At 59.1% G+C, this 57,671-nt stretch carries 47 protein-coding genes and 1 pseudogene (1 of these 48 running past the window's edge); 22 read left to right on the forward strand and 26 right to left on the reverse strand.

Annotated features, from left to right (window positions below):
* Positions 1 to 246: 246 nt before the first annotated feature.
* Entirely contained in the window at positions 247 to 912 is a 666-nt protein-coding gene (locus tag FQ187_RS05205; protein ID WP_149628663.1) for a DsbA family oxidoreductase, read from the reverse strand.
* Between the two features lie 225 nt (positions 913 to 1,137).
* Here FQ187_RS05205 and FQ187_RS05210 point away from each other — a divergent pair, with 225 nt between their 5' ends.
* Positions 1,138 to 1,626 (forward strand): hypothetical protein, encoded by a 489-nt coding sequence (locus tag FQ187_RS05210; RefSeq protein ID WP_149628664.1) that lies wholly within the window; start codon positions 1,138 to 1,140, stop codon positions 1,624 to 1,626.
* Between the two features lie 99 nt (positions 1,627 to 1,725).
* Here FQ187_RS05210 and FQ187_RS05215 read toward each other — a convergent pair whose 3' ends face one another.
* Positions 1,726 to 2,745, reverse strand: coding sequence for an alpha/beta fold hydrolase (locus tag FQ187_RS05215; RefSeq protein WP_149628665.1), 1,020 nt, complete (start codon positions 2,743 to 2,745; stop codon positions 1,726 to 1,728).
* A gap of 246 nt (positions 2,746 to 2,991) precedes the next feature.
* Entirely contained in the window at positions 2,992 to 5,304 is a 2,313-nt protein-coding gene (gene metE / locus FQ187_RS05220) for a 5-methyltetrahydropteroyltriglutamate--homocysteine S-methyltransferase (protein WP_149628666.1), read from the reverse strand.
* 107 nt (positions 5,305 to 5,411) lie between these two features.
* Here metE and metR point away from each other — a divergent pair, with 107 nt between their 5' ends.
* Complete coding sequence (gene metR / locus FQ187_RS05225; protein WP_008155262.1) at positions 5,412 to 6,329, forward strand: transcriptional regulator MetR; 918 nt, start codon at positions 5,412 to 5,414, stop codon at positions 6,327 to 6,329.
* Positions 6,330 to 6,353: 24 nt separating this feature from the next.
* Here metR and FQ187_RS05230 read toward each other — a convergent pair whose 3' ends face one another.
* The 4 genes from FQ187_RS05230 to FQ187_RS05245 all read right to left on the reverse strand — a co-directional run bounded on the left by FQ187_RS05230 (position 6,354) and on the right by FQ187_RS05245 (position 9,406).
* Positions 6,354 to 6,851 (reverse strand): GNAT family N-acetyltransferase, encoded by a 498-nt coding sequence (locus FQ187_RS05230; RefSeq protein ID WP_129438064.1) that lies wholly within the window; start codon positions 6,849 to 6,851, stop codon positions 6,354 to 6,356.
* 2 nt (positions 6,852 to 6,853) lie between these two features.
* Positions 6,854 to 7,492: a LysE family translocator gene (locus tag FQ187_RS05235; protein WP_033057445.1), complete on the reverse strand. Its 639-nt coding sequence runs from the start codon at positions 7,490 to 7,492 to the stop codon at positions 6,854 to 6,856.
* Between the two features lie 24 nt (positions 7,493 to 7,516).
* Complete coding sequence (locus FQ187_RS05240; RefSeq protein ID WP_149628667.1) at positions 7,517 to 7,951, reverse strand: NUDIX domain-containing protein; 435 nt, start codon at positions 7,949 to 7,951, stop codon at positions 7,517 to 7,519.
* 90 nt (positions 7,952 to 8,041) lie between these two features.
* Complete coding sequence (locus FQ187_RS05245; protein WP_149628668.1) at positions 8,042 to 9,406, reverse strand: HD domain-containing phosphohydrolase; 1,365 nt, start codon at positions 9,404 to 9,406, stop codon at positions 8,042 to 8,044.
* Positions 9,407 to 9,666: 260 nt separating this feature from the next.
* Here FQ187_RS05245 and FQ187_RS05250 point away from each other — a divergent pair, with 260 nt between their 5' ends.
* The 5 genes from FQ187_RS05250 to FQ187_RS05270 are packed head-to-tail and all read left to right on the forward strand — an operon-like array spanning position 9,667 to position 18,065.
* Positions 9,667 to 11,973 (forward strand): EAL domain-containing protein, encoded by a 2,307-nt coding sequence (locus FQ187_RS05250; RefSeq protein WP_149628669.1) that lies wholly within the window; start codon positions 9,667 to 9,669, stop codon positions 11,971 to 11,973.
* On the forward strand, positions 11,970 to 13,844 hold the full coding sequence (locus tag FQ187_RS05255) for a bifunctional diguanylate cyclase/phosphodiesterase (protein WP_149628670.1): 1,875 nt from the start codon (positions 11,970 to 11,972) through the stop codon (positions 13,842 to 13,844). Before FQ187_RS05250 ends, FQ187_RS05255 begins: the two co-directional genes overlap by 4 nt.
* A 44-nt stretch (positions 13,845 to 13,888) precedes the next feature.
* Entirely contained in the window at positions 13,889 to 14,848 is a 960-nt protein-coding gene (locus FQ187_RS05260) for a cytochrome-c peroxidase (RefSeq protein WP_149628671.1), read from the forward strand.
* Entirely contained in the window at positions 14,845 to 16,656 is a 1,812-nt protein-coding gene (locus tag FQ187_RS05265) for a DAHL domain-containing protein (RefSeq protein WP_149628672.1), read from the forward strand. Before FQ187_RS05260 ends, FQ187_RS05265 begins: the two co-directional genes overlap by 4 nt.
* Positions 16,653 to 18,065, forward strand: a complete 1,413-nt coding sequence (locus FQ187_RS05270) for an ATP-binding protein (protein WP_149628673.1) — start codon at positions 16,653 to 16,655, stop codon at positions 18,063 to 18,065. The genes FQ187_RS05265 and FQ187_RS05270 overlap by 4 nt, the downstream gene beginning before the upstream one ends.
* Here FQ187_RS05270 and FQ187_RS05275 read toward each other — a convergent pair.
* Positions 18,058 to 19,383: an APC family permease gene (locus FQ187_RS05275; RefSeq protein WP_149628674.1), complete on the reverse strand. Its 1,326-nt coding sequence runs from the start codon at positions 19,381 to 19,383 to the stop codon at positions 18,058 to 18,060. The genes FQ187_RS05270 and FQ187_RS05275 overlap by 8 nt on opposite strands.
* Before the next feature lie 223 nt (positions 19,384 to 19,606).
* The gene (locus FQ187_RS05280) at positions 19,607 to 20,428 is read right to left on the reverse strand and encodes a carbon-nitrogen hydrolase family protein (protein WP_149628675.1); all 822 of its coding nucleotides are present in this window, start codon (positions 20,426 to 20,428) and stop codon (positions 19,607 to 19,609) included.
* A gap of 125 nt (positions 20,429 to 20,553) precedes the next feature.
* Here FQ187_RS05280 and FQ187_RS05285 point away from each other — a divergent pair, with 125 nt between their 5' ends.
* Both FQ187_RS05285 and FQ187_RS30245 read left to right on the forward strand, forming a co-directional pair.
* A complete protein-coding gene (locus FQ187_RS05285; RefSeq protein ID WP_008147857.1) occupies positions 20,554 to 21,354 on the forward strand; it encodes a LuxR C-terminal-related transcriptional regulator in 801 nt (266 codons plus the stop codon).
* 231 nt (positions 21,355 to 21,585) lie between these two features.
* A pseudogene (locus tag FQ187_RS30245) lies at positions 21,586 to 21,773 on the forward strand (FMN-binding glutamate synthase family protein); the annotation flags it as partial.
* Positions 21,774 to 21,798: 25 nt separating this feature from the next.
* Here FQ187_RS30245 and FQ187_RS05295 read toward each other — a convergent pair.
* Genes FQ187_RS05295 through FQ187_RS05305 form a run of 3 tightly spaced genes read right to left on the reverse strand, consistent with a single transcriptional unit; the run spans position 21,799 to position 24,627 of the window.
* Positions 21,799 to 23,313, reverse strand: a complete 1,515-nt coding sequence (locus FQ187_RS05295; RefSeq protein WP_149628677.1) for a glucosyltransferase domain-containing protein — start codon at positions 23,311 to 23,313, stop codon at positions 21,799 to 21,801.
* Position 23,314: 1 nt separating this feature from the next.
* Positions 23,315 to 24,256: a glycosyltransferase family 2 protein gene (locus tag FQ187_RS05300; protein WP_149628678.1), complete on the reverse strand. Its 942-nt coding sequence runs from the start codon at positions 24,254 to 24,256 to the stop codon at positions 23,315 to 23,317.
* Positions 24,253 to 24,627 carry a GtrA family protein gene (locus tag FQ187_RS05305; protein ID WP_149628679.1) on the reverse strand — a complete coding sequence of 125 codons (375 nt, stop codon included), beginning with the start codon at positions 24,625 to 24,627 and terminating at the stop codon, positions 24,253 to 24,255. Before FQ187_RS05305 ends, FQ187_RS05300 begins: the two co-directional genes overlap by 4 nt.
* A 243-nt stretch (positions 24,628 to 24,870) precedes the next feature.
* On the opposite strand from FQ187_RS05305, the gene FQ187_RS05310 reads away from it, so the two are divergent.
* Positions 24,871 to 25,995, forward strand: coding sequence for an OpgC family protein (locus FQ187_RS05310; RefSeq protein ID WP_149628680.1), 1,125 nt, complete (start codon positions 24,871 to 24,873; stop codon positions 25,993 to 25,995).
* Between the two features lie 56 nt (positions 25,996 to 26,051).
* Here the strand turns inward: FQ187_RS05310 and FQ187_RS05315 are convergent, their stop codons facing one another.
* Positions 26,052 to 27,470, reverse strand: coding sequence for an amino acid permease (locus tag FQ187_RS05315; RefSeq protein ID WP_149628681.1), 1,419 nt, complete (start codon positions 27,468 to 27,470; stop codon positions 26,052 to 26,054).
* A gap of 539 nt (positions 27,471 to 28,009) precedes the next feature.
* Here FQ187_RS05315 and FQ187_RS05320 point away from each other — a divergent pair.
* Complete coding sequence (locus tag FQ187_RS05320) at positions 28,010 to 31,126, forward strand: transglycosylase domain-containing protein (RefSeq protein ID WP_149628682.1); 3,117 nt, start codon at positions 28,010 to 28,012, stop codon at positions 31,124 to 31,126.
* Positions 31,127 to 31,138: 12 nt separating this feature from the next.
* On the opposite strand, the gene FQ187_RS05325 is transcribed toward FQ187_RS05320, so the two are convergent.
* The 5 genes from FQ187_RS05325 to FQ187_RS05345 all read right to left on the reverse strand — a co-directional run bounded on the left by FQ187_RS05325 (position 31,139) and on the right by FQ187_RS05345 (position 36,783).
* The gene (locus FQ187_RS05325; RefSeq protein ID WP_149628683.1) at positions 31,139 to 31,639 is read right to left on the reverse strand and encodes a CS1 type fimbrial major subunit; all 501 of its coding nucleotides are present in this window, start codon (positions 31,637 to 31,639) and stop codon (positions 31,139 to 31,141) included.
* Between the two features lie 33 nt (positions 31,640 to 31,672).
* Entirely contained in the window at positions 31,673 to 32,416 is a 744-nt protein-coding gene (locus tag FQ187_RS05330; RefSeq protein ID WP_149628684.1) for a molecular chaperone, read from the reverse strand.
* Positions 32,417 to 32,458: 42 nt separating this feature from the next.
* Complete coding sequence (locus FQ187_RS05335; protein ID WP_149628685.1) at positions 32,459 to 33,673, reverse strand: hypothetical protein; 1,215 nt, start codon at positions 33,671 to 33,673, stop codon at positions 32,459 to 32,461.
* 4 nt (positions 33,674 to 33,677) lie between these two features.
* Positions 33,678 to 36,203, reverse strand: a complete 2,526-nt coding sequence (locus tag FQ187_RS05340) for a CS1-pili formation C-terminal domain-containing protein (protein ID WP_149628686.1) — start codon at positions 36,201 to 36,203, stop codon at positions 33,678 to 33,680.
* Between the two features lie 85 nt (positions 36,204 to 36,288).
* Positions 36,289 to 36,783, reverse strand: a complete 495-nt coding sequence (locus FQ187_RS05345; RefSeq protein ID WP_149628687.1) for a CS1 type fimbrial major subunit — start codon at positions 36,781 to 36,783, stop codon at positions 36,289 to 36,291.
* 515 nt (positions 36,784 to 37,298) lie between these two features.
* Between FQ187_RS05345 and FQ187_RS05350 the strand changes: the two genes are divergently transcribed.
* Positions 37,299 to 37,880: a PadR family transcriptional regulator gene (locus FQ187_RS05350; protein WP_149628688.1), complete on the forward strand. Its 582-nt coding sequence runs from the start codon at positions 37,299 to 37,301 to the stop codon at positions 37,878 to 37,880.
* Positions 37,877 to 38,662: a siderophore-interacting protein gene (locus FQ187_RS05355; RefSeq protein ID WP_149628689.1), complete on the forward strand. Its 786-nt coding sequence runs from the start codon at positions 37,877 to 37,879 to the stop codon at positions 38,660 to 38,662. The genes FQ187_RS05350 and FQ187_RS05355 overlap by 4 nt, the downstream gene beginning before the upstream one ends.
* Positions 38,663 to 38,677: 15 nt before the next feature.
* Here FQ187_RS05355 and FQ187_RS05360 read toward each other — a convergent pair whose 3' ends face one another.
* Positions 38,678 to 39,334 carry a Pr6Pr family membrane protein gene (locus tag FQ187_RS05360; RefSeq protein WP_149628690.1) on the reverse strand — a complete coding sequence of 219 codons (657 nt, stop codon included), beginning with the start codon at positions 39,332 to 39,334 and terminating at the stop codon, positions 38,678 to 38,680.
* A 2-nt stretch (positions 39,335 to 39,336) separates the two neighbouring features.
* The gene (locus tag FQ187_RS05365) at positions 39,337 to 39,567 is read right to left on the reverse strand and encodes a VF530 family DNA-binding protein (protein WP_007944895.1); all 231 of its coding nucleotides are present in this window, start codon (positions 39,565 to 39,567) and stop codon (positions 39,337 to 39,339) included.
* A 362-nt stretch (positions 39,568 to 39,929) separates the two neighbouring features.
* Between FQ187_RS05365 and FQ187_RS05370 the strand changes: the two genes are divergently transcribed.
* Positions 39,930 to 41,312, forward strand: a complete 1,383-nt coding sequence (locus FQ187_RS05370) for a carbohydrate porin (protein WP_178122676.1) — start codon at positions 39,930 to 39,932, stop codon at positions 41,310 to 41,312.
* 90 nt (positions 41,313 to 41,402) lie between these two features.
* On the forward strand, positions 41,403 to 43,814 hold the full coding sequence (locus FQ187_RS05375) for a glucose/quinate/shikimate family membrane-bound PQQ-dependent dehydrogenase (RefSeq protein ID WP_149628691.1): 2,412 nt from the start codon (positions 41,403 to 41,405) through the stop codon (positions 43,812 to 43,814).
* 87 nt (positions 43,815 to 43,901) lie between these two features.
* Here the strand turns inward: FQ187_RS05375 and FQ187_RS05380 are convergent, their stop codons facing one another.
* From FQ187_RS05380 to FQ187_RS05395, 4 genes are read right to left on the reverse strand one after another with little or no spacing between them, the layout of a single operon-like run.
* Positions 43,902 to 44,321 carry a group 1 truncated hemoglobin gene (locus tag FQ187_RS05380; RefSeq protein WP_149628692.1) on the reverse strand — a complete coding sequence of 140 codons (420 nt, stop codon included), beginning with the start codon at positions 44,319 to 44,321 and terminating at the stop codon, positions 43,902 to 43,904.
* The gene (locus tag FQ187_RS05385; RefSeq protein WP_149628693.1) at positions 44,321 to 45,184 is read right to left on the reverse strand and encodes a DUF3034 family protein; all 864 of its coding nucleotides are present in this window, start codon (positions 45,182 to 45,184) and stop codon (positions 44,321 to 44,323) included. The genes FQ187_RS05380 and FQ187_RS05385 overlap by 1 nt, the downstream gene beginning before the upstream one ends.
* 3 nt (positions 45,185 to 45,187) lie before the next feature.
* Complete coding sequence (locus FQ187_RS05390; RefSeq protein ID WP_149628694.1) at positions 45,188 to 47,545, reverse strand: bifunctional diguanylate cyclase/phosphodiesterase; 2,358 nt, start codon at positions 47,543 to 47,545, stop codon at positions 45,188 to 45,190.
* On the reverse strand, positions 47,529 to 48,206 hold the full coding sequence (locus FQ187_RS05395; protein WP_149628695.1) for a methylamine utilization protein: 678 nt from the start codon (positions 48,204 to 48,206) through the stop codon (positions 47,529 to 47,531). The genes FQ187_RS05390 and FQ187_RS05395 overlap by 17 nt, the downstream gene beginning before the upstream one ends.
* A gap of 331 nt (positions 48,207 to 48,537) precedes the next feature.
* Here FQ187_RS05395 and lon point away from each other — a divergent pair, with 331 nt between their 5' ends.
* The 6 genes from lon to cmoB all read left to right on the forward strand — a co-directional run bounded on the left by lon (position 48,538) and on the right by cmoB (position 54,688).
* Entirely contained in the window at positions 48,538 to 50,955 is a 2,418-nt protein-coding gene (gene lon / locus FQ187_RS05400; protein WP_149628696.1) for an endopeptidase La, read from the forward strand.
* A gap of 147 nt (positions 50,956 to 51,102) precedes the next feature.
* Entirely contained in the window at positions 51,103 to 51,495 is a 393-nt protein-coding gene (locus FQ187_RS05405) for a protease inhibitor I42 family protein (protein WP_149628697.1), read from the forward strand.
* A 2-nt stretch (positions 51,496 to 51,497) separates the two neighbouring features.
* Positions 51,498 to 52,148: a lysoplasmalogenase gene (locus FQ187_RS05410; RefSeq protein WP_149628698.1), complete on the forward strand. Its 651-nt coding sequence runs from the start codon at positions 51,498 to 51,500 to the stop codon at positions 52,146 to 52,148.
* A 145-nt stretch (positions 52,149 to 52,293) separates the two neighbouring features.
* Complete coding sequence (locus tag FQ187_RS05415) at positions 52,294 to 52,782, forward strand: hypothetical protein (RefSeq protein ID WP_149628699.1); 489 nt, start codon at positions 52,294 to 52,296, stop codon at positions 52,780 to 52,782.
* 173 nt (positions 52,783 to 52,955) lie between these two features.
* Positions 52,956 to 53,735, forward strand: a complete 780-nt coding sequence (cmoA, locus tag FQ187_RS05420; RefSeq protein ID WP_178122677.1) for a carboxy-S-adenosyl-L-methionine synthase CmoA — start codon at positions 52,956 to 52,958, stop codon at positions 53,733 to 53,735.
* The gene (gene cmoB / locus FQ187_RS05425) at positions 53,732 to 54,688 is read left to right on the forward strand and encodes a tRNA 5-methoxyuridine(34)/uridine 5-oxyacetic acid(34) synthase CmoB (protein WP_149628700.1); all 957 of its coding nucleotides are present in this window, start codon (positions 53,732 to 53,734) and stop codon (positions 54,686 to 54,688) included. The genes cmoA and cmoB overlap by 4 nt, the downstream gene beginning before the upstream one ends.
* 89 nt (positions 54,689 to 54,777) lie before the next feature.
* Here cmoB and tadA read toward each other — a convergent pair whose 3' ends face one another.
* Both tadA and FQ187_RS05435 read right to left on the reverse strand, forming a co-directional pair.
* Complete coding sequence (gene tadA, locus FQ187_RS05430; protein ID WP_149628701.1) at positions 54,778 to 55,272, reverse strand: tRNA adenosine(34) deaminase TadA; 495 nt, start codon at positions 55,270 to 55,272, stop codon at positions 54,778 to 54,780.
* Positions 55,272 to 56,648, reverse strand: coding sequence for a multicopper oxidase family protein (locus FQ187_RS05435; protein ID WP_149628702.1), 1,377 nt, complete (start codon positions 56,646 to 56,648; stop codon positions 55,272 to 55,274). Before FQ187_RS05435 ends, tadA begins: the two co-directional genes overlap by 1 nt.
* 247 nt (positions 56,649 to 56,895) lie before the next feature.
* On the opposite strand from FQ187_RS05435, the gene FQ187_RS05440 reads away from it, so the two are divergent.
* Positions 56,896 to 57,671 carry the 5' end (the start) of a membrane-targeted effector domain-containing toxin gene (locus FQ187_RS05440; RefSeq protein WP_149628703.1) on the forward strand. Its footprint extends 2,356 nt past the window's final position, so 776 of the gene's 3,132 nt are visible here — the first part of the coding sequence; the start codon lies at positions 56,896 to 56,898; its stop codon lies off the right edge, out of view.

The following is a 57,671-nucleotide window of genomic DNA, read 5'->3' on the forward strand; positions in this document are numbered from 1 at the left end:
AGACGGCTTCTTCGAATAGGCCTGATACATAGATGCAACGGGGCGGCGGTTTTTCAAAAGCGGGTAGACAGTGGGGGCGAGTCCATACATAGCAGCTGCCGAGCCTGCGAGGCTGCGTTCGGCTGCGTAGCAGTCGTAATCCGATCAATGCCGTTTTCCTGAAAGAACACGGTGGCAAGTTTTGCGACTGCTTCGCAGCCGAACGCAGCCTCGCAGGCTCGGCAGCTGCTACAAGTTTTGTGGGAATCAGCTGACCGTCCCGCCCTTCGCGTCACTCATGATCTGCCGAATCGCCCCGACAAACGTTTCCACCGGCTGGCCGCCAGTGACTGCGTATTGTCCGTTGAACACCACGGTCGGCACTGAACTGACGCCTCGCGACAGCCACAAATGCTCTTCCTCGCGAACCTCTTTGGCGAACTCGTCCGACGCCAGAATCGCCTCGGCCCGCTGCCGGTCCAGTCCCACGCTTTGAGCGATCTGCGCCAATTGCCCGTAATCGGACGGATTACCACCCTCGGTGAAATACGCCTTGAACAGTGCGTCTTTCAGGTTGAACTGCAACCCCTCCTGCCCCGCCCAGTGCAGCAAGCGGTGGGCGTCGAAGGTGTTGTAGATGCGACTGTTGCCATCCGTGCGAAACGCAAACCCGACCTCGGCGCCGCGCGCGCGGATCATCTCGCGATTTTTCTGGGACTGCTCAGGGGTCGAGCCGTATTTTTCGGTGATGTGTTCGGTGATGTTCTGCCCTTCCGGGCCCATCTTCGGGTTCAGTTCGAACGGCTGGAAACGGATCTCGGCCTGCACCTCGTCGCCCAGCAAATCCAGGGCCCGGGTCAGGCCGTAGAGGCCGACGACGCACCAGGGGCAGGACACGTCGCTGACGAAATCGATTTTCAGGGGGGTACTCATCACTTACCTCGCAGACGTAGGCACGCCGGAAAGCTTGAACAATACACCTGATTACTATGGTCGGCAGGTTAAGCAGAGGGCCGGATTCACAGCAACGAGATACCGCTGGTCGGGACTGTCATATATGACAGGTGATATGTTTCCTAGCACTGCGCTTAATGAAGTTGTTCCATTAGCTTTCATAGATCCATCAAACCTCATCGCTCAAAAAAAAGGATGATGCCCGTGTCGCAGAATCTTATCCGCAATGGAAATTTCGAAACCGGCGACTTCACTCACTGGAAAGTCATTCCAGGTGGAGGAACCGTGAACGTAATCAAACACAACAATAATTATGTGGCGTCACTTCAATGCTATCCTGCTGCACATCCGCGAGTTAAGATCGAATCAAAATTCGCCAGCCGTGCTCAAGAGTTTACCGGCTATTTCAGTGCTTCCCTTCCATTTAACGAACTGCCCGACGACGACCAGAGATTACCACTCGTTAATTATCAGGTCACCGTTTACCAGGGGGAATCCCCTGTGCCAGTTCAAGCCTTCACGCAAATAGTGCTTGTGCGCAAGAACCCGACGCTTTTCGAATTCAGCTTTAGAATGAAAGAGAAATTCGATCGTGTCATTGTCAGCCTATATCCGACTTCTGACTCCGCACCAGTCGAGTGGGGACCCTTTTGTATCGACAACATCAAGTATTTCGAGAAAACGACCAGTTAAAAATTCGTCAATGACTCTCAAACAAAAAGTTAGCGAGTAAAGACCGTAGTGGATCTGATGAAACAATTTTCCTGCTGTGTCAGATCCGCACTTAGTTACTTACAGTAATTTGTTATCTCGAGTCGGATCAATCTGCGCCCAATGCGAGGTGTCTTCACGGTGGGCCTGCAAATACGGCAACACCGCCGCCAGCAGCGGTGCCTTGAACGCTTCCTGGAATCGGTGCGCCAGCCCCGGAATCAACTTCAGCTGACTGCCGCGGATATGCGCCGCCAGGTGCACACCGTGCATGACCGGCAGCAACGGATCAGCCGTACCGTGCACCACCAGCGTCGGCACCCGCAGTTGATTGAGCAGCGCCACCCGACTCGGTTCCGCGAGGATGGCCATGATCTGGCGCTTTACGCCTTCGGGGTTGAACGCCCGGTCATAAGATTGCGCCGCCTGTCGCAGCAACGCCTGCCGATCATCACTCACCGTCGGGCTGCTCAGCGCCGCGAGCAAATCAGCCTGTTGTTCCAACGCTGCTTCGCGATTCGGCGCACCACGGCGCGCAAGCAGCTGCACCAGCGCCGCACTCGGCGCCGGCAGCCCTTCGGCGCCGGAGCTGGTCATGATCAGGGTCAGGCTCTCGACCCGTTGCGGCACCATCGCTGCCATGTGCTGGGCGATCATCCCGCCCATGCTCGCGCCCAACACGTGGAATTGCTCGACGTGCAACGCATCCATCAACCCAAAGGCATCGTCAGCCAAATCGGTCAGGGTGTATGGCGCCGACACCGGCAAACCCAGTTTGTAGCGCAGCACTTCCAAGGTCAGGTTGGCGTCGGCGGGTGCTTGTCGCCAGGTCGAGAGCCCGACATCGCGATTGTCATAGCGAACCACCCGAAAACCCTGCTGACATAACGCGACCACCACCTCGTCCGGCCAGTGAATCAACTGCCCGCCAAGGCCCATCACCAGCAACAGTGCAGGGTCCGACGCACGGCCGATGCTCTGGTACGCCAGGCTCACCTGTGCCAGATCGACCCGTTCGGTCGGAACATTGATATCGCAACGAGACGCCGCCAAGGACGGCAGGCCGAACAACAGCGCAGCCAGGAAAAAGAAAACACGCATGAAAAACACCGAAACGCAGAACTCCAGTAGAGCGCGAGTCTGATGAAGTTTGTTCAAGCGCGCTGCCACAGTTGCGTGACAGTTTGATGAAGAGTGCTGAACGGTCATTTTCAAGACCGCGTTATCGTTCTTCGCGAGCAGGTTCGCTCCCACAGGATTGATGTCGTACACAACATCTGTGAGCGACATAAAATCCAATGTGGGCGAGCCTGCTCGCGAAGGCGTCAGAATGAGCGCCGCAGGACTTTAGGCCAACTGACTCCGCAACTGCCGCGCCGCCGCCACCATGTTGACCAGCGCCGCCTCAGTCTCCGGCCACGCCCGGGTTTTCAACCCGCAATCCGGATTCACCCACAACCGCTCAGCCGGAATCCGCTTCACCGCTTTGCTCATCAACTTGACCATCTCGGCCGTGTCCGGCACCCGTGGTGAGTGGATGTCATAGACGCCCGGGCCAATGTCGTTCGGGTAATCGAACGCTTCAAAAGCCTCCAGCAACTCCACGTCCGAACGCGAGGTTTCGATGGTGATCACATCGGCGTCCATCGCCGCGATGGACTGAATCACGTCGTTGAATTCGCTGTAGCACATGTGGGTGTGGATCTGGGTTTCGTCACGCACACCGGAGGCGCTCAAACGGAAAGCTTCCACCGCCCAGTCGAGGTATTCCTGCCATTGCGCCCGACGCAGCGGCAAGCCTTCACGGAAGGCGGCTTCGTCGATCTGCACGATCTTGATGCCGGCGGTTTCCAGGTCCACCACCTCGTCACGCAATGCCAGCGCAAGCTGCTGCGCCTGGATTTTGCGCGAGACGTCTTCACGCGGGAACGACCACATCAGCATGGTCACGGGACCGGTGAGCATGCCTTTCATGACCTTGTCGGTCAGGCTCTGGGCATAGGTGATCCAGTCGACGGTCATGGCGTTCGGACGGCTCAGGTCGCCGTAGATAATCGCCGGTTTCACGCAGCGCGAGCCGTAGCTCTGCACCCAGCCGAAACGGGTAAACAGGTAGCCGTCCAGTTGCTCGGCGAAGTACTCGACCATGTCGTTGCGTTCGGCTTCACCGTGTACCAGCACGTCCAGCCCCAGGCGTTCCTGAACTTGCACGGCATGGCGGATTTCGCTGTGCATGGCGTCGGTGTAATCGTTGGCCGACAGCTTGCCTTGCTTGAAGGCCTGGCGTGCCAGACGAATCGAACCGGTCTGCGGGAACGAGCCGATGGTGGTGGTCGGAAATGCCGGCAGTTTCAACCGCGCACGTTGTTGCTCGATGCGTTTGGCGAACGGCGAGTGACGTTGGCTGTCCGCCGCACCGATGGCGTTGATGCGCGCCTGAACTTCGGCTTTGTGAATACGCGGCGACTCGGCACGGCTGGCTTGAATGGCACGGCTTTCGGCCAGGGCGGCTTGCACTTTGGGCGATTGCGGATCGTTCAAGGCATCACGCAGCACGGCGATTTCGCCACACTTCTGCACGGCAAACGCCAGCCAGCTTTTCAGTTCCGGGTCGAGTTTGTCTTCGCGATCCAGGTCCACCGGGCTGTGCAGCAACGAGCAGGAACTGCTGACCCACAGGTTGTCGCCAAAGCGTTCCTGGGCCGGTTGCAGTTGAGCGAGCACTTGCTCCAGCTCGCAGCGCCAGACGTTGCGGCCGTTCACCAAACCTACCGAGAGAATCTTGTAGGTCGGCAGGCGATCCAGCACTTGGCCGAGTTGATCCGGTGCACGTACGGCATCGATGTGCAAGCCTTGCACCGGCAGGCTGACCGCCAGGCCGAGGTTGTCTTCCAGCCCGCTGAAGTAGGTCGCTACGAGTTTTTTCAGCGGCGAGTATTGAAGGATGTGATAGGCGCGTTCGAAGGCGTTTTTCCAGGCCTGTGGCAGGTCGAGGGTCAGGATCGGCTCGTCGATCTGCACCCACTCAACGCCTTGAGCGGCGAGGCGGCCGAGGATTTCGCCGTAGACCGGCAGCAGGCGTTCCAGCAGGTCGAGTTTGTCGAAGTCGTTGCCTTTGGCTTTGCCCAGCCACAGGTAAGTCAGTGGACCGATAATCACCGGTTTGACGTTGTGGCCCAGCGCCTTGGCTTCGTCGACTTCGTCGAACAGTTGCTCCCAGCTCAGCTTGAACTGCTGGTCAGCGGTGAATTCCGGGACCAGGTAGTGGTAGTTGGTGTCGAACCACTTGGTCAGCTCCTGGGCGTATTGCGCTTTGCTGTGTTCGCCGCCGCAGCAGGTAGCTGTGGCGCCACGCGCCATGGCGAACAGGGTGTCGAGGGTCGGCAGGCCGCGCGAGTCCTTGGCAGTGTCGAAACGCTCGGGGATCACACCGAAGGTCAGGGAATGGGTCAGGACCTGGTCGTACCAGGCGAAGTCGCCCACGGGCAGCAGGTCGATGCCGGCGTCTTTCTGCAATTGCCAATGGGTGGCGCGCAATTGGCGGCCGACGCTTTTCAGCGCGTCCTGATCGAGGTCGCCCTTCCAGTAGGATTCGAGGGCTTTTTTCAGTTCGCGGTCAGCGCCGATGCGCGGGAAACCAAGTGTGTGGGCCAAAGCCATGGTGAATTTTTCCCTATAAAAGATGGCCCTATTGTCGACACCCAAGCCAACATGAGACAAACTCAACCTTTTCGTGTTGATCACAAGTTTTCCTCATGGAGCCCCCGGTGCTTGAAATCCGTCACCTGAAGACCCTGCACGCCTTGCGCGAAGCCGATAGCCTGGTGGATGCAGCCGACCGCTTGCACCTGACGCAGTCGGCCCTGTCCCACCAGTTCAAGGAACTGGAGGAGCGCATGGGCATGCCGCTGTTCGTGCGCAAGACCAAACCGGTGCGCTTCACTAGCGCCGGTTTGCGTCTGCTGCAACTGGCCGATGCCACCCTGCCGTTGCTGCGCGGTGCCGAGCGCGATATCGCGCGGCTGGCCGGGGGCACGGCCGGGCGTTTGCACATGGCGATCGAGTGTCACAGTTGCTTTCAGTGGCTGATGCCGACCATCGACCAGTTCCGCGATGCCTGGCCGGAAGTCGAACTGGACCTGGCCTCAGGGTTCTCCTTCGCCCCGCTGCCGGCGCTGGCCCGTGGCGATCTGGATTTGGTCGTGACCTCCGATCCGCTGGAACTGGCCGGGATCACTTACGTGCCGTTGTTCACCTATGAAGCGATGCTCGCGGTCGCCAATCAGCACCGTTTGGCGAGCAAGGCCTACATCGTCCCGGAAGATTTGCTCACGGAAACGCTGATCACCTACCCGGTGGAGCGTGATCGACTGGACATCTTCACCCGTTTCCTGGAACCGGCCGATATCGAACCGGCTCAGGTCCGCACGTCGGAACTGACGGTGATGATGATGCAATTGGTGGCCAGCGGTCGCGGCGTGTGCGGCATGCCCCATTGGGCGCTGCATGAATACAGCTCACGGGGATATGTGAAGGCCAAGCGGCTGGGCGAGAAAGGTTTGTTTGCGACGCTGTACGCAGGGATTCGTGCCGACATGCTGGATGCGCCGTACATGCGCGACTTCCTGCTGACGGCCAAGGACACGTCGTTCTCGACACTCGACGGCGTCAGCGCCGTTCGCTGACACACCACAGGGATTGCGGTGGATTTAGAGCTCGCGCCACATATGGATTTTGTCGAAGTAGACCTCGCCCACCCGTACCGCCAAAGGTTCGAGACCGAACTGGATGAAGCCGCAACGCTGGTACAGGTTGAACGCGGCGTCATTGCCGGCGGTGACGGTCAGCTGGATCAGCTTCAGACCTTTATGGTCCTGCGCTTCAGCCAGGGCGGCCTGCACCAGGTGATAACCGACCCCGCGTTGCCGGACTTTGCCCGACACGTACATGCCAAACAATGTCGCCTTGTGCCGGGCCTTTTCCCGGGGTTCGAAGGCCAGGCCGACGATGCCCGCCAACTCACCGTTTTCGAACGCGCCGAACACCACGTCCAGCTTGCTGGTCAGGCGTGATTCCCACCAACTCAATGGCATCACGGCGCGTTCGCGCACGCTGGAGGTAAACGCCTGGGGATGCAGGTCATAGGCTTCGAGCATCAGCGCCCGATAGTCCAGGGCATGACTGGCATCAAGCCGTTCAATCCACATGTTCAAGCCATCCGTCGTTGTTCCAGCATCAGTCGCACTGCCAGCGCCGACAGCACGAACCCCATGAAATAGCGCTGCACCGCCAGCCAGGACGGGTTGTTGACGAACCAGGAGGCGATGCCCGCGGCGAACAGCGCGATCAGCAGATTGACGCTGAAACTGACGCTGATCTGAGTCAGACCCAGCGTGATGCTTTGAGTGAACACCGAGCCATGCTCAGGCGTGATGAACTGCGGAAACACTGACAAATAAAACACGGCGATCTTCGGGTTCAGGGCGCTGGTCAGAAAGCCCATGGTGATCAGTTTCCGCGACGAGTCCGGCGGCAACTGCTGCGCCTCGAAGGGGGAACGCGCACCCGGTTTGACCGCCTGCCAGGCCAACCACATCAGGTACAGCGCACCGGCCCACTTCAGCACTTCGTAGGCCATCGGCACCGCCAGAAACACCGCGGTCAAACCGGCAGCGGCCGCGAACAGGTGCACGAAAAACCCCGCGACCACACCGAGCAACGAGGTCACACCGGCCTTGCGCCCCTGGCAGATCGAACGGGAGATCAGGTAAATCATGTTCGGCCCCGGCGTCAGCACCATCAACAACGCGGCAGCGGCGAAAATCAGCAAGTCTTGAAGCGGGATCATGGGCAGTCCTTCGTCCGGGAACAATCAGGCAGTTTCGGTGAGTGAGGCTCGATAAAACGGCAGGATCAGGTCCCGTGTCAATGGCGCCAGCGTGACATTACCGTCGGTGGCCGGGTCGATCCAGCGCACCTCTTCGATCTCCGCCGCAGGCGAAACGTCTGAATCGATGCTCAGCTGAAAGAGTTCGGCCTGGACGGTAAAACCCGGCTCGTTGGCGGCCGGTGCCGAGAATTGCCCTAGATAAGTGGCGTGTGCCGGATCGATGACCAGGCCCAATTCTTCTTCCAGTTCACGGGCCAGCGCGTGGACCGGTTGCTCATGGGCTTCGATCTTGCCCCCCGGCTGCATGAACGCTTCGGTGCCGCGCTTGCGGACCAACAACGTGCGACCGTCCGGGCCGATCAACAGGGCAGCGGCGATGCGGATGAGACGGGGCGAAGCAGCGGATGGAAGGGTCATGGATCAGGATTGGCCTTGGGGAAAAGGCGCAAGGATCACATGCCCGCCACTGCTTCGTCACCCCGAAATGATCACACCCTGCGCCAGCGTCTATGAACTGACGCGTTCCAGCACCGCTGTCTCCTCTTCTTCCGGCACCTTCACAAAAATGTTGTATTTCGCGCCTTCCATGGCTTCGAAGGCGATCAACTTCTCCACCAGCGGCCCATTCAACACCTTGCCGGCATTGAGCAGCAGCATGCCGTTGTCGGCATTGAGGTTGCGCGCCAGGATCATGCCCGCCGCCACTTCCCGTGTGGTCAGCACCTTGATCGACGGATCGACCAGCGAGATGTCGCTCAAGTACGCGGCACAAACCTGTATGAAATCCTCCACCAGCTCGGGATCGTAGAGTCGCCCGGCATAGCTGCGGATGTAAACCAGCGCTTCATCGCTGTTCATCTGCCGTTCAAGGATCAGCCCGCGCTGCAACTCGATGAAATCCACCGCCAGCTTCAGCAGCCGCGAACCGAACGGAATCGCCTCGCCCTTGAGCCGGTCAGGGAAGCCGCTGCCATCCCAGCGCTCCTGATGATGAAGAATCAGACGGGCGGCGTCCTTCATCGGCTCGAGCGTCATCAACAGCGATTCACTCTGCTTGGGATAACCGCGATAGCGCTCCCGATCGCTGTGATGCAGCAGATCCGCGGGCGCGGTAATCATACTGTCGGTCCAGCTCAGCTTGCCGATGTTGTAGAGCGCCGCTGCCATGGTCAGATCGCGACTGGTGCCCTCGTCCAGGCCATGAAGTTTGCAGTAGACCCGCACCAGTTCGATGATCTGGCGGTTGGTCTGTTTGGCCGGCGGCAGGCGCAGGTTAGCCAGCAGCGAGAACACCTCGGTGCCGGTGACATAGCTGTGCTTGAGCTCTTCGTATGCCAGGTCGAGCATGTCGGCGGTCTGCTGGAGTTCGGCAGTACGGGCGGCGACGTGTTTTTCCAGGGTGGTGTTGAGCGACTTCAACTGGTCGTTCTGCAGCCGGGTCAACTGCTCCAGGCGCTGGCGTTCGCGCTCGGAATATTGATGGGCCAGGGCCTGGCGCAAGGTCAGGAGCATTTCCTCGTCATTCCAGGGTTTGCTGATGTAGCGGTGAATCTTCCCTTCGTTGATGGCTTTGATGATCGTCGGCATGTCCGCGTAGCCGGTGAGCAGAATCCGGGTGATCGTCGGGTAAAGCTGATGGATGCGGGCCAGCAGCGTGGCGCCGTCCATATTGGGCATGCGTGCGTCGGTCATCACCAGGTCAATGGAGTGTTGCTCCATGATCTCCAGCGCCTGGGCACCGCTGGTGGCCAGCAGCAACTCGTAGGGCTGGCCGCGTAACAGGCGACGCAGGCTGTTGAGGATTGACTCCTCGTCATCGACCAGCAGCACCTTGGGTTTATCGTTCAAAGTCGTGGGGAGTTGCTCTTCCATGGCGTCACCTCAAGTGAAACGGGCACATCGTTGTGGCAGGCCCCGAGGCAAACATCCCCTATTGCCGGAGCCTGACCTACAGGCTAGATGATTTTCAGCCCGTCACCGGAAATGATTCAGCTCATTGAGTTGCGCGAAATGCGGGACAGACGACTATGCTCATCTGACTCGGATCCATAATCTGTACGTCCGGCCAGGTGATCAGGGAAAGGAAGCCCCTCTATGAGTACACCGCACCAAACTGCTGCCGGTACTGGCGTATGTCGATAAATACGCTGCTGGCGCGGACCAACCGGCGGATTCTTATCGTCGACGACACCGCCTCGATTCATGCGGACTTCGCCAAGATCCTCAGTCCGCCATCGATCGATGACGACAGCCTGATCAGCGCCGAAAATGCCCTGTTCGGCACCCCAGCGGCACTATCGCTGCAGAGCTTCGTGCTCGACTCGGCGTTTCAGGGCCTCGAAGCCCTGGACAAGGTCGAAACGGCGCTGGCCAATGACATGCCCTACGCGATGGCCTTCATCGATATGCGCATGCCGCCGGGCTGGGACGGGCTGGAAACCATCGAACGGCTGTGGCAGGCCGATCCCAAGCTGCAAGTGGCGCTTTGCACCGCTTATTCCGACTATTCCTGGGAAGACATCGACGAACGCCTGGAACTGGGCGATCGCCTGCTGATTCTCAAAAAACCCTTCGATGCCATCGAAATCCGCCAGATGGCCAGCGCATTGACGGCCAAGTGGCAAATGACCGAAGACGCAGAGCTGAAGATGTCGCTGCTCGAACAGGCGGTCGAAGAACGCACCCGAGAGCTGTCCGACGCCAACATCATCGTGCAGAACAGCCCCACCATTCTGTATCGGTTGCGCGGCGAACCGTCGTTTCCGTTGATGTATATCTCGCACAACATCACCAAATACGGCCATGTCGCGGCGAAACTGGTCGCCTCGGCCAACTGGGCCCAGGAACTGATCCATCCCGATGATCAAACAAAGGTCGACACCGCCATGGCCCGGGTGCTGGACCGTCATGCGGCGGGCGCTTCCATCGAATTCCGGATGCGCACCGGCGAAGGAGCCTGGCGCTGGGTCGAAAACCGCTACATCCCGGTGCGCGACGATGAAGGCCGTTTGCTGGAAGTCGAAGGCATCATCATCGACATCACTGAACGCAAACTGGCCGAAGAGAAAATCGCCCTGCTGGCCCGCACCGACGGGCTGACCGGGCTGGCCAACCGTGCGACGCTGATCGAGCGGTTGCACCAGGCATTCGCCGCCGCTCGTCGGGGGGCGGCGCAGTTCGCCATGTTTTACCTGGACCTGGATCACTTCAAACGCATCAACGACACCCTCGGCCATCCGGTGGGCGACCTGTTGCTGCAAGAGGTTGCACGCCGGATCAAGGCCTGTGTGCGCGAAAACGATGTGGTTGCCCGCCTCGGCGGTGACGAGTTCGCGATCTTGCAGCTGGATGTCGGCGACCCGACCCAATCCGCTGCCCTGGCCGCCAAGATCCGCGAGACGTTGGTACTGCCCTATTCCCTGGCCGGCAATGATGTGCGGGTCTCGGTGAGTATCGGCATCAGTAGCTGTACCCCGGAAAGCGCCAGCGCCGACGGCCTGCTGACCCAGGCCGACATGGCGCTGTATCGCTCCAAGGAAAAGGGCCGCAACCAGTACCACTTCCATTCCGAGGAGATCAATCAGGAGGTGGTCGAACGCATGACCATCGCCAGCGACTTGAGAGCGGCCATCGAACACGAAGAACTTGAACTGCATTACTGGCCGGAAGTGGACCTGAGCAGCGGCAAAATCCTCGGCATGGAAGCTCAGGTCAGCTGGAACCACCCTGAGCGCGGGTTACTGGAAGCCCCGGCGTTCCTGCCCGCTGCGGAAAGGACCGGCACCATCGTCGCGCTCGGTCACTGGGTGCTGGATCGCGCCTGCCAGCAAATGCGTCAATGGCGCGACGAAGGAATGGCGCCGCCGGTGATTGCGATCAAGCTGTCCCTGGCCCAACTTAAAAGTGGTCCCGAACTGATCTATGACGTGCTGCGCACCACCGCGCGCTGGGAACTCTGCCCCTGGGACCTGCGCTTCGACGTCACGGAAGCGACGCTGGCCCAGACCAAATGGACCCACAACGATGTGCTGCCGCGCCTGCGTGAACTGGGGGTGAAGATCGCCATCGACGACTTCGGCACCGAGTACTCCTCGTTCGACTACCTCAAGACCTACCAGGTCAATCACCTGAAACTCGCTCAGGCCTTCATCGACACCGCCGCCCGCGATCCGGCCAGCGCGAACACCCTGCGCGCCATCATCAACTTCGCCCGTGAAGTCGGGATCGGCATCATTGCCGAGGGCGTCGAAACCCAGGAGCAGCGCAGCTCGCTGATGGCCACCGGTTCACCGATGAACGCCCAGGGTTACTTCTTCAGCAAAGCGGTCAGCAGCCAGCAGGCCGCCGAGCTGCTGAAAGCCGGCAGCATTGTGCCCCCGAACCATGACATCGGGCCGATCCTGGACAACCCGCCACGTTTCACGGAGGACAAAGGATGAAATCGCCTTTCGTGCGGACCAACCGGCGCATCCTGATCATCGACGACACGCCCTCGATTCATAAGGATTTTCGCAAGATCCTTGGCCCTGAAATCGAAGGTGAACAGACCCTGGCCGGCGCTGAAGAAGCCCTGTTCGGCACCGTGCAGCTTGATCGGCTGACGTTCCAGCTCGACTCGGCCTACCAGGGCCAGGAAGCCCTCGAACTGGTCTCGCGCGCACTGGCCGAAGGTCGCCCCTATGCCATGGCGTTCACCGACATGCGTATGCCGCCGGGCTGGAACGGCCTGGAAACTATCGAACAACTGTGGAAGGCCGACCCTCACCTGCAAATCGCGTTGTGCACGGCCTTTTCCGATTACACCTGGGAAGACATGGCCGAACGGCTGGAGTTCGGCGACCAGTTACTGGTGCTGAAAAAACCTTTCGACAGCCTGGAAATCCGCCAGATGGCCAGTGCCCTGACCTGGAAATGGCAGATGGCGCAGGACGCGGCGATGAAGGTCCTTAGCCTGGAGCAAACCATCGAGGCGCGGGTCCACGAATTGCTCAAGGTGTCGCACCTGTTGCAGTACGACGTACTGACCGAGCTGCCCAACAGCACGTTGCTCGGTGACCGGTTGAACCAGTCACTGGCCCTGTCCCGGCGCCATGACAAGCAATTGGCCGTGATGTTTCTGGGCCTCGATCGCTTCAAGCGCATCAACAATGCCCTGGGGCATCCGGCCGGTGACGAAATGCTTAAACAGGTCGGGCGCAATCTGGTGGCGACTGTTCGCGAGTCCGATTCAGTATTTCGCTACGGCTCTGACGAATTCGTGGTGATCCTCGCCGATGTCCGCCATCCCCAGCAGACCAAGGGCATCGCCGAGAAACTCTTGAACGCCATCCGTGCGTCCCAGCACATTGGCGGCCACGATCTGAGCGTGACCGCCAGCCTGGGTATCAGCATTTATCCCAACGATGGTTTCGATGCCATCTCGCTGATCAAGAAAGCCGAAACCGCGATGCGCAACGTCAAGGAGAGCGGCCCGAACGATTACCGTTTTTTTATCGACGAGATGAACCAGCGCGCCCGGGATCAGCAAAGCATCGAGAGCGGCATTCGCCTGGCGCTGGAGCGCAACGAATTTGTCCTGCATTACCAACCCAAACTGGACCTGGGCAGTGGCCAGGTGGTCGGTGCCGAGGCGCTGATTCGCTGGCAAAAACCGGGACACCCTCTGATTTACCCGTCGGATTTCATCGGTGTGGCCGAAGACAGCGGTTTGATCGTGCCGTTGAGCAAATGGGTGCTGGCCGAGGCGTGCCGACAAGCCTGCGCCTGGCAGGCCGCGGGGCTGCCGAAGATCTATATGTCGGTGAACATGTCGGCCATCGATTTCCGTCAGCGGGACTTTGTCGACGGCATCGAACAGACACTCAAACAAACAGGTCTGGAACCGGCCTTGCTGGAGCTGGAAATCACCGAAGGTGTGTTGATGCAGAACGTCGATACCACCGTGAAGGCCCTGACCCGGCTCAAGGCCATGGGTGTGCGGCTGGCCATCGATGACTTCGGTACCGGTTATTCCAGCCTGAGTTACTTGCGGCGTTTTCCCATCGACGTGCTGAAAATCGACCAGTCGTTCATTCGCGGCTTAAGCAGCGACAGCAACGACGCCGCCCTCGTCAGCGCCATCATCAGCCTGGGCCGGAGCCTCAAGCTGACCATCATTGCCGAAGGGGTGGAAACCCTCGAACAACTGGATTTCCTCAAGGCCCATCAATGTGAGGAAGGCCAGGGTTACTACTTCAGCAAAGCCGTGGAGCCGGACGCCTTTGTTCGGTATGTGGAGTCGGTGAAGCCCTCTTCATCCACAGCCACGTGAACGATGCGCAACGATACACAGGCCTCGAGCCAAGGAATCATCAGATGCCGCCTTCCTTTCACCGTCTGCTATTGGCGCCGTTGTTCGGGCTCTGCCTGAGCGCCAGTGCCGCGCCACTGGATGAAGCGCTCAAACCACTGCCGGCGGTGCCCCAACAGAATCCACTGCGGGTCGAACTCGGTCGTCAGTTGTTCAATGAACCGCGCTTGTCGGTCGACAGCTCACTGTCCTGCGCCAGTTGCCATCGACTGGAAAACGGCGGTGCCGACAACAAGGCGTTTTCCATCGGTTTCGCCGGCCTTCCGTTGACGATCAACACCCCCAGCGTGTTCAACGCCAGCCTGAACTTCCGGCAATTCTGGAACGGCCGCGCCGACACTCTGGAAACCCAGATCCACGGCGTGGTGCAAAGCACCAGTGAAATGGGCAGCAACTGGGAGCATGTGGTGCAGATGCTGACCGCCGATCCGGCTTATCAGACCTCGTTCGCCAACGCCTACCCGGACGGCGTGACCATGAACAATGTGCAGAATGCCCTGGCCACCTATGAACGCACGCTGATCAGCGCCAACTCGCGTTTCGACCAATACCTGCAAGGCGATACCGACATTCTCACCCTCGACGAGAAATACGGTTACCAACGCTTCAAGGACTACGGCTGCATCGCCTGCCATCAGGGCGTCAACATCGGCGGCAACATGTTCCAGAAGTTCGGGGTCATGGGCGACTACTTCAAAAATCGGGGCAACCCCACCGAAGCCGACCTGGGCCGCTATCTGGTCACCAAGGACGAAGAGGACCGCAACGTGTTCAAGGTCCCGAGCCTGCGCAACGTCGCCGTGACCGCGCCGTACTTTCACGATGGTTCGGCCAAAACCCTCGAAGAGGCGGTGGATGTGATGTTCAAGTTCCAGCTCGGTCGTATTCCCTCTGCCGACGACAAGACGCTGATCATCAAATTCCTCAAGACCCTGACCGGTGAATGGGGAGGCAAGCCCTTATGAGAACGACTAACCGCCGCAACCTGGCGTTGCTCGGCGTCGTGGCCCTGATGCTGGCTTCGGTGCTGCTGTTTCTGTACCTCAAATCCAGCTCGAACCAAACGACGACCTACACCGAATCCCGGGACTTGATCGGCCGGATCAAGCAGCTGAACGCACAATGGGAAACCGAGATCCTCAAGGCCAGGGTCGCCATCAGTCACAACTACGATCCGTTGGTCACACCGCTGACCGAGATAACGAACCTGTGGGAGCGGTTCGACACGATGGAGTCGAGCCATGGCCGCAACGACTCGCCCGTCTGGCGCGCCAGCCATGATGCGTACCTGACCGCCATGCAGGAAAAGACCCGCTTGGTGGAGCAGTTCAAGTCTCATAACGCCGTGCTTCGCAACTCGCTGGCGTTCCTGCCCACCGCCGAGGACGACATTCAGGAACAGCTGTCCCGGTTGGTGGATGAGGACCAACTGCAACTGCAGAACATCGCCACCGACACCTATGACTTGCTGCTCAGCAGCCTGGAGTTCGCTCAGGTCACCTCCGATGACAAGGCCGCCGACATCCTGTTGGGGCTGAACAAAATGGGGGTGAACAAACAGCGTCTACCTGAACAGTTCTACAGTCCGATCGATATTCTGAGCAACCACATTTCACTGATCCTGCGTGAGCAGCCGGTGGTCAATCGGTTACTGGAAAACATCGAAGCCGTGCCCGTGGCCAAACGCCTGGACGACATTACCAACCTGCTGAACACCGACCAGCAGCGGACCGTTGCGGTCGACCAGCGCTATCACTTCTACATGCTGTTGTTTTCGGTGCTGCTGGTGTTGCTGCTGGTGTACCTGGCGATTCACCTGATGCGCAGTTTCACGGTGATCAATCGCGTCAACAAAGCCCTGCAAACCGCCAATGAGGACCTGGAGCTGCGGGTTGAAGAGCGCACCCGCGAACTCAAGGATACCCAGAGCGAACTGCTCGACACCGCGCGTCAGGCCGGCATGGCCGAGATCGCCACCAATGTGCTGCACAACGTCGGTAACGTGCTCAACAGCGTGAACATTTCGGCCGATCTGGTGACCCGCAAACTGCGCGCCAGCAAAGCGCAGGGCCTGGGCAAGGCCATGCAGCTGATCAACGATCATCCAGGCGACCTCGGCACTTTTCTGACCGAGGACGCGAAAGGCAAAATGCTGCCCGGCTACCTGAATCAACTGGTGGACGCGATAGCCCTGGAACAACAAGGCATGACCGAAGAACTGGCCCAACTGACCAAAAGCGTGGACCACATCAAGGACATCGTCGCCACCCAGCAGTCCTACGCGGGCGCCAACAGCCTGATGGAACCGCTGCACATCAGCGAATTGCTGGAAGACGCCCTGCGCATGAACTCCGGCGCCTTGACCCGACACCATGTCACGGTGGTCAAGGAGTACAGCGACGTGCCGCAGGTCATGGGCGACAAGCACCGGTTGCTGCTGATTCTGATCAACTTGATCAGCAACGCCAAATACGCTATGTCCGACCTCAGCAACCGCCAGCGGCAAATGACCCTAGGGGTCAAAATCGTCGAAGACAAGATCCTGCAAGTCAGCGTCAAGGACGACGGCGAAGGCATCGCCGAGGAAAACATGACGCGCATCTTTGCCCACGGGTTTACTACCCGCAAGGAAGGCCATGGCTTCGGCCTGCACAGCTGCGCGCTGGCCGCCATCGAAATGAACGGCCACCTCACCGCCCATAGCGACGGACCGGGCAAGGGCGCGCTGTTCACGTTGCAGATCCCGTTGAAAACCGTAAGGGAGGAAGCATGAGCGAGCTTTCGAACCGACGCATTCTGCTGATTGATGACACGCCGTCCATTCATGTGGACTTCCGCAAGATCCTCACGCCCATGCCGGAACAGACCGTCGAACTGGACGAGATGGAGGCCGCGCTGTTTGGCAGCGAAGTGAAATCAACCAGTGCGCTGTTCGAGCTGGACTCGGCCTATGGCGGCCAGGAAGGCCTGGGCAAACTGAACGAAGCCTTGCAGGAAAACCGCCCCTACGCCCTGGCCTTTGTCGACATGCGCATGCCCGAGGGCTGGGACGGTGCGCAGACCATCGAACATTTGTGGCAGGCCGACCCGCGCCTGCAAGTGGTGGTGTGCACCGCCTATTCCGACTATTCCTGGGATGAACTGCTCGATCGATTGCAGGCGCATGACCGGTTGCTGATCCTGAAAAAGCCGTTCGACAATATTGAAGTCCAGCAGATGGCCAACACCCTGTTGACCAAATGGGACATGACCGAACGGGCCAGCGTGCAGATGGACCATTTAGGGCAAATGGTCGAGCGCCGAACCCGGCAATTCACAGAGGCCAGCGTTGAATTGCAGCGGGAAATCGACGAGCGCAAACAGCTTGAAACCCAATTGGTGCAATCGGAAAAACTCGCTTCATTGGGGCAACTCGCGGCCGGCGTCGCCCATGAAATCAATAACCCCATTGGCTTCATTTCCTCCAACCTCGGCACCCTGGATGGCTACTTCAAACAGCTGCAGGAAATGCTCGACGCCTATCGGGATGCGGAAGAGGCGATCGGCTCCAGCGAGCTCGTCGAACGTTTGCACCAACTGCGCGAACGGGTCGAGCTGGAGTTCCTGCGCGAGGACATTCCGCTGCTGATCAAGGAATCCAAGGACGGCATCAACCGGGTCGGGCAGATCGTCAAGGACCTGAAGGACTTCTCCCGGGTGGACTCCAATCAGGAATGGCAGTGGGCCAATCTGCAACAGGGCATCGAATCGACCTTGAACATTGTCGCCAATGAACTCAAGTACAAGGCCGATGTGCTCAAGGAATATCAGGACCTGCCCGACATCGAATGCCTGCCTTCGCAAATCAATCAGGTGATCATGAACCTGATCGTCAACGCCTCTCAGGCCATCGGCCCGGAGCGCGGCACCATCACCTTGCGCACCGGGCTTGAAGCGGAAACGGTGTGGATCGAGGTCGCAGACACCGGCGCCGGTATTGCGCCGGACTGCCTGCAAAAAATCTTCGACCCGTTCTTCACCACCAAACCGGTGGGCCAAGGGACAGGGCTGGGGTTGTCCCTGTCCTATGGCATCGTGAAAAAACATCGGGGGGATATTACGGTGCGCAGTGAAGTTGGCGTGGGAAGCACATTTCGGGTCCAGTTGCCGATTCACCAATCCAAACCGTTCCCGCCTACGTAGCCTCCTGGAAATCCATCTCGGGTGGCTGGCGACGGAAGCCGCCGGTCAGCACCGCCAGGTACACCACGCCAATCGCCAGCCAGCTCAAGCCGAGATAGATCGCCAGGTGATCGAGGCTGACCATCAGCCACAAATCTGCCGCCAGACCGATAAACGGGAACAGCAGGAACAACACGAATTCACGCAGCCCTTTGTGCTCACCGCCAATCCAGTAGTGAAAGATCACCGACAGGTTCACCAGGCTGAACGCCAGGAACGCGCCGAAGTTGATGAACGAGGTCGAGGTGGTGACGTCCAGTTTCAGCGCCAGCAACGCGACCACGGCGCACAGCAGGATGCTGTTGACCGGCGTGCCAAAGCGTTCATGCAAGGTGCCGAAGAACGATTTTGGCAGCACGCCGTCACGGCCCATGGCGAACAACAGCCGCGAACCGCTGGCCTGAGCCGACAGGCCCGAGGCGAACTGGCCGACGATCAGGCCGATCAGGAAGATCGACACGAACAGGTCACCACCGATGTTGCGGGCAATTTCATAGGCCGCCGAGTCGACGCTGTCGAACTGGAATGACGGATGCGCGATCTGCACGAAGTACGACACACTGACGAAGATCAACCCGCCGATCAGGGTGATCAGCATGATCGCTCGCGGGATGGTGCGGCGCGGGTCGCGGGTTTCTTCGGTCAGGGTGCTGACCGCGTCAAACCCGAGGAACGAGTAGCAGGCGATGGCTGCACCGCTCATGATCAGCGGCATCTGCATGTCACCGTTGAAGAACGGTTTGACCGACCACAACGGCGTGCTCGCATCGCCACCGACGTAATGGACGCACAGCGCAACGAAGGCAATCAGTACCAGGAACTGCACCAGCATCAGTAACGCGTTGATGCCGTTGGCCAGTTTCAGACCGACGATGTTGATCGCACTGGTGATGCCGATGAACGCCAGCACCCAGATCCACTGCGGCACGGCCGGGAAGGCGGAGTTGAGGTAGGCCGCGCCGATCAGCCAGATCGCCATCGGCAGGAACAGGTAATCAAGCAACACCGCCCAACCGGCGATGAAGCCGAGCTTCGGGCTGATCGCCTTGCGTACATAGCTATACGCCGAGCCTGCGACGGGGAACGCCGAGGCCATTCGGCCGTAACTCATGGCGGTGAAAAACATCGCCACCAGCGCCGCCAGATAAGCAGCCGGGACCATGCCGGCGGTGGATTGAGCGAGGATGCCAAAGGTGCCGAGTACAATGATCGGCGTCATGTAGGCAATGCCGAACAGCACCACCGAACCCAATGACAGGGTGCGTTGCAAACGAGCCATGAGCGACTACTCCGAATTTATTAGATTTATGGCAGAGCCGAGTTCGGCGCTAAATTTCAGGTGTTTCGTTGTTGTTCTGGTTATTGGCCGACAGAGATGTGTCGCCTGTCAGGGCCTCTTCGCGAGCAAGCCCGCTCCCACATTGGTTGTGTGAACTCCCGAGATCAAATGTGGGAGCGGGCTTGCTCGCGAAGGGGCCAGTACAAGCCACAGAGAATTTGGATCAACCTTTTGGAATCATCAGCTCCCGCAATCCACAAGCATGCTCAACAATCTCCCCCGGCAACCGCAGCCGCTGATCATCCAGATACCGATAATCCTGCCGCGCCGCCGTCAGCTGATTCAGGTCCAGCTCCACTGCAAACTGCCCCTCCTCCCGTCCGGCCTCGAACAGCAGCGTGCCCAGCGGATCCACCAGCGCACTGCCGCCCGCAAACACCAACCCGCCATCGCCCTCTTCCACCCGGTTGACCATCAGCGCAAACGCCTGGTTTTCCTGGGCGCGGGCCATGATCGCGGTGCGGTGAGTCGGGCCGTAAGGGTCCATGTTGCCGTTGGTGACGATCAGCAGTTCGGCCCCCAATTGCGCCAGGGCCCGGGCGGTTTCCGGGAATTCGATGTCGTAGCAAATCAGCAGGCCGACCCGCACACCGTTCCACTCACACGTGGCGTAACGGTCGCCGGCCTCGAACACCCCGCGATCCGATGCCCAGAGGTGCGTCTTGCGATATTTCAGCGCGATACCTTCGGGGGTGATCAGCAACGTGGTGTTGTAGAAGCGGCCGTTGTCGTTCTCGGCCATGCCGATCACCACGGCGATATTGTGTTCACGGGCCGCAGCCAACACCGCGCTGACGGTCGGACCGTCCAGCGGTTCGGCGGTTTCGGCCAACGCCTCAAGCGACGGAAAGCCCATCAGGTGGGTTTCGGGAAACACGATCAGCTGCGTATCGGCAGCACAGGCAGCCATCGCCTTCAGAGCGCGTTCGAGGTTGTAAGCCGTGTCGTTGTCACGGCCCGCCAACTGGGCGAGTTCGACTTTCATGGGTATTCCTTGTTCTTGATCAGGCTGGCAGAAAGATTGCCCGGTCGGTGTCTGTGCGCCAGTATGCGCAGCAAGCCACCGGCCGGGAAATCACGCCGCTGGGGTAACCCGATAGGGGTAGAGGCATGACACTCTCGTTAGACGACATCGCGTGGCACCGCTCGGTCGGGCAACTGATCGACGCCCTGGACAAGCCCAACTTCTGGACGCAGCTGGTGCGCCTGCTCGACCAGTACGTGACCTTCGACAGCTGGGTGGCGCTGCTTTTCAGCGCCGATCAGCACCCGCAAGTGTTCGCCGAATGCCCGGGCGCGGACGGCAGTCCTGATCAGTTGTTCCAGGACTATCTGCGCGGCTTGTACCTGCTCGATCCGTTCTACATCGCCTGTCGCGAGCAGTCGCGCACCGGGCTCTATCGCCTGTCGGAAGTGGCGCCGGAGCATTTCGAGCTGACCGAGTATTACCAGCGCTACTTTCGTCTGAATGTGGTGGCCGATGAAATCCAGTTCAATTGCCAACTCGAAGGCGACCGCACGCTGTGCCTGTCACTGGGCAGCAAGCAGCGTTTCAGCGGCCAGCAGATCGCCTTGCTGTCGCTGATCCAGCCTTGGGTACTCGGCCTGTTGCGCCAGCGCCTGCCTTACGAAATCAACGAAGTCGTGGCCCTCGCACCCGCACCGCCGCAAGTCGACTGGCGCGTGCAGCTGGAAGCGTCGGTGCAGCAACTCAAAGGCGCGCAATTGACCGCCCGGGAGCTGGATGTCGGGCGCTTGATGCTCAGCGGTTGCTCCAGTAAAGAAATCGCCCGCAAGCTGGAAATCTCTGTCGAAACCGTGAAAGTCCATAAGAAACACATGTACAGCAAACTGGGGATCAAATCCCAGTCCGAGCTGTTTTCGATTTTTCTCCAGGCACAAAATGCCTGACACATCACAACCCTGAGCGAAGCTTGCTCGCGAATTGGCTATTACACGCGGGCCAAGAACGAAAGCGCCGACAAACCCTTCGGCACGTTGATCGATGTGTATCAGTCGGGTTTCGAATTCATCGGCCACTCCATGCGCCCGGCGAATCAAGATGAGCCAGGGCGCCAAACCCGGTCACGGCGGGATCCTGCCCAAGCACAAAGTCACCAAAGAAATCGCCGAAACCCGCGGCATCCGTTGTCGGCCATGCATTTGGTACGGCGCATGTCGGCGACCGAAATCAAACTGTTTTGCAGTTGCATGTGTTCTTGAAACCGGGTGAGTTGCTGACCGGTGAAGTGAATGGCGAGTTCTACTCACGGATGTGGCAGATGGCTCGGGCGGACAGTTCTGAGCCGAACGAGGTCGTAGCGGCCTGAACCCGACGGCCCCTGTCATCGCGCTTCACCAGTGAAGCGCCTTAATCGGCGCGGGCTCTTTCATGACAATAAAACCGTAATCGCCCAGCAGATAAATCCGGTAGTACTGGCTTTCCAGCACCGGTGGATAACCCTGATAACCCACCCTCGTCGCGTTACGTCGCTCCTGCTCCGCCACCACGTTGGTGATCCCCACTTTCGGCAGGTTCTCGGCCAGCATGAAAAAGTCGATGTTCAGCAGATAGTGCAACACCGGCATCTGCTTGAACGAGCCCGCCGCCCCCCGCAGCCAGTGATCGGAATAGGTCACTGACATGTAAATGCGCTTGGCCTCGCGCAGCTGTCGATTCGACGTGATGTCGTGTTCAAGACTTAACAACGCGCTGGACGCGAAGGCTTTCTGCACCGTCAGCACGCGCCCATAGGCATACGAAATCGAAAGCATCGCCAGCAGGGGAACCACCAACAACAGCGACAACCGCTCGTGGATTCGTGCCAGCGCCAGATGACTCAAATAGAACAACAGCACCAACAGGACCGCGAAGCCCATCAGGGTCCTGGCGCCTTCATTGAAGTCCCGGAACAACAGCGCGACGCCTGACACCAGCAGCGTCACGACCGGCAATGTCAGTAAACACACCAGGCCGATCAGGATTTTCTTCAGCCCTGAGTCCTGACGTTCCAACACGTTCAGCCCCAGCCGGAAACTGCCGGCAATGGCACACAGCAGCAGTGCGGCGAACACCCAGGCAAATCCGCCGTGAAACAGCAGCACGACTTTTTCCAGCACTCGGGCGATGTTGATTTGAAGTTGCAGCAGGGGCTGCGCCGTCCAGTTCAACAACAAGGTGCGATTTCCACTCATGAACGGATAAGCACTGACGCTGTAAATCAACCAGCCCAGGATGGCCTGCGATATTTTCCAGCCGATCAACTCGCACCACTGCGGCCAGGCCAGCTTGTCGTTCGCGCGCCTGAGCAGCTCCAGGCAACACAGGCCCAGAAACACATTGAGGCTGACCTGATAAAGCCCTAGCGCCAGCGCAATCAGGAACGAAGGCACCAGCCAATGAACGATGCGCGAGGGATGACGGAAAGTGATCGCATAGATGACCGCCACCACGCTCAACGCCATGGCGGGGCCGTCGTATTGATAGGACAGGTTTTGCAGAAAGAACGGGTTGTACCAGAGTGGCAATGGCACCAGGCAGCATGCAATTGTCGGTTGTGGGTAGTAATGAAACGTCAGGCTGGTCAACGCCGCGGCCATGGCCAGTGTGGCGATCAACAGCGGCAGCGGAAAGATGTTCGGTGCGGCATTGCTGAAGGTCAGCAGGTTGTAGAACAGCTCGGTGAATAACCGTCCCTGCTCCGCCCAGGCCGAACCGGCCGCGGCCGACAACGATCGCCAGTTGTCATCGATATACGAATAGTCCGCGAGAATCAGCGGCACCACATACACAAAGGTCGCCAACAGAAAAAACAACCAGACCTGCCGACGCGCGAGTTCCTTGCTGAAAAAGTCGCTGAACCTGCCCATGCTAAATCCCGAGCCGTTCTTTGCCGCCGACGACGTCTTTGACGATATAGCGCGGCCGATGTTTGGCTTCGATGTAGATGCGGCCGACGTACTCACCGAGGATGCCGATGCCGATCAACTGCACGCCACCGAGAAACAGAATCGCGGTCATCAACGACGGGTAACCGGGGACGCTGTTGCCGAAGAAAATCTTGTCCAGCACCATGTACACCGCGTAGAGCACCGCGAAGATCGAAATACCGCCACCGACGTAAGTCCATAAGCGCAACGGCACCGTACTGAACGAAGTCACGCCTTCCAGCGCCAGGTTCCAAAGCTTCCAGCCATTGAACTTGCTGGTGCCTGCCACTCGCTCGGCTCGCTCGTATTCCACCACCACAGTGGTGAACCCAGCCCATGACAGCACGCCCTTCATGAACAACTGGTGCTCGGGAAGCGCGCGAATCACGTTGACCACCTTGCGATCCATCAGCCGGAAATCCCCGACGTTTTCTTCGATGCGGGTGTAAGCGATACGGTTCAGCACACGGTAGAACAGCGAAGCGCTGTGGCGTTTCAGGTAACTGTCGGCGGTGCGATCCCGGCGTTTGGCGAGCACCACATCCGCGCCTTTTTGCCATTCGCCAATCAACCGCGGGATGACGCTGATCGGGTCCTGCAGATCCACGTCCATGGGAATCACTGCATCGCCGGTGGCATATTCCAGGCCGGCGAACAACGCCGGTTCCTTGCCAAAGTTGCGTGAGAAGTTGATCAGCAATACCTGATCATCGGCCTGCGCCAGGGCCTTGGCCTCCTCAGCCGTGCGGTCGGAACTGCCATCGTTGATGAACACGATTTCGACCTCGGCCTGGTCAAGCCTCAACTCGCGACGCACGGCCTGATAAAACAGGTTGATCGCCTGTTCTTCATTGAATACCGGAACGATCAACGAGACTTTCATGCGTTACGCTCGCGAAAGACCACGTACTTTGAAAACAGAAAGCCCAGCACCAGGCTCAGTGCCGAAAAGATAGCCACCGTCAGCAGGCCGTGAAGTCTCCACACGTCGCCTGCATGGCCGACGCCCAGGCTCAGCGCCCCCATGGCTCCCAAGAATAGAAGATAACCGCCGACTGACGCCTTGGCATCGAAGGTGTACAGCGCGTTCATATAGAAGGAAAACGAAGCGGCAACGCAGAAGGCAGCCAGGTTACTGACAGCCTGACTGAAGCCGGCACCCACGCTCAGCAGGAAAAAAATTTGCCAGTGGATCAGTGTGTTGGCGACCCCGACCACCGTGTAGCTGGAAAATCCTTTCCACAAGAGCCTCATGCTGACCCTCCTGTTTCACCTCATAAAACTTTGAACCTATCTACTGTCAGAAATCACAGGTCTGACGACCTTTCAGACCAGCGGTCAGGGCTTGCCTCAACGCCAGGAGACATCCCGTAATACCCCGGTTTTGCATTTACCAGCGAATCACGCCACCCTGCGCGCCGCCAATGTGATGTGCGGCGCGCAACCTGGCGCCGTCGGCTACTCCTTACCTCAACACCCGTTCACGAGCCCGCCGTCATGACGTTTGAGCGCGATCACCGAATCGACTTTTTTCGCGGCCTGGCGCTGATCTTCATTTTTTGGGATCACGTGCCTCACAACCCCCTTGGCCAAATCACCTTGCGCAACGTCGGTTTCAGCGATGCCGCAGAAATATTCGTATTTCTCGCCGGCTACGCGGCCGTGCTGGCCTACGGCAAAGTCCTTGCGAGCGATGGTTACCTGATCGCCTGCGTGAAGATTCTGCGGCGCGCCTGGGTGCTCTACGTGGTGCATATTTTCCTGCTGGCCATGCTGATGGGCATCGTGTTCTTCGCCAACAGTCATGTGGAAACCCGCGATCTGGTGGAGGAAATGGGCCTGCATCACTTCATCACCAACCCCCAGCAAGCGTTGACGGATGAGTTACTGCTGCGCTTCAAGCCGAACCTGATGGACCCGCTGCCGCTGTACATCGTGCTGCTGGCGGGATTGCCACTGGTCCTGCCGTTGCTGGTGCGCAAGCCGTTGGCGGTCGTAGCGGTGTCATTGGCGGTGTACCTGCTGGCACCGCGGTTTGGCTGGAACCTTGCGGCAATCAAAGACGGTGTGTGGTACTTCAACCCCGTCACCTGGCAATTGCTGTTTGTCCTCGGCGGCTTTATGGCGATTCACGGGCAGCGGCCACGGTTGCCCGACACTCGCACGCTGTTGCGCCAGCCCTTGTTTGTCAGCGCGGCGGTGTACGTGGTGGTGACCGGCGTGATTACTGTCTCCTGGCGCTGGCCGCAAATACACGATGCCGTGATGCCAGCCAGCCTGAGTAACCTGCTGTACCCGATCAGCAAGACCGATCTGTCGCCGGTCCGTCTGCTGCACTTCCTGGCGCTGGCCTATGTCACCGCCAGGCTCTTGCCCGGCAGTAGCTGGACGCAAAACTGGCTGGCGCAGCAATGCTGCCGCATGGGGCGCTACTCACTGGAAGTTTTCTGCCTCGGCGTGCTGTTGGCGCCCTTGGCGGACATGCTCAACGCCCTGACCGACGATGCGTTTGCCATGCAGGTTTTCACAGCGTTGGTGGGTGCCGGGGTAATGGCGTTACTGGGGGCGTGGCTGGATTTCAATAAACGCCTGAATCGATCAGTGCAGACCGCCACAGCCTGAAATGAAAAAGCCCCGGGCCAAACGGACCGGGGCTTTTTCATTTCAGGTGTTACGCCTTACGAAGCCGAACTCACCGCACCCTGCGACACATTGGTCGGTTGCAGCTTGAACACGTAGAACAACACCGTCAGCAGGACCAGGAACGCCGGGCCCACATAGAGCGCCACGCGAGTGTCCGGGAAGTACGCCATCAGGCCGACCACCAGCACCAAAAACGCCAGTGCCAGATACGAGCTGACCGGGTACAACCACATCTTGTATTTCAGGCCGGCACGTTCGCTGGCGCTCAGGCCTTTGCGGAACTTGAGCTGGGCCAGCAGGATCATCACCCAGGTCCAGATCGCGCCGAAGGTGGCAATCGCCGTGACCCAGACGAAGACTTTCTCAGGCACCAGGTAGTTGAGCAGCACACCCAGCAACAAGGCACCGATCGACAGCAGCAAGGCGCGACGCGGCACGCCGTTATTCGAGGTCTTGGCAAAGCCGGCCGGGGCCTGGCCGTTCTGCGCCAGGCTGTACAACATGCGCCCGGTGCTGAAGATGCCGCCGTTGCAGGACGACAGTGCCGCGGTGATCACCACGAAGTTGATGATGCCAGCGGCGGTCTTGATGCCCAGGCGCTCGAAGGTCATCACGAACGGGCTGCCCTGGGTGCCGATTTCGTTCCACGGGTAGATCGACAGGATCACGAACAGCGCGCCGACGTAGAACAGCAGAATCCGCCAGAACACCGAGCCGATCGCATTGGGAATGGTCTTCTGCGGGTTCTTCGCTTCACCGGCGGTCAGGCCGATCATCTCGACGCCGAGGTAGGCGAACATCACCATTTGCAGGGACATCAACACGCCTTGCACGCCGTTGGGCATGAAGCCGCCGTGTGCCCAGAGATTGGAAATCCCCAGCGCCACGCCGTCGTTGCCGAAGCCGAATGCGATCACGCCGATGCCGCCGACGACCATCGCAACGATGGTCACGATCTTGATCAGGGCGAACCAGAACTCGAACTCACCGAAGGCTTTCACCGCGATCAGGTTGATCGAGCCCATGCTGATCAACGCGGCGAGTGCCCAGATCCAGCGCGGCACATCGGGGAACCAGACGCCCATGTACACCGCCACCGCGGTGATTTCCGCAACGCAGGTCACCAGCCACAGGAACCAGTAATTCCAACCGGTCAGGAAGCCCGCCAATGGGCCGAGGTAGTCTTGAGCATACCGACTGAAGGAGCCGGCGACCGGGTTGTGCACCGCCATCTCGCCGAGGGCGCGCATGATCACCAGGATCGCCAGACCGCCGATGATGTAAGAAAGCATGATTGCCGGACCGGCCATTTCGATGGCCTTGGCCGAACCGAGGAACAGACCGACGCCGATACAGGCACCGAGCGCCATCAAGCGAATATGCCGTTCGCCGAGTTCGCGTTTGAGCGGGCCGCCTTGAGCGGTCTCGCCATTGGGCAGGTGATTGCCTGGCATAGGGGTACAACCTCGTCTTGTTATTGGATATGACCACCGAGTGTCGAAGCGCTGACCGGTAAGCCAATGCTTTTCTGAACCCGGGCTTGCTTCGTGGGCAAACCCGTCTTGTAGGACAAAACCTGCAAGATCAGCGGGGCGTGCAGTATAAAAAGCTTCCTACAGGTTTTTTCACTCTATAAACCACAACATTCAGCGAGAACTCTCGGGAAAAGCCGGGTTTACGGAGGGGCATTACCTGCCTAAAGCAGGATTATTCGCCAATGAAACGGCGCGGAGCATTGCACGGTAATGGTGCATCGTCATGTCCACAACTTAGGCGGCATTTACGCTCCGATGGCTCTAATCCAAGTATCTCTGGCATACACACTGCCGCCCCTTGTAGCAGCTGCCGAAGGCTGCGTTCGGCAGCTACTACAGGGTCCGACTTGGATCCGGAAAAAACCGGGAGAACCCTGTTCACAATTTTTTCACCAAGGCCAACCACCGTCTAAGCTTCATTCAAGTCCTCTCAATCTGCATGAATGGATCAGTCGACTATGGGCGCTTTATGGCAAACCGATTCGAGAAAAAATGTGGTTCCGACTGAACGTGTGGATGAAGCGCCTTTACCTGAAAATCCCCCTCGCAGTCGCACGAAGCACGGTTGGGGGGCGTTCTGGTTGTTGTTGCTGATAATTCTGATTGTCCTGGGGCTGGCCGCGGCCAAGGAAATGCGCACATCGAAGTTTCAATCCCGGGAACTCAGCCAATTCGCCGCCACCCTGAGCTACGAGCTGAAACCCGGTCCCAGCGATGCCATTCACTATCCCGGCGCCGGTCCTTTCGACTTGCGTCTGGGCTACAGCTCTCTGGATGAATTCCTGCCGCGTCTGATCAAGCGTGACTACGTTGTGGCGGCACAGACCCGGTTTTCCCAAAAATTGATGGACTACACCGACAAGGGCTTTTTCGTGCCCTACGCGGAGAAAATCCAGGCTGGATTGTCGATCACCGATTGCCGTGGTGCACCGCTTTACCAGTACAAATACCCACAACAACTGTATTCAAGCTTTGCGGCGATCCCCCCCGTGGTGGTCAACAGTTTGCTGTTCGTTGAAAACCGCTTTCTGCTCGATCCCCGTCAGCCCCGGGCCAACCCTGCCGTGGATTGGCCTCGGTTCGGCATGGCGGCGTGGTCCCAGGTCGCCAAGTTGTTGCACCTGCCGGGCCAGTCGGCGGGCGGCAGTACCCTGGCAACGCAACTTGAGAAGTACCGGCATTCGCCCGATGGCCTGACTGTGTCGGGCGCGGAAAAAATCCGTCAGATGATTTCTGCCAGTGTGCGCGCCTATCAGGCCGGACCGGAGACCCTCGAAGCCCGGCAGAACGTGATTCGCGATTACCTCAACAGCGTGCCCCTGTCGGCAGTACCGGGCCACGGTGAAGTGCATGGCATGGCCGAAGGTTTGCGCGTCTGGTACGGCGCCGATTTCAACCAGGCCAACGAGCGGCTGGCCAGCAAGGAGACAGATCCGAAAAGCATGTCGGAAAAAGGTCTGGCCCTGCGTGAGATGCTGTCTTTGATGATTGCCCAGCGCCGTCCTTCCCACTACCTGACCAAGGGCCACGATGAACTTTCCGAACTCACCGACAGCCACATTCGTCTGCTGGCACTCAATAGCGTGATCGATGCGCCACTCGCGGCAGCGGCATTGGCCAGCAAAGTGACCTATCGCGACTGGCAGACACAGCCAACCATTCAGCCGATCGAAACCAACAAGGGCATCAGCGTGGCGCGCAGTCGTCTGGGCGGGTTGCTCAACCGTCCGCTGTACGACCTCGATCGCCTTGATCTTTCCGCCACCAGCACCCTGCAAGGCGAGTTGCAAACCCGGGCTACCGAGTACCTGAAGCATCTGGCCGACCCTGTGTTTGCGGCGCAGATCGGCTTGATGGGCGAACGCCTGCTGACCCCCACCAGTACCGCCCAAGTACGCTACAGCTTCACGCTGTTCGAACTGACCCCGGACGGCTCGCGGGTGCGGGTGCAGACCGACAGCACCGACCAGCCGTTCGATATCAATGAAGGCAGCAAGCTGGAACTGGGCTCCACCGCCAAGATGCGTGTGCTGACCACCTATTTGCAGATCATCGCCGAGCTGCACGATAAGTACGCAACGATGACCGTCCCGGAACTGAAGAAGGTCGACGTCCCTGATCAGGACCGCCTGAGTCGCTGGGCCGTCGATTACCTGATCCAGAACAAAGACCGCAACTTGCCGAGCATGCTGGGCGCTGCGCTGGATCGCAAGTACTCCGCCAGCCCAGGGGAAGCTTTTTTCACCGGTGGCGGACTGCATGTCTTCCATAACTTCCGCAAGGAAGACAACGGCCGCATGCCGACCCTGCGTGATGCGATACGTGAGTCGATCAACCTGCCGTTCATTCGGCTGATGCGTGACCTGGTGCGTTACACCACGTACTCAGGCCCCAACAGCAGCGCCGAATTGCTCAAGGACGACCGCGACCCTCGGCGTCAGGAATACCTGGCCTCTTTTGCCGACCGCGAAGGCACGTCGTTCCTGCTGAAGTTCTGGAAGAAGTACAAGAACAAGGACACCCAGGCGCGGCTCGAAACCTTCCTCGACAGCATGCGCCCAACACCGATTCGCATGGCCGCGGTGCATCGTTATCTGTTGCCACAGGCCAGTCAGGAAAGCTTCAACATGTTCGTGCGCTCGCACCTCAACGGCGCCAAGCTCACCGAGAAACTGACCGACGAACGTCTTCAGCGGCTCTATGAAAATTACGGCCCTGGCGCCTACGACTTGCCGGACCAGGGCTTCATCGCCAAGGTTCACCCGCTGGATCTTTGGCTGATGAGCTACCTGCTAAACAACCCTGACGCCAAGTTCAGCCAGATTGTCAAAGCCAGCCAGTTCGAACGCCAGGAAGTCTACAGCTGGCTGTTCAAAAGCCGTCACAAGGGTGCCCGCGACAGCCGCATTCGCACCATGCTGGAGATCGAGGCGTTCCTCGACATTCACCAGCGCTGGCAGAAAGTCGGCTATCCGTTCGATCACCTGGTGCCGTCGCTGGCCACCGCCATCGGCAGTTCCGGCGACCGTCCGGCAGCTTTGGCGGAGCTGATCGGTACCATCCTCAACGACGGCGTGCGCATGCCGACACTGCGCATCGACAGCCTGCACTTCGCGGCAAATACGCCGTATGAAACCAAGCTGATCAATAACCCGGATGTCGGCAAGCGAGTCATGCCCTCCGAGGTCGCCACGGCCATGCGCGAAGCCTTGTCGCAAGTGGTCGATGCCGGTACGGCCAAACGTGTTTCTGGCAGTTTCATTACGCCGGATGGCAAACCGTTGGCCATGGGCGGCAAAACCGGTACGGGCGATAACCGCATCGAAGCCTTCGGTTCGGGTGGGCGAATTCTGAGTTCGAAATCCATTAACCGCACCGCGACCTTCGTGTTCTACATCGGCGATCGTCACTTCGGCACGATGACTGCGTTCGTGCCCGGGCAATCGGCCGAAACATTCAAGTTCACCTCGGCCTTGCCAGTGCAAGTGCTCAAGGGGATGGCGCCGATTCTGACGCCGTACCTGCAACCGGGTAGCAGTGTCGCGTGTCAGCCCGTTCCGACATCGCGACTGTGAGACTGTTTCAGCTCACTCCCCCGGCGCCCTGGCGCTGAACAACAACAGTACGTTGCCGCTGTAATCCCCCGCGCGGTATCCTCCGGACGGCATCACCGGAGCGATTTCCAGCAACACCCGCTTGCCTGCCGCCGCGTCAGCCGCCGACACTACCAGCCGTGGAGAAAGGTCCGGGCTCAACTCCACCCCGTTGAAACTGACCCGCAATACAATGTCGTCAGCCGGCCTGCCGTTCGACAGGTAGGGGGCGGCCTCCAGGCGCGCTTCAATGGCGCTGGTGTCATGCCGCACATCGAAGTGCTTGCGTACGCTGCTCAGGGTCGATGTCGAGGCGTTCCAGATCAACCGCTGGGGCCGGTGAATCCAGTCCGGTTCGGCCGGGATCAGGTAGAACGAGCGCGTCGGGATGCTCACGGACACCTCGAAGGTGTGCTCTTCCCTGGCCGCCCATGTCAAAGAGCCCATCAGTGCGGTCATTGCCGTCAGCGCGACGGCGGCGCATTGCTTGATCATGTTCAATACCCGTTGTGTCGATGGAAAGCCGGCCTATCGGCTGGCAATCTTCAGGACTTTTTTACTGTTGCCTTCGATCAGGTTGAAACGGTATTCACGCCCCTTTTCCTTGTCGAAGCCAAATGCCTTGCCGGCCATGACGTGGTGTTTGGTGGTCGCGCCACAGTCACTCTCGTTACTCAATGAGCAGCTTTTGAATTCATCGACGATCACCACGGTGTTGCCATTATTTTTCAACTCGTAGCGGCTGGCAGTGTCATTGACGGCGGTCTCGAAGCGAGCATCTTTGGGGCGCACGAAAAAGACTGTGCCGAACCCGGTCATCACGTTGACCCCGGCCGACAGGTTCTGTTTGTAGTCTTCGCGCTCTTCGCTTGAGACGGCGAATTCATCTTCCTTCTCCGGCACCACTGGCAAGAAACGCACACGGAAGTAGCGCTCGCGGTCTCGTTCGCCCATGTACAACAGACGCGTGCCCTGCATGCCCTGGGCCGGCACGATCAGCCGCGCCGGGCTGGCCATCAAGCCGTTGCGCGAGGCACCGTCCACCGCAGCCTCGACCGGAATTTCCTTGGGCGCGCCATCGTCGTCGTAGACGATTTCCAGCACGTTGACCTTGACAAAAGCAGTGGCATCGCCGCTGTTGAATACCCGTTTGAGGTAGGTACTTTTATCCGCATCCAGATAGTCATACACGGTGCCGACATTGATCTGCGGACCGGCGTTGGCCGTCCCGCAAAACACACTGAGCACCCACAGCAAAAACACACGGTTCATCGTCTTTAATCCCATAAGAAAAAAGTGGCCAGGCTCGAACGATCAAACTTCCGAGTCCCAGATAATGGTGATGTTGCCGCTGAGCGTGTCGCTAACGCCGGGCCGCAGCAGAAAATCGATGGAGTCCTGGGGCATCTCGAAACGTAGCGAGCCGGCCTTGCGATTCACATAAATCCCTGGCTGAAAGACTGATGACCAGGTGTTGTAACTCAGCTTGTGAAGCCTGACCGGTCCGCCGCCCGGCCCGATGATTCCGTCGGGCAAGGTGAGGTAGGTTTCCACTTCGGTGGTATTGCCTTTGGGGCTGAACAGCTTGCAGCGGGGGCCGCCGGTCGAGTTGCATAGCATCAATACTTTGAAGCGCGACGACGCCGATAGATAAAACAGCTGGTCGCGATAGATCTTGCTCGGTCTGCGACCACCTTCAATCCAGCGTTGCCACCCGCCCTCGGGTTCCAGCGAAACTTTGTTGCCGCCCGGTGGCAGGTCAACCTTCAGGGTGTGCTGTACGTCGAGGACGAAATCCAGGGTCAGGTTGGCGTCGTCCGGTTGCATCACTGGCCCCAGATCGAAATCGGCGCCGGGGCCCAGGGTGTAGGGAATCGAGCCCGTGTACAGCCCGCTCGACATGCCCAAAGGATTGGGGGTGCGCAGTTCATAGGCGATATCGAGGGTGTCAAAGTATATGGAGGGAATGAAGTAAGCGGCCACCTTGACGCAAGATGCTTCCACGGGCGTTTTCCAGAAAAACCGATAATTCGTGGGGTTGTAAATCCCCACACCGCTGTATTGACAGGGTGCCGGTGCGTAGACCCAACTGCTGCTGGTCCATAGCTTTTGATGACCTTCGAGTATGTCGGTCACCCCCACCAGATTGGCCGCTGAATCGCTCAAAATGAACCTGGAGCCAACACCGGTGATGCGCACTTCAACAGTCTCCGTTTCACGGGTCTCGGCATTGGTCACCGTCAGCTGTCGCCAGTTGGCCGGCACCTTCAAGGGGATACCTTCGCCGGCCCCGATGAAACGGCTGGCGTTGAACCGGATCGGCAGCTGAATACTGAACATATTGTTGCTAGTGCATTCACCCGGATAGCTCGCGCAGTAACCACTGTTCGGTGTTTTGTTAAGAAATATATTTTTTTGTGGCTGAGAAGGATCCGGCTGAAACAACGCTCTGATTTCCTGATTCGCCGCCTCAGCCGAAGGCACCGCCAATGCCATTAACAATCCCAGATAACAGGTAGATTTCTTCATATATTCACCCCGCCTTTTGCTCGTTAGAGGCGACGTCCGCCAGGGTGTCCGGCGTGCAGCGCAGATCACCGATCATCAACACATCGTTTTCACTGCGGTGACGGCTCGCATCGAGGCGGAACTGACACAGCAGCTGATTGCCCTGGCGCACTTCAAGCGTCGGCGAGCCGGCGTTCATTTCCATCGAGAAGAACCCGTCAACTTCCGTCACCCCGCGGCTGGCGTGGTTGATCACGTGATGGCCCTTGAGCGGCCGACCCTGTTCATCGACCAGTCGCCCGAGCACCGTCATGGTTCTCATCACCCGAACCTTGCGGTACTCCACCCCGCCCTTGTTCAGGTGATAGCGCGTGCGCGGCGGTTCGATGGTCGCTGCCGGCACGTGATTGCCTTCAAAATCGAAGCTCACCGAACTGTTCTGATACGCGGTAATCGGGATGAAATTGCGTCCCGGCTTCAACGCCGCGCCGCCGCCGCTGTAATCGTCGGCGCGCAGGGTGATGTCGTCGATGTCTGATTCCACGTCGACAATCATTCCCGCGCCACGCATTTCGTAATGGCTGGTCATGAGCATTTGCTCGCCACCGACGACAAGGGTGCTGTCCAGGTTAAGACCGCCGGTGAAGTTGCCGTTGAAGGACGACCGCTGGACGAAACCGTCGCCATTGACTGCATCGGTACGAAAGTTGGCAAGGCTCGACACACCCACGCCGTAGGTGTCAGTGAGTGCAGTCACCGAGACGTTTTGCAGCACGTGATCTTTGAAATCCTGGCGCCAGCCGAGGGAAGCATTGTTGTCGCGGCTGCCGTCACGGGCCGTGCGCGAACCGATGCTGCCGGTGATCTGCTGGCCCGGCGCGCCCAAGGCCAGGTTAAGGCTCAGGTCGATCCCGCGGTTGCGTGCGTCGCCACTGCTGAAACTGCCGGGGCGATCAAATAACGACAGACGCCAACTCGCATCGCTGCCGAACAACGTAGCGCGCTGGGTCCAACCCAGATCCATACCGATGCCATCGATGTTGCCCTCGCTGTGGGACACCCGTCCGCTGATCGAGCTTTTACTGCTGACCCGATGGTTGATCGCCAGGGATGAATTGCTGGTTTCGCCAACGAACACATTCCGTTGGCGCACCCGTGTACCGTCTGGCAGGGTTTCGTACAGGTTGGTGGTGTCCAGCCAGCTGCGGTTGTGGCTGATCACCAGGCTACCGGAGCCATAGTTGTAAAGACTTTGCAGGTCGAGACCGGTGCCATGATCCTGGGTCTGATACACGTTGGCATACAGGCTGATGTGATTGGCCAGGGTCCAGTCGATGGAACTGCCGTATTGCAGTTTTTCGCGAATCTGCCGCGCCGATAGCCCGAGAATGACTCGTGGGTGCATCAGGTAATTGACCGAGGCCCCTGCCGTGGGACTGCCGCTGGACTGCTGGTCCCAGTTACTGAGCAGTTTGCTTTCTTCACTGGCAAACAGGTTGTAGCGCCAGCGTTCGTCGAGGTTGCGCCAGTTGCTGGGTTTGTACACCAGCTCCTGGGTAGTGGAGGTGATCTGGCCATCTTCGATCAGGCGCACTTCCACTTCGTAGATCCCGCCTGGCAGCGGCCGGGTATCGAGGGTTTGCAATCCCGCGGGCACTGACTGTGTGTTGATCAACAGACCATCGCGATAGATCTCCACCGACCCTTGGCGATTGGCCGTGACGTAGATCGGATAGACGCTGGGCATCGGGCTGTTGATCGCCAGGCTGTCAGAGCTGCCGAACATGACGCCGACAGCGGTATCGGGGCTCGTGCCAAACGTACGAGGTTGGCGGGTCAACCCTTCGGAACTTGGGGTGAAATAGCCCAGGCGCAGGAAACTGCCCTGCAGTTCGCGCTGGGTGTAGAGCTCGTGAACCGCGTGATAAAGCTTATCGTCGGGACCGCCGAGGCGGGCCAATTGCATGTTGAATGTCTGGCTCCAGTTGCCCAGGCTCGCGCTGGCTTCAAGGCCATAGCGCCCACCCAGATCCTGATCCTGGCCGCCATTGAGGTTGAGCTGGTTACGCACCATCAGGCCGCTACTGCCGCCGTCCGGCTGCTCGTGATAACGCTTGGCCTCCAGATCGCGCTCGGCGTTTTCGGTGAGGATCGAAACCAACGAGTTTTCCAGGTTGTAGTGCACGGCCAGCACCTGATCCGGGCATGATCCCGTGCAATTGCCCAGTGACACACCCGGCTTGAGATAACTTGCCCATTTTTCCCGTTCAGCGGGGCTGAAACGGTTTTCGCTGGTATCGGTAAATTCGAGCAGGGTGACGCGATCATCGCGAGACAACACCACCATGGCCTCTCCCAGAGGCTGTTGATCGAGCTCTACCCGGACAGCCAGAGGCACATCAAAGAAATGCTCCTCGAAATCCGCGGGAAGACCTTTGGCCTGCGCCAGGAGACTTCGCGGTGTCGTACCGGCGGAAGAAACGGGAGCCGCCGCTGCACTGGCGCAAAACAACAGCGCAAGCGCAGCCACGATGGGGGTCATCGGGAACATGAACTCTTACTCTGATTACAATCAAGTTGAAGTCCGACGGGACAAACAATGCTGTTTGCCCTGTCGGTTTGCGCGACTTTTAAAGTTAGCGCGAGCCGCCCACGGGAGGGACAGCGTCGAAGGTCATTGCCACGACACCGGTGTAGTCGCCCGGCTGGAAGGCCGTACCTACCGCACTGATTTTCAGCGGTGCGCGGAAGTTCACGTCAGACTCGGCTTCACCTACAACCATTTGCGGGGTCAAGTTGAGTTCCTTGTTATTGAGTTCCACTTTCAAAGTAATGGAATTGGCACCAGAAATCAGTCTTGGCGCGCTGTCCAGGCTGGCGTGAACCGAACCGTTGTTGTTGCGCACATCGAAGAACCCATTAACCTCGCCCATTTTGCCGGTGCTCGGCTGAAAGCTCATGTCCTGGTCCTTGTTAACCAGGTCAGGGTCAATCGGCACCACGTAGAAACCGTTAGTCGGCACGTGGGCGATGATGCTGATGGAGTGAGCAGCTTCACCGGCGGCAAATGCCCCGGAGGAACCCAGCGCCAAAATAGCCAATGGGGCAGCGATTGCGATTTTCTTGAACATTGTTAATTACCTGTTTTCTTTATGGAATCGGTTCATTGAAAGCTAAAAACTGCTTACCCGTAACAGGTCGCTTTGTTTGAACTTCCAACGCCGAAACATCTTCGCCTTCTTGTTCCGGAAAGTAAGCAGGCAACTTCCCATGAGCGCGTAGTTAAACAACCTCATGACCAGAAGGAAAAAGAAACAAAAAACTCAAATACCAAACGGTGACTGTAAGTTACAGCCTACATACAGTTTTACTAAAAAAACCATACAGCGGTTTCGCCTAGACAACAATGGACTTGCAGGATTTTTAGAACATAAGCTCAACTATTATTAGAGCAATAGCTTTAACTATTAAACAATTCCTGTATCGGCGACAAAATCAGCTTATGTGCGGTGATATTTCCTGGTGAATTGCATCATTGACCGCGCCAACCGCCCGTCGGCACCGATCAGCCCCTTGCAAAAAACGTCTTGCCCTGCGGTTAAGATATATCTTAAGTTGTATCTAAATACGGCGAGAGCAGCGAAAAATGAGAGACCATCATTCCCAACACCGCGACCATAACGACGGCCGCGACGGCTTCGAAAAACGCCCAGGCCCCGGCCGCGAACGGGGTGGCCGAGGCCCGAGGGTGTTTGCCCCGGGCGATCTGAAACTGCTGCTGCTGGCGCTGATCGCCGAGCAGCCTTGCCACGGCTATGACCTGATCCGCCAGATCGAAAGCATGTTCGACGGCGCCTACAGCCCCAGCCCCGGCGTGATCTACCCGACCCTGACCTTCCTTGAAGAAAGCGAGATGATCCTGGGCGACGCCGAGGGTGGCAAAAAACGCTACACCATCACCGACGCCGGACGTCTGTCGTTAAGCGAACAGTCGATCGCACTGGATGGTGTGCGGATGCGCATCGAAGTCAGCAAGCGCTCATTGCGCGGCCATGACCGCCCCGCCGAGATTCACGAAGCAGTGCACAACTTGCGTCATGCCTTGCAGATGCATCACGGCCGCTGGAGCCCGGAAGAAATCCTGCGGGTGCGCGACCTGCTTAACAACACCGCCAAAGCCATCGTCGATGGCCCTGTCGTTCAACCCGCTCAGGAGCAAGCCGAATGACTGAAGTGATCGTGCAAACCATCCACCGTGTCAGCCACGAGATCAAACGCCGTCGCCTGGAAGTGTTGCGGGTGGTCGACCTGACGCCGCGCATGCGCCGCATCACGCTGGGAGGACCGGAATTAGCGGGCTTCGTCAGCCTCGGCACGGACGACCACATCAAACTGTTGTTCCCTCAAAACGCGGCGGAACAAGCCGCCCTGGAAACCCTGGTGCTCGGTGCCGGTAAAGACAACGGGCCGATGCCGGCGATGCGCGACTACACACCGCGTCGTTACGACCTCGACACGCTGGAACTGGACATCGACTTCGTGCTGCACGGCGACGGCCCTGCTTCGACCTGGGCCGAGCAAGCCAAACCCGGCCAATTCCTGCACATCGGCGGGCCACGGGGCTCGATGGTTGTGCCGGACATTTTCGACAGCTACTTGCTGATCGGTGACGAAACCGCCCTGCCCGCGATCGCTCGACGGCTGGAAGGCCTGGCGGCCAATCGCCGGGCATTGGTGATTGTGGAAGTAGAGAACGGCGCCGAACAGCTGCTTCTGGAAAGCACCGCGCAGGTCAACGTGATCTGGGTCTTGCGCGAGGGCGGCAAGGACAACCTGCTGAAGACGGTGAAGCAGCTGCAAGTGCCCAGCGGCAATCTGTACGCCTGGGTGGCGACCGAGAGCAAAGTGTCGCGGCAGATACGCCGGGTGTTGCTGGATGAGCACGGGCTTAACGAGCAGTTCGTCAAAGCCGTCGGCTACTGGCGGCTGGATGACAGCGAGGAGGATTGATCCGTGCTGGCGGCGCTATCCGCGCCGCCCAAGCTGTCGGTCGACCCCCATCAATAGCAAGGCAATCACCACAAACCCTACCAGTAACCCTCCGGCATTCACGAACACCTGTGGATAACCCAGTTTGCCGACATCAATGAAAGGATAGGGATAAACCGCCAGCAGATGCCCGCGCCACAACGAATACGCGAAGTACACCACTGGATAGATCACCCACGCAGCGATATGCCGCAGTCGCAACGTGCCTTTCGGCACACAGCACCACCAATAAGCCAGAAACATCAGTGGCATGACGTCATGCATCAGCTCATCGGCCAACCATTGCCAGCCTTGCGGATGCCATAAATGGCGCAACAACACGTTGTACCCCAGGCCGACCACGGCGATGCTCACGGCAATGCCGCTACTTACCCACGGCTGCAAAAACCAGCGGCGCGCCGCCGACTCGCGGGACGTCAGCTCACACGTCAGCACGGTCGCCACCAGCGTATTGCTCAGCACGGTGAAATAGCTGAAGAAGCTGATCAGCCCGCCGAGCAGACTGGCCGCCAGCGTCCAGCGTGAGTAGAAAATCAGGTACAGCTGAATGCTCAGTCCCGCCCAGCCAAGCACTGCAGCCACGGCCACAAAACGACGCCTCGCGGCAGAACCTGGCGTCGGTGAGTTGACCATGCTCAGACCGGGCGCTTGGTGCGCATCAACTTCACGTACAAGCGCTCGACCTTCTCCCGTGCCCACGGGGTTTTGCGCAGGAATGTCAGGCTCGACTTGATACTCGGGTCACTCTTGAAGCAGCGGATATCGATGCGCTCGGCCAGCCCCGACCATTCGTAGTGCTCAACCAGCGCGTTGAGGATTTGCTCCAGCGTCACGCCGTGCAGCGGGTTGTTGTTCTGTTCGGTCATGCCGGGCCTTCGAGCGGTGAAAGAATGGGAAGCCGCGCACCTTAGCCGAGGGCTTCGTTGGGGGGAAGCGATCTGTGTGCGGTCAGATAAATGTAGGTGAAACACAAAAGATCGCAGCCTCGTTTCACTCGATGCTCCTACATTGGAATGCGTTCACCTGTAGGAGCTGTCGAGTGAAACGAGGCTGCGATCTTTTCCACTGACTGTTACCAAATCCGAAACGCTCCATGTCGTTAAAAGCGCTTTCTCTATTTGTAACAGGACATTATCCTTGCACCCGTCAAGCTGAAACGCTTCCGCTGCCCGCGACATACTGCCGCTTCAGTTCACTTCCCAGAAAAAGACCCAGAATTACTTCCCCTATGCCTTATCTTAAAACTCCGCGAGACAGCGCTGTCTGCATCGCTATTGCTCGTCGAAAAGCCCTGAACCTGATCGGCGGATTCACCGCGCTGGGCCTCGCCACTTGCACCCAGGCCGCTCCGGCCTTCGACAGCGGGTCGCCGTGGATGCTCGGCGACTGGAACGGCACGCGCACCGACCTTTCGGAAAAAGGCTACGACTTCAAAGTCGATTACACCGGCGAAATGGGCAGCAATCTGCACGGCGGCTACGACCATGACCGCACGGCTCGCTATAGCGACCAGTTCGGCCTCGGCACCCACATGGACTTGCAGAAGATTCTGGGCTGGGACGACGCCGAATTTCAGCTGACCCTCACCGAGCGCAACGGCAACAACATCAGCAACGACCGCATCAACGACCCACGGGTGGGCGGGTTCACCTCGGCTCAGGAAGTCTGGGGCCGCGGGCAGACATGGCGCCTGACGCAGATGTGGTATCAGCAGAAATTCTTCGATCAGAAGCTCGACATCAAAGTCGGCCGTTTCGGCGAAGGCGAAGACTTCAACAGCTTCCCCTGCGACTTCCAGAACCTGGCGTTCTGCGGCTCGCAAGTCGGCAACTGGGTCGGTGGCATCTGGTACAACTGGCCGGTCAGCCAGTGGGCGATGCGGGTCAAATATCACCTGACGCCGGAGCTGTACGCGCAGGTCGGCGCCTACGAGCAAAACCCGTCGAACCTTGAACGCGACAATGGCTTCAAGCTCAGCGGCAGCGGCACCCAGGGCGCGATCCTGCCGGTGGAACTGGTCTGGTCGCCTAAGCTCAATGGCCTGCCGGGCGAATACCGCGCGGGGTATTACTACAGCAACGCGAAGGCCACTGATGTCTACAAGGACAGCAACGGCCAGCCCGCCGCCCTGAGTGGCGAGGCTTACCGCAGCGCTTCGAGCAAACACGGTGTGTGGCTCGGTGTGCAGCAGCAATTGACCAGCCGCGCCAGCGATAACTCCCGCGGCCTGAGCGTGTTCGCCAACGGCACGATGCACGACAAGAAGACCAACGCCATCGACAACTATGTCCAGGCGGGCGTCGTCTACAAAGGCTTGTTCGATGCCCGTGCCCGCGACGACATCGGCTTCGCCCTGGCCCGCGTCCACGTCAACCCGGCCTATCGCAAGAACGCCGAGGCGACCAATCAGGCCCGCGCCGTGTTCGACTACAACGACCCGTCCTTCCTGCCACCGCAGGACACCGAATACAGCGCCGAACTCTATTACGGCGTGCACGTCACGAACTGGCTGACCGTGCGCCCGAACCTGCAATACATCCGCCACCCCGGTGGCGTGGACCAGGTCGATGACGCGCTGATTGGCGGTATCAAAGTGCAATCGTCCTTCTAACCCAGTTTCTTAATGAACCCTGCCCGCACCGGATCGTCATCTACAGTGAACTTGCGCGGGACTACTTAAAACGTCACGGAGAACCACACTATGAGCACTGATGGTGCTTTGAGTCGAAGCCGTCTGCTGCCGAGCCTGCTCGGTATCCTGCTTTTGCTACTGGGCCTGGCCATGCTGGCAGGCGGGATCAAGCTGAGCATGCTCGGCGGCTCGCTGTATTACCTGCTGGCCGGTATCGGCCTGGCGCTGACCGGCGTGCTGCTGATTGTCGCTCGCCGCGCTGCACTGGGCCTTTACGCACTGGTGCTGTTCGCCAGCACCGTTTGGGCCTTGTGGGAAGTCGGCCTCGATTGGTGGCAACTGGTGCCGCGTCTGGCCATGCTCTTTGCGCTGGGCATCGTCATGTTGCTGCCGTGGTTCCGCCGTCCGCTGTTGCTCACTGGCCCTGCGCCGATGGGCACCGGCGCACTGAGCGTGGCCGTGGTGCTGGCGGGCGTTGCTGCGCTGGCCAGCCAATTCACCAACCCGGGTGAAATCAAAGGCCAACTGGACCGCGACAGCGTGCCAGGCATGACCAACACCGCCCCGGCCATGCCCGACGGTGACTGGAATTCCTACGGCCGCAGCGCTCACGGCGATCGTTACTCGCCACTGGCGCAGATCACCCCGCAGAACGCGAACAAACTCGTTCCGGCCTGGACCTTCCGCACCGGCGACCTGCCAGGGCCGAACGACCCGGGCGAAACCACCGCCGAAAACACCCCGCTGAAAGTCAACGGCATGCTCTATGTCTGCACGCCGCACAGCCAGGTGATCGCGCTGGACCCGGACACCGGCAAGGAAATCTGGCGTTTCGATCCGAAGCTCTCCACGCAAAACGCGGCGAACTTCAAGGGTTGGGCGCACATGACCTGCCGTGGCGTGACGTATCACGATGACGCCCCTTACGCGTCCGCGCAAAGCCCGACGGGCACCGCCAACCCTGCGCCGGTCAGCAGCGTCTGCCCACGCCGGATCTTCCTGCCGACGGCCGACACCCGTCTGATCGCCCTCGACGCCGACACCGGCAAAATGTGCGAAGACTTTGGCGACAAGGGCCAGGTTGATCTGCGCGCCAACATCGGCGGCTTCACTGCGGGCGGTTACTACTCCACCTCACCGCCAGCGGTCACTAAAGACCTGGTGGTGATTGGGGGCCACGTCACCGACAACGTCTCCACCGACGAGCCTAGCGGCGTGATCCGCGCGTTCGACGTGCACACCGGCAAACTGGTGTGGAACTGGGACAGTGGCAACCCGGACGACACCACGCCGATTGCCGAAGGCAAGGTCTACACCCGCAACTCGCCGAACATGTGGTCCATGTTCTCGGTCGACGAAAAACTCGGCATGCTTTACCTGCCGATGGGCAACCAGACCCCGGACCAGTTCGGTGGCGCGCGTACGCCAGAATCGGAACTGCACGCCGCCGGCCTGACCGCGCTCGACATCGCCACCGGCAAGGTGCGCTGGCACTTCCAGTTCACCCACCACGACCTGTGGGACATGGACGTCGGCGGCCAGCCAACCCTGATGGACCTGAAAACCGCAGACGGCGTGAAGCCAGCGGTACTCGCGTCCACCAAGCAAGGCAGCATCTACGTGCTGGACCGCAGCACCGGCAAGGCCATCGTGCCGATCAACGAAGTGCCGGTGCCACAAGGCGCTGTCGAAGGTGATCACACTTCACCAACCCAACCGAAATCCGACCTGAACCTGATGCCGCCGCCGCTCAAAGAACGCGACATGTGGGGCGTCACCCCGTTCGACCAACTGATCTGCCGGATCGACTTCAAATCCATGCGCTACGACGGCCCGTTCACGCCGCCATCGCTGCAAGGTTCGATCGTGTACCCAGGCAACTTCGGCGTGTTCGACTGGGGCGGCATCTCGGTTGACCCGGTGCGTCAGATTGCTTTCATGAACCCGGACTACATGGCGTTCAAATCGAAACTGATCCCGGCCGCCGAAATCGCCGCCCAAGGCCCGCGTAAAAGCGAAACCGAAGGCGTGCAGCCGAACAAAGGCGCGCCATACGGCGTCATCCTCGAACCCCTGCTCTCGCCACTGGGCCTGCCGTGCCAGGCACCGGCCTGGGGTTACGTGACAGCGGTCGACCTGACCACCAGCAAAATCATCTGGAAACACAAAAACGGCACCGTGCGCGACAGCTCGCCGGTTCCGATTCCGTTGAGCATGGGCGTGCCTAGCCTGGGCGGTACCTTCGTCACTGCTGGCGGCGTTGGTTTCCTGAGCGGCACCCTCGACCAGTACCTGCGCGCCTACGACGTGAAAAACGGCAAGCAGTTGTGGGAAGGCCGCCTGCCAGCAGGCGCGCAAACCACGCCGATGACCTACACCGGAAAAGACGGCAAGCAATACGTGCTGGTCGTTGCGGGCGGTCATGGGTCGCTGGGCACCAAGCAAGGTGACTACGTGATTGCGTACAAACTGTCCGAGTAAGTTTTAGCGGCGGTTAAAGGAAAGGCGACTCCTGTGAGGGGGTCGCCTTTTTTTCTACGCAGCGGGCATAAACGCAATCGGACGGTGTTATTTCTCAATCACGTCAGGGCGCATGGGTGCCAGTCTGGCGATCAAGCAGTTTTGTACGGGGACGCTGATGCCCTGTTCATCCATCGCGGCGATAAGGTCTTCGACCAGTGCATTGAAGTCGCTGCGGCTGACGTTCTGACCCTTGTGACTCTCGGCCATGCTGTCGCCGGTGTACACACAAGGGCCGCCCGCTTCGACGCAGAACTGTTCGATCAGTTTGTCCCGCAGGCGCTGGATATCAATCTTGCGAAAACGCTCGACGATGCGTTCATCCCTGGCGATTTTCAGCAACATGCCTTCAACAATCCGAGTGATCCCCGGACGCTCGCCGAGGTCGCGGTAGAGGCTGTCGTCCTTGGGCGGTTGCTGTACGCAGGCACTCAACAGCAGCGCCAGAATCAGAGGGAAAATCCGCATCAGAAACTCCCCTGGATCGACAGATACGTGCCGTTCTGGTTATCCAGCGTGGCGATTTCGCCGAGCCGGGCGTAGGCCAACACCACCGAGACATGCTTGTTGGGGAAATAGCCGATAAACAGGTCCGCCCAATCGCTTTCCCCGGAGAACGACAGGTTGTCTGGTTTCTCTCGATACTCAACGCCCACCGCCCAACGCGGATTGAACAGCACCGCGACCGAACCTTCTTTCAACAGGCTGCGCGAGTCGCGACGATCACCGCCAAACCCCAGCAACCCCAACTCGTTCGCACGGCTGTAACGCAAGCTGCCATTGACCAACAGGTTGTAGCCAAACGCTGCGCCCATGAACAAACGACTGGCGGCCAGATAACCTTCGGTATCGCTGTCACGCTTGGCGCCAACCAGGCTGGGGATCAAAAAATCACGCTGATGTTTGTATTCCAGTCCCAACGAAACCTGCGGCAAGTCGTCGTAGATCACGTCGCCAAACAGCCGAATCTTCACCCCAAGCACGTCCTGTCCGAGGCTGTCTTGCGGCAGGTTCAGCTTGTGCACCAACGAACCGAGATCAAAGCGTTGCCGGGCAAAGGACAATTCAACGCGGTTGTCATAGGCCAACGCGAGACCCGCCACATCCAGCCGATAGTCCGGCAGGTTGACGGTGGTGGCGAACGCCGTGGCGCCCCACTCATTCTTTTCGCCATAACCGGCGAGCACCGCCCACGGCGTGATGCCACCGCCCGCCGTACCTTCGAGGCTGCTGGCGCCGCCGGTGGCGATCAGACGACCGTTATCGGCCACGGCGGTTTGCAGGGTCAGGCCGACGAGACAGCCGAGCAACAGGGAAAAACGTGAAGTCATGAATCAATGAACCATGGAAGTTTGAGCGCTCAGGGGCAACGCCACCCAAGCTTCGAACGCCGCCGCGCTCAGCGGGCGACTGATGAGATAACCCTGCGCCGTGTCGCACTGCCAGCGTTCGAGCAAACGCAGGCTGTGGGCATATTCAACGCCCTCGGCCACCACTTTGAGTCCCAGGTTATGGCTCATTTCGATGGTCGAACGAACGATCACCGCGTCCTCGCTGGTTTCATCCAGATCGCGAACGAAGGACTGATCGATCTTCAACTCTTGCACCGGCAAACGCTTGAGGTGTGCCAGCGATGAGTAACCGGTGCCGAAGTCATCCACCGACAAACTGATGCCGCAATCACGCAACCGATGCAGCACTTTCAGGGCTCGCTCCGGTTCACGCATGACCGCGCTTTCGGTGATTTCGAAAATCAATTGTTCAGCCGGCAAGCGATAATCGCGCAACAGCGCCGAGACCCGCTCGGCCAGGTCATCACTGAGCAAGTCCTCGGCAGAAATGTTCAGCGACAGCTGCAAACGCAGGCCCCGGCGATTCCATTCCGAGAGCTGGCGCATGCCTTCGCCGATCACCCAATTAGTCAACGTTTGAATGCTGCCGGTGCGCTCGGCCAAGGGAATGAATTCTGCCGGCGAGACCATGCCAAATTGCGGATGCTGCCAGCGCAGCAAGGCTTCTGCCTGGCGTACATGGCCTTTGCTGATGTCGAGTTTGGGCTGGTAATGCAGCAGGAATTCGCCATTGCTTGCGGCGTGGCGCAAGTCACGGATCAGGGTGATCTGGCGACGATGTACGAGGTCACGGCCCTGTTCGTAGATTTGCAGGCGACCGGGCAATTGCGCCGCGTCTTTCATCGCAATCGCGGCGCGCTCCAGCAAGGTGTGCGCGCTCAAGCCATCCACGAGATAGGCCGCGATGCCCATACGACACTCAAGCATCAGGTCATGGCCGTTGATGCGTTGGGGCTTGAGCAACAATTGTTGAAGCTGATCGGCCACCGCCACAGCTGCGTCACTGTCCATACCGTCGAGTAACAACAGGAATTCATCGGCAATCAAATGCGCCACGGTATCGCCGGGGCGCAGCGCGACTTGCAGGCGTTCGCCGGTCTGGCGCAGTAGTTGATCGACCGACTCAGGGCCAGCGGTTTCGTTGATTGCCCGCAGGTTATCGATGCCCATGTACACCAGCGCCATCGGTCGTTGTGCGGAGATCGCACTGCCCAAGCGTTCCATCGCCAGCGTGCGATTGGGCAGGCCGGTGAGTGGGTCGTGCAAAGCGTTGTGGGCCAGTTGCAGTTCACGCTCGGCGATGCCGCTTTGCATGGAATTGAACGCCGTGGCGAGCAGGCCCAGTTCATCGCTGCGCTTGAGGCTGACCGGCGTCTGGTAATCGCCCTGACCAATCCGCTCGGCGGCCTCGGCCAGCGCGCGCACCGGTTGCGACACACCACGGGCCAGTAACAAGGCGCCGGCCAGCGAGCCGAGCAACGCCACCAAGGCAATGCCGAGGATCTTTTCATCCAGCGGCGCGAAGGCTTGCATCGCTACATCCAGCGGACTTTGCAACAGCGCGATCACCTGGTTATCGCTGCCTTGCGGAGCACTCGCCAGCATCAACGACTGGCCGAGGAAATTCTGATCGTGAAGCTCACTCAACTGCACCTGGCTGCCCTGCCGACTGCCGAGCATTAATCGCATGAGGCTGTCGTTCATGGCACTGGGCTGGGTGCTAACCAACTCGCCGACGTGCTGGCGATCGACGGTGAGGAACGACACTTCAAGGTTGGTCAGCGACTGCAATTCAGCCGCCCAACTTGCGTCCATGCTGAACCCCATGACCACCCGAGCGATCGGCAGCGGCGCCAGCACCATGGCTTCCACCAACAAATGCGGTTTGCCCTGCAACGGCACGATCACCATGGTCTGTTGCGTGCGTCGGGCTTCTCGCAAGGCTTGGTCGTAGCGGAACGGCGTACCTTCGACGACGTCATCGAGGGTGCTGGCCAGGACCTTGCCGTCCATGCCCAGCAAAATCATGTCGCTGGCATTGATGCGTTTGCCATGGTTGAGCAGCACCGAGGCCATGGTCGCCGCGTCGCCGCTGGCCACCGCTTCGCGAAAACCGAAATCCGCTGCGAGCAACTGCGCGCCGTCGGCCAGCCGTCGGCCCCGCACTTCCAGTAACCGTTCGAATACCCGTGTGCCGACTTCCAATTGCGCACTGGCCTGGCCGCGCACCGCCGAGTTGGTCGCCGCCTTCACGCTGAAGTACAGCGCGCCGACCACCACCAGCAACAGCAGAATCAGGACACAGGCGACCCGCGCCTGAAAGCTACTGCGTAGTTTCATGGGCGGCTCGCTTAAAGGCATCGCCAAAGGCACTCGGTGCGGGCGCGGTCGGGGTTTGCTCGGCCTGGGCCTCGATGGTCAGGGTGAAGGCCTGCGTGAGGCCGGCCCCAGCGATTTTTACTTCGCCGCCGTCGACCGGTTGCATCCCCGAGGCTTGCGGGTGCCAGAGGGTGGCGTGATAAACCCCGGCCGGCGCGTCGAGGGTCAATTGGCCTTGGGCGTCGGTCACTCCGAAACGCGGGTCATCGGTGACATAGACGTAGCCGAGCATCCAGTCGTGAATGTTGCAGCCGAGCACCACCACGCCAGGTTTGTCGAACAGCACCGGGTCGGACGGCGTGCCTTCGTACAGCCGCAGTTCAAAGCGCTTGGCCGGCGAAAACGAATAGACCTGATGGCGGATGTTGTCGCTGTTGGGAAATTTGATCGGCGTGCCGGTGTGCACCGCCAGCACGTGGGGCGCGAATTGCTGACTGCGCTGGTCCATGTCGGCCTTGAGCGCGCCCACCGGCAGACCGCCCGGACCTTGCAGGGTGACGACCGCATCGGCCAGGGATTTGCCATTTTGATCGTGCATCTGGATTTGCAGCGGCGCGGCATTGGCCAAACCAATGAGGCAGAGCGCTGCGGCTATGAATAAAGCAGAAATCAAACGGGCCATGAGGCTTCCAAAAAGTCAGGGAGTCGAAATGGCCTGCCTTGGCGATAGGATCGTACTGAAGCCCGACACGAAGGGGATGATGCCTGAATTAAGGCCAAGTGCCATCACTGAATAGCACATGACAGATGACCGCTCGTCCGGCCAAAACTTATGCAACAAGTTAGCTTCTGTATAGGTTATCGACCACGAATGAAAAAACTGAAGACGGGACGAACGTCCTATCGGGCAATGACCTGTCAAAATCCTGAACACACCCTGAAATATCCATCGCCATTGAAACCACCCCCCACCTGCCCCATCTAACACCCATACCCAATTGCGCAGGTGCCCCATGAGCGACCAGCAAGAATTCCCCGAAGACCCGAGCGAATACGCCGACCCAGAGAACGCCGAACACCACTCCACCGGCAAAGGCCTCGCCCTGCCAGGCCAGAACCTGCCGGACAAGGTCTACATCATCCCGATCCACAACCGCCCGTTCTTCCCGGCCCAAGTGCTGCCGGTCATCGTCAATGAAGAACCGTGGGCTGAAACGCTGGATCTTGTGAGCAAATCCGATCACCACTCCCTGGCCCTGTTCTACATGGACACGCCCCAGGAAGATCCGCGCCATTTCGACACCTCGGCCCTGCCGCTCTACGGCACCCTGGTCAAGGTGCACCACGCCAGTCGCGAAAACGGCAAACTGCAATTCGTCGCCCAAGGCCTGACTCGCGTGCGCATCCGCACCTGGCTCAAACACCATCGCCCGCCGTACCTGGTTGAAGTCGAATACCCGCACCAACCCACCGAGCCGACCGACGAGGTCAAGGCTTACGGCATGGCGCTGATCAATGCGATCAAGGAACTGCTGCCGCTCAACCCGCTGTACAGCGAAGAGCTGAAGAACTACCTCAACCGTTTCAGCCCCAACGACCCATCGCCGCTGACCGACTTCGCCGCCGCACTGACTTCGGCCACCGGCAGCGACCTGCAAGAAGTGCTCGACTGCGTGCCAATGCTCAAGCGCATGGAAAAAGTCCTGCCGATGCTGCGCAAGGAAGTCGAAGTCGCGCGCCTGCAGAAAGAAATCTCCGCCGAAGTTAACCGCAAGATCGGCGAGCATCAGCGCGAGTTCTTCCTCAAGGAACAACTCAAGGTCATCCAGCAAGAGCTGGGCCTGACCAAGGACGACCGCAGCGCCGACATCGAGCAGTTCGAACAGCGCCTGGAAGGCAAGGTTCTGCCCGCTCAGGCGCAAAAACGCGTCGAAGAGGAAATGAACAAGCTGTCGATCCTCGAAACCGGTTCGCCGGAGTATGCGGTCACCCGCAACTACCTCGACTGGGCAACCTCGGTGCCGTGGGGCGTGTACGGCGAGGACAAACTTGACCTCAAGCACGCACGCAAGGTGCTGGACAAACACCATGCCGGCCTCGACGACATCAAGGACCGCATCCTCGAGTTCCTCGCCGTCGGGGCCTACAAAGGCGAGATCAGCGGCTCAATCGTGCTGCTGGTCGGCCCGCCGGGCGTAGGTAAAACCAGTGTCGGCAAATCCATCGCCGAATCCCTCGGTCGGCCGTTCTACCGCTTCAGCCTCGGAGGGATGCGCGACGAAGCCGAGATCAAGGGCCACCGCCGCACCTACATCGGCGCGCAACCGGGCAAACTCGTCCATGCGTTGAAAGATGTCGAAGTGATGAACCCGGTGATCATGCTCGACGAGATCGACAAGATGGGCCAAAGCTACCAGGGCGACCCGGCCTCGGCGCTCCTGGAAACCCTCGACCCGGAACAGAACGTCGAATTCCTCGACCACTACCTGGACTTGCGTCTGGACCTGTCGAAAGTGCTGTTCATCTGCACCGCCAACACCCTGGATTCAATTCCCGGACCGTTGCTGGACCGGATGGAAATTATTCGCCTGTCGGGTTACATCACCGAAGAAAAAATCGCCATCGCCAAACGTCACCTGTGGCCCAAGCAACTGGAAAAGGCCGGCGTGTCCAAAGGCAGCCTGAGCATCAGCGACAGCGCCCTCAAAGCTTTGATCGACGGATACGCCCGTGAAGCCGGCGTGCGGCAGTTGGAAAAACAACTGGGCAAACTGGTGCGCAAAGCCGTTGTGAAACTGATCGACGAGCCGAAAGCGGTGATCAAGCTCGGCCCGAAAGACCTCGAGTCCTCACTCGGCCATCCGGTGTTCCGTAACGAGCAAGTGCTGTCCGGTACCGGGGTCATCACCGGGCTGGCCTGGACCAGCATGGGCGGCGCGACCTTGCCGATCGAAGCCACGCGCATTCACACCTTGAACCGTGGTTTCAAACTCACCGGGCAATTGGGTGACGTGATGAAAGAGTCGGCAGAAATCGCCTACAGCTACGTCAGCTCCAACCTGAAGTCGTTTGGCGGTGATCCGAAGTTCTTCGACGAAGCTTTCGTTCACTTGCACGTCCCGGAAGGCGCCACCCCAAAAGACGGCCCGAGTGCCGGCGTGACCATGGCCAGCGCCCTGCTCTCGCTCGCCCGAAACCAGGCGCCTAAAAAAGGCATCGCCATGACCGGCGAACTGACGCTGACCGGGCATGTACTGCCGATTGGCGGCGTGCGCGAAAAGGTAATTGCGGCGCGGCGGCAGAAGATCTTTGAATTGATTCTGCCGGAGCCTAATCGAGGTAGCTTTGAAGAATTGCCGGATTATCTGAAGGAAGGGATTACCGTGCATTTCGCCAAGCGCTTTGCGGATGTGGCGAAGATTCTGTTCTGACAGAACTATAGCGTCAGTACCGACGCCATCGCGGGCTTGCCCGCGATGGCGTCGGCACTAACAACGACGGCTTCGCGTTGCCGTCACACTTTGTCTCATCTTCAGTTATGCTCGCCGTTCGTCGTGAATGCCGGAGCCACTGACCTTATGTCCCCCACCCGCCTGTTTGTCCCCCTCGCCCTCTCCTTGCTGGCCGCGTGCGCCACGCAACCGAAACAGAACGTGACCGTGGAAAAACAAAGCGAATGCCCGGTAAAACTGCACAGCGGGCAAAACCTGATCCTGACCCTGCCAAGCAACCCGACCACGGGTTACCGCTGGGCAATCCAGGATTCGGCCGGTGGCGTATTGCGCGCGCTCAGCCCAGAGGTCTACAGCAACCCGGCAGACGCGGGGATCGTCGGCAGCGCCGGCATCTCGACCTGGCGCTTCCAGTCCTTCGCCGCGGGCACGGGCCGTTTGCGCCTGACCTACTCACAGCCATGGGCACCGGAAGTACCGGCAGTGGAATCTTTCGACTGCGCAATCTCGGTTAACTGATCGTGAGCTGGCTGATTCTGGCGCTGATGGGCGCGGTGACGTTCCTTTATGGCCTCAGCGTGCATGCCGCGTTGTTGTGTCTGCTGGTCAAACCGCTACCGGTATTGGCCCTGCTCGGCTGGTTACATGACGCACCGCCCAGCGAATATCGGCGCTGGATCAGCCTTGGACTGATTTTCTCCCTGCTCGGCGATGTGCTGCTGGCGTGGCCGGGGGATTTGTTTGTGTTCGGGCTTGGGGCGTTTTTGGTTGCCCACTTGGCGTATCTGAAGGCCTATTTGAGCGATTGCCGGCGGTTGGCGTTGTTGCCATTGCTGATTGCGCTGGGTGTTGGCGCGGTGCTGCTGGGGATTTTGATTTCCCACGGACTGGGTCCGTTGCTGATCCCGGTGATTGTTTACGGATTGGCCATCAGCGCAATGCTCTGGCGGGCGCTGGCCCGGCTTGGGACCGAAGTGCCGAGACGCTCGGCGCTGCTGGCGGCTGGCGGTGCGGTGGCGTTTGTGTTCTCGGACAGCGTCATTGGCATCAGTCGATTCGTGGTGCCGTTTGAAGCAGCGCCTTATGTGATCATCCTTAGTTACTGGCTCGGGCAATGGGGGATTGCGGCCTCGGCGTTTGGCAAGAAAGGTACGGTCGTTGGAACGGAATAAATTGTTTTTCGTAATAGCATAAAATTTTTCATCTATCGCCAAACGTTATAAACAACTGTCAAATCTGACAGTAGCCCGGCGTTTCTTGCGAACTTATTATTTGAGTGCCGTAACCCACCACACATTTAATGCAAGGAAGAATCTTATGAGTTTTTTTAAAGGCAAAAACACAATCGCTTCTGCAGATTCAATTATTACCGTCAGTGCGGAAACTCAAGCCACAGTTTCAAACAGGGTGAAGTTTGATAGTCAAATTGTCGAGTTCGAAGCCGATCCCAATAGCAATCTAATTGCGCTGATCACTCGGACGAATACACAAGACTACTCGCATAGAAGTAAAAAAGGTCTGGTGCTGATATTTGATAAAAACATCAAATCCGGCACCTATTCAGTCACAGATCAAAATTTCCCCTTCGAAAATGTCTATTACTTCGAAACCGGAACCATCCCTGGCTATACCACCTCTTTTTCATATAAGCCCAAGAGCGGTTCTTTCTCGGTAGAAGCGGTCGAGAGCAGTTCTGAGAAACTGCATTATCAAATCAAATTTGATTTCAAAGGGGTAGACGATAGGAATGAAGAGCTTAAAGTCGCTGGCCAATCTACCTATATCGTGCTGATGAAACCGTTGTAATCACATTTAAGTAATGATTGGACACGTCTCAGTTTTGGGACGTGTCCAATCATTTTTCAATTAGCGTTTCCTCTCTACATGCTACTCCCTGACCTTCACTGGTCAGAATCCCCGCCAGACATCTCTCACGCTTTATCAGACAACCCGCGCATCCCCCCGTCAATTTGGCTAAAATGCCGGCCTTTTCCACCTATGCCGCTGGAACCACCGTGAGCAAAGAACCCGATCGCCTTTTCGCCCAGCCTTTGGCCCAGGTGCCTGACTTCGCCTTTAACGAGGACGTGGTGCGGGTGTTCCCGGACATGATCAAGCGCTCGGTGCCGGGTTATCCGACCATTGTTGAAAACCTTGGCGTACTCGCCGCGCAGTTCGCACAGCCAAACAGCGTCCTTTACGACCTGGGTTCGTCCCTCGGTGCCGTGACCCAGGCCTTGCGCCGGCACGTGCGGACCGACGGCTGCCGCGTCATCGCTGTGGATAACTCGGCGGCGATGGTCGAGCGTTGCCGCGAATACCTCAACGGTCAGGACTCGATGTTCCAGGAGCTGCTGCCGGTCGAAGTGATCGAAGGCGACATCCTGGCCCTCGAATTCCAGCCAGCCTCGGTGGTGGCGCTGAACTTCACCCTGCAATTCATCGCCCCGGAACAGCGCACGGCGTTGCTCTCGCGTATCCGCCAATCGCTGTTGCCCGGTGGCGCGCTGATTCTGTCGGAGAAGCTGCGCTTCAACGACCTCGAAGAACATGCGCTGCTCACTGACCTGCATGTCGCGTTCAAACGCGCCAACGGCTACAGCGAACTGGAAATCGCCCAGAAGCGCAGCGCCATCGAAAACGTCATGAAGCCCGACAGCCTCGAAGAACACCGCGAGCGCCTGCTGGCCGCCGGGTTCTCGAAAGTCGTGCCGTGGTTCCAGTGTCTTAACTTTGCCTCGTTGATTGCCTTGCCATGATTGATCTGTCCCCCCTCGCCCGCCGTTTGGCCGGCACGCCGCTGGCCGATTGGGCCAACACTCTGCAAGCGCAACTCGACAAGAAAATGGAAAAGGGTCACGGCGATCTGGAGCGTTGGCAGAGTGCGCTGGACGCCTTGCCAAAGATTCAGCCCAGCGAAGTCGACCTGCTCAACGGCCTGACGCTGGACACCGATTGCGATGATGAAACCCGCGCGCAAATGCGTACCGCGCTGATGGGCCTATCGCCGTGGCGCAAAGGGCCGTTCGATTTGTTTGGTGTGCACGTCGACACGGAATGGCGTTCGGACTGGAAGTGGTCGCGGGTTGCACCGCATCTGGATCTGAAGGGTAAACGCATCCTCGATGTGGGTTGCGGCAACGGCTACTACATGTGGCGCATGCTCGGTGCCGGGGCCGACAGCGTGATTGGTGTTGACCCGAACTGGCTGTTCTTCTGCCAGTTCCAGGCGGTGCAGCGATACCTGTCCGAGCCCAATGCCTGGCACTTGCCGTTCCCTTTCGAAGACTTGCCGCCGAATCTGGAAGGCTTTGACACGGTGTTTTCCATGGGCGTGTTTTATCACCGTCGTTCACCGATCGAGCATTTGCTGGCGCTGAAGGATTGCCTGGTCAAGGGCGGTGAATTGGTGCTGGAGACGCTGGTGATCGAGGGCGATCAGCAGCAGGTGCTGGTACCGGAAGACCGTTATGCGCAGATGCGCAACGTGTGGTTCCTGCCGTCGGTACCGGCGCTGGAGCTGTGGCTGCGCCGGGCCGGGTTCACGGATGTTCGCTGTGTTGACGTGAGCGTGACGACGGTCGAGGAACAACGCGGGACGGAGTGGATGAAGTATCAGTCGCTGAGCGATTTCCTTGATCCGGAAGATCACAGCAAGACGGTTGAAGGGCTGCCGGCGCCGATGCGCGCCGTGATCGTGGCCCGCAAGTAAAGGCAAGATCAAAAGATCGCAGCCTTCGGCAGCTCCAGGTGGATCGCATTTCAATGTAGGAGCTGCCGCAGGCTGCGATCTTGGCGATCTCAGTCTCTACTGGCTCTTCGAGCCTTGAAGAACTCGCTTAATACGGCCCCACACTCTTCCGCCAAAACCCCGCCTTCGTACAGCACCCGGTGATTCAAAAAGCCTTGGGCAAAAAACTGCCCCTGACTCTGCACAATCCCGGCCTTCGGCTCCAGCGCCCCATACACCACCCGCGCAATCCGCGAATGCACGATCAGCCCGGCGCACATGCTGCACGGCTCAAGCGTCACGTAGAGCGTGCTGCCGGGCAGACGATAATTGCTGGCTGCCAACGCGGCAGCGCGGATCGCGACCATCTCAGCGTGAGCACTCGGGTCGTTGCCGCTGATCGGGCAGTTGAAACCCCGACCGATGATTTCACCGTCCTGCACCAGCACCGCGCCCACCGGCACTTCACCGAGCGCCGCGCCTTGAGCGGCGAGCGCCAACGCTTCGCGCATGAAGTCACGATCGCGGCTGCGGTCGATGATTGCTGTCGGGCGTATCTGACGCATCAGGCCACCTCGATAGCGGCCATCAGGCCGGTTTCCATGTGATCGATCACATGACAGTGAAACATCCACACCCCTGGGTTATCCGCCACCAGCGCCACTTGCGCGCGTTCGTTCTTGCCCAGCAAGTAGGTGTCAGTGAAGTACGGTATGACCTTGTGCCGGTTTGAGGCGATGACCTTGAAGCTCATGCCGTGCAGATGAATCGGGTGTTGATACTGAGTCATGTTTTTCAATTCGAAAATGTAGCTCTTGCCCTTCTCGAGCTTGGCAATCGGGCGGTCGGCGCAGGTTTTGTCGGTGATGTCCCAGGCCTTGCCGTTGATCTGCCACAGGCTCGGCGGCTTGCCATTGTCGACGTTCACCGACACTGAGCCTACCCATTCGAAATTGAAGTTGAGTTTCTCCGCGTTGGCCAGGTCCGGCTCGGCCACCGGGTTGGCGGGCAACGCGGGTGGCCATTCGGTCGGTGCATCGGCATTCGCCACCGAACGGAACGTGCCCAGTCGTACCGGACCATTGCGCAGGGACAGTTCCTCACCGGCCGGCGGGGCTTTGATCGCCAGGCAGATACGCATGCCCGGGCCAAGCCAGTATTCCTTGCCCAATGGGCGCGGTTCGATGGGGTTGCCGTCCAGCGCATAGATCTGCGCTTCGACGCCAGGGATGTTGAGTCGGTAGGTCAGGGTGTTATCGAGGTTGAGCAGGCGCACCCGGGTGATCTGCCCGGCGGGCAATTCGATCACCGCTTGCGAGACACCGTTGATGGTCGACAGACGCCCCGCCGTGCCACCACGGGCCGCTTCGCGAGGAATGCTGAACGCGACAAAAGCGCCCTCTTCATCGACGTGCCAGCTCTTGAGGCTCAAGGTTTTCTCGTACTTGAAACCGGTAGGCTCGCGCTCTTCGATAATCAGCGGGCCGACCAGCCCGCGACCGAGTTCTTCGCTGCTGTTCACATGCGGGTGATACCAGTAGCTGCCAGCGTCGGGCACGCGGAATTTGTAGTCGAAGTATTCGCCCGGCAGCACTGGAAGCTGCGAGACGTAGGGCACGCCGTCCATTTCCAGCGGCAGGCGAATGCCGTGCCAGTGAATGGTGGTGGCGACCGGCAGGTGGTTGATGAAACGTACCCGCAGCCACTCGCCCTGACGCACGCGCAACTCGGTGCCCGGCGCCGACGGGCCGAACGCCCAGGCTTCGGTCTTGTGCCCGGCCACCAGTTCAACGTCCAGCGGTGCGGCGATCAGCTCGTAGTCGTGGCCCGCGTCGGCGTCGGCCATCTTGCCCAACCAGTACCGCGACGCGCCCCCCGCTCCGACACCAACGACAACAAGACCGGCCAGGCCACCGAGGATTTGGCGACGGGTAAAGGACATGAACGCGACTACCTCACTTGAAAGCGGCAGGCCTGAGCCCGCAAAAGGCGAATACGATACACCTGCAACTGCGAAACAGTAAGAGCAACGCGACCATGGGCCGCAGGGCGGGGACTACCTGACAAGGCTCGATGTCCTACTCAACGCCTGCGCAAACAGCCACGGCTATCGTCCCGACGGCCTACAGATCGAGCTGATCTTTCTTGAGATAGTGAGCGACCTTCCACCCGCTTTCGAAGAGAGAATCATGGACGATCCCAACGACACATTCGTGCCCGACGCCACCGACGTGTTGGCGCTCCACGCCCTGATCCCCGGCCTGGTCGCCGACTGCCCCGACATCTACGCCATGGCGTATCAGGTTGCCAAAGACATTCTGCTCCAGCACAACATCACCGACATCGAACCCGACAAGGTCTACTGGCACCGATTCCGCGCCGCGCAAAGCAGTTCGAAGACCTTTACCGGCTGGCAACACGTGTTTGAAAAACCCAGGGAGTCGATGACCTTCCCGCAACTGGTGATACAGCGTTTCAGTGTGCACGACCAGGATAACGCTGACCTTCTGGACGCCGACAGCGGCTTCTATCGCGCCGATGGCAATGCCGGAAACTACGACGAAACCAACGAAATTCGCCTGCACACCAAGGATGCGCTGAAAGCCTTCTGGGACATCAACTTCAGCGACCGCTACAAGACTGCCATCGCCACGTTCTGGGAACAGCACAGTGCCGATTTTCGAGCCATGGCCAAATGCACTTTCATCGCCAAAGCCATTGAAAGCTATGAGAGCGGCTATTTGTCCGGTGATCAACTCACCTTGGTCATGCAAGCCGCCGCCAGCAACGCTAGCCGGCCACTGACTCGAACAATGCTGACGGACGAGGCGCAACCGGGAAGCGGTCTGACCATCCGCAAATTCTGCATCGATCAATTCGACTCGACCGACATCCTCAGCTTTACCGACGAGCACGACCTGAACATCCTCTACCTTCCGGGAGAACCCAGGGGGTTTTACTGCTT

The sequence above is a fragment of the Pseudomonas sp. ANT_J28 genome (genome assembly GCF_008370005.1).
Lineage (GTDB): Bacteria > Pseudomonadota > Gammaproteobacteria > Pseudomonadales > Pseudomonadaceae > Aquipseudomonas > Aquipseudomonas frigoris.

What these genes read in the sequence shown, in the direction of transcription:
- FQ187_RS05205 (WP_149628663.1), bottom strand. Translation starts at nt 912, where the DNA reads ATGAGTACCCCCCTGAAAATCGATTTCGTCAGCGACGTGTCCTGCCCC.
- FQ187_RS05215 (WP_149628665.1), bottom strand. Translation starts at nt 2,745, where the DNA reads ATGCGTGTTTTCTTTTTCCTGGCTGCGCTGTTGTTCGGCCTGCCGTCC.
- metE (WP_149628666.1), bottom strand. Translation starts at nt 5,304, where the DNA reads ATGGCTTTGGCCCACACACTTGGTTTCCCGCGCATCGGCGCTGACCGC.
- FQ187_RS05230 (WP_129438064.1), bottom strand. Translation starts at nt 6,851, where the DNA reads ATGTGGATTGAACGGCTTGATGCCAGTCATGCCCTGGACTATCGGGCG.
- FQ187_RS05235 (WP_033057445.1), bottom strand. Translation starts at nt 7,492, where the DNA reads ATGATCCCGCTTCAAGACTTGCTGATTTTCGCCGCTGCCGCGTTGTTG.
- FQ187_RS05240 (WP_149628667.1), bottom strand. Translation starts at nt 7,951, where the DNA reads ATGACCCTTCCATCCGCTGCTTCGCCCCGTCTCATCCGCATCGCCGCT.
- FQ187_RS05245 (WP_149628668.1), bottom strand. Translation starts at nt 9,406, where the DNA reads ATGGAAGAGCAACTCCCCACGACTTTGAACGATAAACCCAAGGTGCTG.
- FQ187_RS05250 (WP_149628669.1), top strand. Translation starts at nt 9,667, where the DNA reads ATGTCGATAAATACGCTGCTGGCGCGGACCAACCGGCGGATTCTTATC.
- FQ187_RS05255 (WP_149628670.1), top strand. Translation starts at nt 11,970, where the DNA reads ATGAAATCGCCTTTCGTGCGGACCAACCGGCGCATCCTGATCATCGAC.
- FQ187_RS05260 (WP_149628671.1), top strand. Translation starts at nt 13,889, where the DNA reads ATGCCGCCTTCCTTTCACCGTCTGCTATTGGCGCCGTTGTTCGGGCTC.
- FQ187_RS05265 (WP_149628672.1), top strand. Translation starts at nt 14,845, where the DNA reads ATGAGAACGACTAACCGCCGCAACCTGGCGTTGCTCGGCGTCGTGGCC.
- FQ187_RS05270 (WP_149628673.1), top strand. Translation starts at nt 16,653, where the DNA reads ATGAGCGAGCTTTCGAACCGACGCATTCTGCTGATTGATGACACGCCG.
- FQ187_RS05275 (WP_149628674.1), bottom strand. Translation starts at nt 19,383, where the DNA reads ATGGCTCGTTTGCAACGCACCCTGTCATTGGGTTCGGTGGTGCTGTTC.
- FQ187_RS05280 (WP_149628675.1), bottom strand. Translation starts at nt 20,428, where the DNA reads ATGAAAGTCGAACTCGCCCAGTTGGCGGGCCGTGACAACGACACGGCT.
- FQ187_RS05285 (WP_008147857.1), top strand. Translation starts at nt 20,554, where the DNA reads ATGACACTCTCGTTAGACGACATCGCGTGGCACCGCTCGGTCGGGCAA.
- FQ187_RS05295 (WP_149628677.1), bottom strand. Translation starts at nt 23,313, where the DNA reads ATGGGCAGGTTCAGCGACTTTTTCAGCAAGGAACTCGCGCGTCGGCAG.
- FQ187_RS05300 (WP_149628678.1), bottom strand. Translation starts at nt 24,256, where the DNA reads ATGAAAGTCTCGTTGATCGTTCCGGTATTCAATGAAGAACAGGCGATC.
- FQ187_RS05305 (WP_149628679.1), bottom strand. Translation starts at nt 24,627, where the DNA reads ATGAGGCTCTTGTGGAAAGGATTTTCCAGCTACACGGTGGTCGGGGTC.
- FQ187_RS05310 (WP_149628680.1), top strand. Translation starts at nt 24,871, where the DNA reads ATGACGTTTGAGCGCGATCACCGAATCGACTTTTTTCGCGGCCTGGCG.
- FQ187_RS05315 (WP_149628681.1), bottom strand. Translation starts at nt 27,470, where the DNA reads ATGCCAGGCAATCACCTGCCCAATGGCGAGACCGCTCAAGGCGGCCCG.
- FQ187_RS05320 (WP_149628682.1), top strand. Translation starts at nt 28,010, where the DNA reads ATGGGCGCTTTATGGCAAACCGATTCGAGAAAAAATGTGGTTCCGACT.
- FQ187_RS05325 (WP_149628683.1), bottom strand. Translation starts at nt 31,639, where the DNA reads ATGATCAAGCAATGCGCCGCCGTCGCGCTGACGGCAATGACCGCACTG.
- FQ187_RS05330 (WP_149628684.1), bottom strand. Translation starts at nt 32,416, where the DNA reads ATGAACCGTGTGTTTTTGCTGTGGGTGCTCAGTGTGTTTTGCGGGACG.
- FQ187_RS05335 (WP_149628685.1), bottom strand. Translation starts at nt 33,673, where the DNA reads ATGAAGAAATCTACCTGTTATCTGGGATTGTTAATGGCATTGGCGGTG.
- FQ187_RS05340 (WP_149628686.1), bottom strand. Translation starts at nt 36,203, where the DNA reads ATGTTCCCGATGACCCCCATCGTGGCTGCGCTTGCGCTGTTGTTTTGC.
- FQ187_RS05345 (WP_149628687.1), bottom strand. Translation starts at nt 36,783, where the DNA reads ATGTTCAAGAAAATCGCAATCGCTGCCCCATTGGCTATTTTGGCGCTG.
- FQ187_RS05350 (WP_149628688.1), top strand. Translation starts at nt 37,299, where the DNA reads ATGAGAGACCATCATTCCCAACACCGCGACCATAACGACGGCCGCGAC.
- FQ187_RS05355 (WP_149628689.1), top strand. Translation starts at nt 37,877, where the DNA reads ATGACTGAAGTGATCGTGCAAACCATCCACCGTGTCAGCCACGAGATC.
- FQ187_RS05360 (WP_149628690.1), bottom strand. Translation starts at nt 39,334, where the DNA reads ATGGTCAACTCACCGACGCCAGGTTCTGCCGCGAGGCGTCGTTTTGTG.
- FQ187_RS05365 (WP_007944895.1), bottom strand. Translation starts at nt 39,567, where the DNA reads ATGACCGAACAGAACAACAACCCGCTGCACGGCGTGACGCTGGAGCAA.
- FQ187_RS05370 (WP_178122676.1), top strand. Translation starts at nt 39,930, where the DNA reads ATGCCTTATCTTAAAACTCCGCGAGACAGCGCTGTCTGCATCGCTATT.
- FQ187_RS05375 (WP_149628691.1), top strand. Translation starts at nt 41,403, where the DNA reads ATGAGCACTGATGGTGCTTTGAGTCGAAGCCGTCTGCTGCCGAGCCTG.
- FQ187_RS05380 (WP_149628692.1), bottom strand. Translation starts at nt 44,321, where the DNA reads ATGCGGATTTTCCCTCTGATTCTGGCGCTGCTGTTGAGTGCCTGCGTA.
- FQ187_RS05385 (WP_149628693.1), bottom strand. Translation starts at nt 45,184, where the DNA reads ATGACTTCACGTTTTTCCCTGTTGCTCGGCTGTCTCGTCGGCCTGACC.
- FQ187_RS05390 (WP_149628694.1), bottom strand. Translation starts at nt 47,545, where the DNA reads ATGAAACTACGCAGTAGCTTTCAGGCGCGGGTCGCCTGTGTCCTGATT.
- FQ187_RS05395 (WP_149628695.1), bottom strand. Translation starts at nt 48,206, where the DNA reads ATGGCCCGTTTGATTTCTGCTTTATTCATAGCCGCAGCGCTCTGCCTC.
- lon (WP_149628696.1), top strand. Translation starts at nt 48,538, where the DNA reads ATGAGCGACCAGCAAGAATTCCCCGAAGACCCGAGCGAATACGCCGAC.
- FQ187_RS05405 (WP_149628697.1), top strand. Translation starts at nt 51,103, where the DNA reads ATGTCCCCCACCCGCCTGTTTGTCCCCCTCGCCCTCTCCTTGCTGGCC.
- FQ187_RS05415 (WP_149628699.1), top strand. Translation starts at nt 52,294, where the DNA reads ATGAGTTTTTTTAAAGGCAAAAACACAATCGCTTCTGCAGATTCAATT.
- cmoA (WP_178122677.1), top strand. Translation starts at nt 52,956, where the DNA reads ATGCCGGCCTTTTCCACCTATGCCGCTGGAACCACCGTGAGCAAAGAA.
- cmoB (WP_149628700.1), top strand. Translation starts at nt 53,732, where the DNA reads ATGATTGATCTGTCCCCCCTCGCCCGCCGTTTGGCCGGCACGCCGCTG.
- tadA (WP_149628701.1), bottom strand. Translation starts at nt 55,272, where the DNA reads ATGCGTCAGATACGCCCGACAGCAATCATCGACCGCAGCCGCGATCGT.
- FQ187_RS05435 (WP_149628702.1), bottom strand. Translation starts at nt 56,648, where the DNA reads ATGTCCTTTACCCGTCGCCAAATCCTCGGTGGCCTGGCCGGTCTTGTT.